3 protein-coding genes (2 of these 3 running past the window's edge) are annotated in these 57,671 nt (G+C 69.4%); all 3 read right to left on the minus strand.

Translation table 11 applies throughout. The features are described 5' to 3' along the window. Tightly spaced (each overlapping or abutting the next), the 3 genes in view from EDD90_RS22940 to EDD90_RS22950 form a layout consistent with a single transcriptional unit that may run on beyond the window. Positions 1-22,047 carry the 5' portion of a non-ribosomal peptide synthase/polyketide synthase gene (locus tag EDD90_RS22940; RefSeq protein ID WP_123974825.1) on the minus strand. The gene continues 10,554 nt to the left of window position 1, outside the view, so 22,047 of the gene's 32,601 nt are visible here — the first part of the coding sequence; it begins with the start codon at positions 22,045-22,047; its stop codon lies off the left edge, out of view. After that, the gene (locus EDD90_RS22945; protein ID WP_123974826.1) at positions 22,047-41,438 is read right to left on the minus strand and encodes a non-ribosomal peptide synthase/polyketide synthase; all 19,392 of its coding nucleotides are present in this window, start codon (positions 41,436-41,438) and stop codon (positions 22,047-22,049) included. Before EDD90_RS22945 ends, EDD90_RS22940 begins: the two co-directional genes overlap by 1 nt. Then, positions 41,438-57,671: the 3' portion of a non-ribosomal peptide synthase/polyketide synthase gene (locus EDD90_RS22950; protein WP_123974827.1), read on the minus strand. The gene runs 12,707 nt beyond the window's last position; only the last 16,234 of its 28,941 coding nucleotides appear in the window; its start codon lies off the right edge, out of view; its stop codon occupies positions 41,438-41,440. The genes EDD90_RS22945 and EDD90_RS22950 overlap by 1 nt, the downstream gene beginning before the upstream one ends.

Consider the following 57,671-nt stretch of genomic DNA (forward strand, 5'->3'; position numbering starts at 1 on the left):
CACATACCCACGCGCCAACTGAACACCGGCCAGATACAACTCCCCCGCCACACCCACCGGCACCGGGCACAGCCGCTCATCCAGCACGAACACCCGCGTGTTCGCAACCGGACGCCCGATCGGCACCACCGACGACCCGTCGGGCCGCACCTGATACCCGGTCACGTCCACCGACGCCTCGGTCGGACCGTACAGGTTGAACAACCCCGCATCCGCACCGAACACGGCGAAGAACCGGTCCCGGACACCGGCGCCCAACGCCTCACCCGAACACACCACCCGCCGCAACGACCCGCACCGCCCGGCCTGCGGCACCGCCAAGAACGCCTCCAGCATCGAGGGCACGAAATGCACCGTGTCCACCCGCTGCTCACGCACCAGCTCGGCCACATACCCCGGATCCCGATGACCACCCGGCCGGGCCACCACCATCACCGCACCCTGGACCAGCGGCCAGAACAACTCCCACACCGACACATCGAACCCGAACGGCGTCTTGTGCAACACCCGCTCCCCCGGCGCCAGCCCGAACCGGTCCTGCATCCACACCAACCGGTTCACAATCCCGGCATGCGACACCACCACACCCTTCGGCACACCCGTCGACCCCGACGTATAGATCACATACGCCGGATTCCCCGACACCACCGACACCCCGGGATCAGCGGCCGACAACGCCGCCACCGCCGCCACCACCCCCGGATCATCCACAACCACCACCGGCACCGAACCAACGTCCACACCGGAAAGCACCCCGGCCACCACGGACTCGGTCAGCACACACACCGCACCCGCATCCGCCAGCATGAACGAGATCCGCTCCGCCGGCAGCTCCGGATCCACCGGCAGATACGCCGCCCCCGCCTTGAGCACCGCCAGCAGCGCCACCACCATCTCCACACCCCGCGGCAGACACACCCCCACCACCGACTCCGGACCCACACCCAGCCCGCACAGATACCGCGCCAGCCGGTTCGCCCGCGCATCCAACTCCGCATACGACACCGACTCGCCCTCGAACACCACCGCCACAGCATCCGGAGTCCGCGCCACCTGCCCCGCGAACAACTCCGGCAACGTCCCCGCCGGCACCTCGGCCGCCGTGTCGTTCCACTCCACCAGCACCCGACGCCGCTCACCGGCATCCAGTACGTCCACCCCGGAGATCCGCAGCCCCGGATCGGCGACAACCGCCTCCAGCACCCGCACCAGACGCTCGACGATCACCGCCACCGTCTCCGGATCGAACAGATCCGCCGACCCGATCACCCCGCCATGAAGCCCAGCGGGGACACCCTCGGCACCGAAGACCTCAGAGAGGGTCACCTCGAGGTCGAACTTCGCCGCGGCCACCGCTGCGGCCGAGGCCGCGTGGCCGCCGGCTCGCACGCCCGCCAGCTCCAGCTCCGCGGCGGCGTTGTTCTGCACGGTGAGCATCACCTGGAACAACGGATGCCGGGACAGTGAGCGGGCCGGGGCGAGTTCCTCCACCAGCCGCTCGAACGGCACGTCCTGATGCTCGAACCCGGCCAGGCTCGTCTGCCGCACCCGAGCCAGCAGCTCGGTGAACGTCGGATCGCCCGACACATCCGTGCGCATCACCAGCGTGTTGATGAAGAACCCGACGAGATCGTCCAGCGCCTCATCCGTGCGCCCGGCGATCGCCGAGCCGATCGGGATGTCCTCACCCGCGCCCAGCTTGGAGACCAGCACCGCCAGCGCGGCCTGCAGCAGCATGAACACCGTCACACCCTGCTCCCGCGCCACCGCCAGCACCCGGGCATGCACCTCGGCCGGAACCCGCAACGGCACCGCGTGCCCGCGATGACTCGCCACCGCCGGACGCGGCCGGTCGGCCGGCAGCACCAGCTCCTCCGGCGCACCCGCCAGCACCTGCCGCCAGTAGGCGACCTGCCGCGAGATCACACTCTCCGGATCGTCCTCGCTGCCCAGCAGTTCACGCTGCCACAGCGTGTAGTCCGCGTACTGCACCGGCAACGGCTCCCACACCGGCACCCGCCCCTCAAGACGCGCCGCATACGCACCCGAGACGTCCTTGGCCAACGGCGCGGTCGACCAGCCGTCCCCGGCGATGTGATGCACCACCACCACCAGGACATGCTCGTCCGAGCCATCAGTGAACAGCCACGCCCGGATCGGCACCTCAACCGCCAGATCGAACGCGTACTCCGTTGCGCGTGCGACCGCATCCGCCAGCTGCCCGGCAGCCACCTCGACCGCCTCCAGCTCCCAGTCCAGGTCCTCGATGTCGAGGATCTGCTGGAAGGGCTCCCCGTCCGCGGCCGTGGGGAACACCGTGCGCAGCACCTCGTGCCGCCCGATCACATCCCGCAACGCCGCCGCGAGCGCGGCCGTGTCCACATCACCGGACAACCCCAGGACGGTCGGGATGTTGTAGAGCGCGCTCGCCCCCTCCAACTGCCCGATGAACCACAACCGCTGTTGCGCGAACGACAGCGGCAACCGCTCCGGACGCACCTGCGGCACCAACGCGGAACGCGCCACACCAGCACCCGACAACCGCTGCACCAAACCCGCCACCGTCGGAGCCTCAAACAACGTCCGCAACGACACCTCAACACCCAGCACCGCCCGGATACGGCTCACCAGGCGCACCGCCAGCAGCGAATGCCCGCCCAGGACGAAGAAGTCGTCATCGACGCCGACGGACTCCAGGCCCAGGACCTCGGCGAACGCCTGACACAGCAATTCCTCACGCACGTTCGCCGGGCCACGCCCGGAACCCGTGAGCGCGGTGAAGTCCGGCGCCGGCAGCGCCCTGCGGTCCAGCTTCCCGTTGGGTGTCAGCGGCAGCGCCTCGAGCACCACCACCGCCGACGGCACCATGTACTCCGGCAACCGCGACGCCACGAACTCCCGCATCTCAGACGGCAACGCGTCGACGTCCGCACCAGCCCCAGCCCCGGCCGCCGGGACGACGTAGGCGACCAGACGCTTGTCGCCAGTGGTGTCCTCCCGGGCGATGACCGCGGCCCGGGCGATCTGCGGGTGCGCGGCGATGACCGCCTGGATCTCACCCGGCTCGATCCGGAACCCACGCACCTTCACCTGCTCATCGGCACGCCCCACGAACACCAGCTCGCCCTCGGCACTCCAGCGCACCACATCCCCGGTCCGGTACAACCGGCCACCACCGACCGGGTCGAAGGGGTCGGCCACGAACCGCTCCGCCGTCAGACCCGCACGCCCCACATACCCACGCGCCAACTGCACACCGGCCAGATACAACTCCCCCGCCACACCCACCGGCACCGGGCACAGCCGCTCATCCAGCACGAACACCCGACTGTTCCCCGTCGGACGACCGAACGGCACCACCACCCCGTCCGACACCTGCGGATCCAGCACCCCAGCCGCCACCATCACCGCGGCCTCGGTCGGACCATAGGTATTGACCAACACCCGGTCCCGCGCCCACGCCCCGGCCGTCCCCGGCGAGATCGCCTCCGAACCCACCACCATCCGGCGCACCGGCCCCAGATCCTCCGGCGCCAGCACCTCCAGCAGACTCGGCACCACACTGGCCACCCGCACCCCGGCCGAGACCACCAGGTCCCGCAACAACCCCGCGTCCACCCGCTGCGCCGACGAGGCCACCACCAAATACGCCCCCGACGTCAACGCCACCGCCACATCCAGCACCGAAGCATCGAAACTGAACGACGCGAACTGCAACACGCCAACCCCCGCATCCGCCCCGAAAACCGGGCAGAACACGGCAGCAGCATTCACCAACGCCCCATGCGAGACCGCCACGCCCTTCGGCGCCCCCGTCGACCCCGACGTATAGATCACATACGCCAACTGCCCCGGCACCACACACACATCCGGCACCACGCCATCCGCCATCGACGACACCGCCGCGGCGACTTGCGGCTCATCCAACACCACCACCGGCACCGAACCAGCCGCGTCCTGCACACCGGAAAGCACCCCGGCCACCACGGACTCCGTCAGCACACACACCGGCGCCGCATCAGCCAGCATGAACGCGATCCGCTCCGCCGGATACTCCGGATCCACCGGCACATACGCACCCCCGGCCTTCCACACCGCCAGCAACGCCACCACCATCTCCACACCCCGCGGCAGACACAGACCCACCACCGCCTCCGCACCCACACCCAGCCCGCACAGATACCGGGCCAGACGGTTCGCCCGCGCATCCAACTCCGCATACGACACCGACACACCCTCGAACACCACCGCCACAGCATCCGGAGTCCGCGCCACCTGCCCCGCGAACAACTCCGGAACCGTCCCCGCCGGCACCTCGGCCGCCGTGTCGTTCCACTCCACCAGCACCCGGTCCAGCTCCGTGCCATCCAGCACGCTCACCCCGGACAGCGGCGTCTGCGAACCGCCCTCCAGAGCGTCTTCCAGCGCCGCCACCAGGTCACCGACCGCCGTATGCAGCATCTCGGCAACCGCCCGCGGATCGATCGGCCCGACCGCATCCACCACCAGACCGAGACCATCACCGTCGTCATCGACCGACACCAACAACGGATAGTTGGTCCGGTCCTTGATGAACACCGGCCGGAGGCCCTCGAACCCGTCGCCGTGGGCCGCACCGCCACTCTCAGCGCCCTGAGACCCGCCGACGGTGCTGTGCCGGTAGTTGAACAGTGCGGTGAACAACGGCTCATTCGCCGGCACCGCGCTGGCACGCTGGGCCACCGCCAACGGCGCATGCTCGTGCTCCAGCAGGCCGGCCAGCAGTCCACGCATCGCCGTGACCGCATCCAGCACGCCGAGATCCCCGGTACGCACCCGCACCGGCAGGGTGTTCATGAACAACCCCGGCACCCGGTCCGAGCCGGCACCCGCGTTCATCCGCCCGAACAGCACCGTGCCGAACACCACGTCGTCACGGCCCGAGACCACCGCCAGCACCCGCGACCACGCCACATGCATCACCGTGGCAGGACTCGCCCCCAACCGCCGGGCCACCTCCCGCAGCCGCACCACAACACCGGCATCCAGGCCACGTATTGCGTGAACAACCTCGGAACCGTCACCGCGCACGTCGCTGACTCCGAACGCCGCGGTCGGCTCCTCCACCCCGGCCAAAAGCTCCCGGAAGAACTCCTCGTGCTCCCCAGTCGCCAGCCCGGCCCGGGCCTGGGCCACGAAGTCCCGGAACGGCAACGGCTCCGGCAGCGTCTCGGCACGCCCGGCCAGGATCGTCTGGATCTCGTCCAGCACGACATCCATCGCGGTGTGGTCCTGCACCAGATGATGCGTCCGCACCAGCCCCAGCCACCGGCCACCAGAGACCTCGGCCACATGCAGATCCAGCAGCGGCGCACGCCCCAGATCCATCACCAACGCCACCACCGACACGAGATCCGCTACGGGATCCGCCGACTCGGTGTCGAGGCTCACCTCGGTCACCGACAACGCCGCCGAACGCCACACCACCTGCACCGGCTCCCGCAACCCCTGCCACACCACCGAGGTCCGGAACACATCATGCCGGTCGACCACCTGCTGCAACGCAGCGACGAACCCGTCCAGCCGGGACCGGTCATCGAACTCGATAACCCTCGGCGTCACATACGCGTCCTGACCGCCGTCGGCCAGCAGGTGGTGGAAGAGGATCCCTTCCTGCAGCGGAGCCAGCGGGTAGATGTCCGCGACATTGCCCGCACCACCCTCGACCCCGGAAACCACCGCCTGGATCTCCGTCTCGGTCAGCTCCACCAGCGGCAGCATCTCCGGCGTGATCACCTGCGCCCCGTCCGGGATCAGGTTCTCCGGCACCGAAACCGACACCGACCCGGCGACCGCCGCCAGCCTCGCCGGCGTCGGCGCCTCAAACAGCGTCCGCACCGACACCGACACACCCCGCACCCGCAGCCACTCCACCAGGCGCACGGCCAGCAGCGAATGCCCGCCCAGAGCGAAGAAGTCGTCCTCCACGCCGACGGACTCCAGGCCCAGGACCTCGGCGAACGCCTGACACAGCAATTCCTCACGCACGTTCGCCGGAGCACGCCCGGAACCAGCGAGCACGGTGAAGTCAGGCGCCGGCAGCGCCCTGCGGTCCAGCTTCCCGTTCACCGTCAACGGCAGGGCCTCCAGCACCACCACCGCCGACGGCACCATGTACTCCGGCAACCGGGCGCCGACGTGCTCCCGCACCACGGACGGAACAACTTCCATCCCCGCCGCCGGAACGACGTAGGCAACCAGCCGCTTGTCCCCCGTCTCGTCTTCCCGGGCGATCACGGCGGCCTGGGCAACCTGCGAGTGCGCGGCGATGACCGCCTGGATCTCACCCGGCTCGATCCGGTAGCCGCGGACCTTCACCTGCTCATCGGCACGACCCAGATACACCAGCTCACCCTCGGCGGACCAGCGCACCACATCCCCGGTCCGGTACAACCGGCCACCACCGACCGGGTCGAACGGGTCGGCGACAAACCGGCCCGCGGTCAGACCCGCACGCCCCAGATACCCGCGCGCCACCTGCGCCCCAGCCACATACAACTCACCCGCCACCCCCACCGGCACCGGAGAAAGCCGCTCATCCAACACGAACACCCGGGTGTTCCACATCGGCTGCCCGATCGGCACCGCCCCGACCCGATCCTCATCCACCGACCCCAGCACATAATCCGTACACCCCACCGTCACCTCGGTCGGCCCATAGTGGTTCACCACCGCCACACCCGGATGACGATCCCGCCACACCCGCAGCGCCTCCGCCGAAACCGCCTCGCCCCCCACCATCAACCGCCCGGTCGGAGCACACACCGGCGGCAACGCCTCCAACAACGGCAGATGACTGGGCGTGGCCTTCACAAACGACAGCCCCCGCCCGTCCAACACCCCGGCCAACTGCTCGTCCAACCCCGCCAGAACCACCCGCCCACCACACACCAACGCCCCGTACAACCCCGTCACCCCGGCGTCGAACGAAATCGAAGCATGCACCACCGTGCTGTCCGCCAACTCCGGATACACCCGCACACACCGCGCCACATAGTTGACCAGCCCGCCATGGGTCACCACCACACCCTTCGGCGTCCCCGTCGAACCCGACGTATAAATCACATACGCCGCACCCCCCGCCGACCAACCGACACCGGACACCGCAGCCCCGCTGCCCGCCGCCACCGCCGAAACCACCGCCGGATCATCCAGCACCACCACGGCCACCCCGTCCGGCACCAAGCCCACCGTGTCCGACACCGCCAGCACCACCACCGGTGCCGCATCGGTCAGCATGAACCCGATCCGCTCCGCCGGATACTCCGGATCCACCGGCAGATACGCACCCCCCGCCTTCCACACCGCCAGCAACGCCACAACCAGCTCAACCGAACGCGGCAAGCACACCGCCACCAGCGACTCCCGCCCCACACCCCGGCCCATCAGCAACCGGGCAAGCCGGTTCGCCCGAGCATCCAACTCCCCATACGACACCGACACACCCTCGAACACCACCGCCACAGCATCCGGCGTCCGCGCCACCTGTTCAGCAATCAACTCCGGGACCAACACCCCGGACACCTCGACCGCCGTATCGTTCCACTCCACCAACACCCGACGCCGCTCATCCGCATCCAGCACGCCCACCGCCGACAGCGGCGTGTGCGCACCGCCCTCCAGAGCGTCCTCCAGCGCCGCCACCAGGTCACCGACCGCCGTATGCAGCATCTCGGCAACCGCCCGCGGATCGATCGGCCCGACCGCATCGATCACCAGACCGAGACCAACACCGTTGTCATCGACCGACACCACCAACGGATAGTTGCTCCGCCCCTGGGAGAACACCTGCCGGACACCCTCGAACCCGCCGTCGTCGACGGCACCGGACCCACCAGCGCCCTGAGAACCGCCGGCGGTGCTGTGCCGGTAGTTGAGCAGCGTGGTGAACAACGGCTCGTCCGCCGGCACCGCGCTGGCACGCTGGGCCAGCGCCAACGGCGCGTGCTCGTGCTCCAGCAACCCGGCCAGCAGTCCACGCATCGCCGTGACCGCATCCAGCACACCGAGATCCCCGGTACGCACCCGCACCGGCAGGGTGTTCATGAACAGTCCAGGCACCCGGTCCGAGCCGGCGCCCGCGTTCATCCGCCCGAACAGCACCGTGCCGAACACCACGTCGTCACGGCCCGCAACCACCGCCAGCACCCGCGACCACGCCACATGCATCACCGTCGCCGCACTGGCCCCCAGACTCCGCGAGACTTCCCGCAGCCGCGCCACCACACCGGCATCCAGAGGCATGGTCGCCCGCACCACGTCCGAACCGTCACCGCGCACGTCGCTGACTCCGAACGCCGCGGTCGGCTCCTCCACCCCGGCCAAAAGCTCCCGGAAGAACTCCTCATGCTCTCCCGTCGCCAGCTCCGCTCGGGTCTGGGCGACGAAGTCCCGGAACGGCAACGGCTCCGGCAGCGTCTCGGCACGCCCGGCCAGGATCGTCTGGATCTCGTCCAGCACGACATCCATCGCGGTGTGGTCCTGCACCAGATGATGCGTCCGCACCAGCCCAAGCCACCGGCCACCAGAGACCTCGGCCACATGCAGATCCAGCAGCGGCGCACGCCCCAGATCCATCGACAGCCCGACCACCGACACGAGATCCGCTACGGGATCCGCCGACTCGGTGTCGAGGCTCACCTCGGTCACCGACAACGCCGCGGAGCGCCACACCACCTGCACCGGCTCCCGCAACCCCTGCCACACCACCGAGGTCCGGAACACATCATGCCGGTCGACCACCTGCTGCAACGCAGCGACGAACCCGTCCACCCGGGACCGGTCATCGAACTCGATGACCCTCGGCGTCACATACGCGTCCTGACCGCCGTCGGCGAGCAGGTGGTGGAACAGAATCCCTTCCTGCAGCGGAGCCAGCGGATAGATGTCCGCGACGTTGCCCGCACCACCCTCGACCCCGGAAACCACCGCCTGGACCTCGGTCTCGGTCAGCTCCACCAGCGGCAGCATCTCCGGCGTGATCACCTGCGCCCCGTCCGGGATCAGGTTCTCCGGCACCGAAACCGACACCGCACCCGACGCAGCCGCCAGCCTCGCCGGCGTCGGCGCCTCGAACAGCGTCCGCACCGACACCGACACACCCCGCACCCGCAACCACTCCACCAGGCGCACCGCCAGCAGCGAATGCCCACCCAGAGCGAAGAAGTCGTCATCGACGCCGACGGACTCCAGGCCCAGGACCTCGGCGAACGCCTGACACAGCAATTCCTCACGCACGTTCGCCGGAGCACGCCCGGAACCGGTGAGCGCGGTGAAGTCCGGCGCCGGCAGCGCCTTGCGGTCCAGCTTGCCGTTCACCGTGAGCGGCAGGGCCTCGAGCACCATCACCGCCGCAGGCACCATGTACTCCGGCAACCGGGCGCCGACGTGCTCCAGCACCACGGACGGCAACCCGTCGACGACCCCATCGGATCCCTGACCTTCACCATCAACCGCCGGGACGACGTAGGCGACCAGCCGCTTGTCGCCAGTGGTGTCCTCGCGGGCGATGACCGCGGCCCGGGCGACCTGCGGGTGCGCGGCGATGACCGCCTGGATCTCACCCGGCTCGATCCGGAACCCACGCACCTTCACCTGCTCATCGGCACGCCCCAGGTACACCAGGTTGCCCTCGGCATCCCAGCGCACCACGTCCCCGGTCCGGTACAACCGGCCACCACCGGCCGGGTCGGTGTCGAACGGGTCGGCCACGAACCGGCCCGCGGTCAGCCCCGCACGCCCCACATACCCACGCGCCAGACCCGCCCCGGCCACATACAACTCACCCGCCACACCCACCGGCACCGGGCACAGCCGCTCGTCCAGCACATAGGCCCGGGCGTTGAGGATAGGACCACCGATATTCGGCACATCCCCGGCCGACAGCACGCCCGACATGGCCGCACACACCGTCGTCTCCGTAGGCCCGTACGCATTGACCAACCGCCGCCCCGGAGCCCACCGGGCCACCAACTCCCCACCCAGCGCCTCACCGGCCGACACCAGCGTGGTCACCGAACCCAGATCCGCCGGATCCAGTACCTCCAGCACCGCCGGCGGCAACGTCACATGCGTCACCCCATGCCGCGCCACCACACCAGCCAGCCCCGCACCCGGCAACAGCTCCCGAGCCGGCGCCACCACCAAACACGCACCCGAGCCCAACGCCAGCAACAGTTCCCACGTCGCCGCATCGAACCCGACCGACGCGAACTGCAACACCCTGCTGCCCACGCCGACCACGAACCGCCGTGCCTGGGCAGCCGCCAGATTCACCGCGCCGGCATGCGTCACGGCCACGCCCTTGGGCAGCCCCGTCGATCCCGAGGTGTAGATCACATACGCCGGGTGATCCGGAAGCAACACACCCGCCAGCTCACCAGGCATCAGAGCACCGCCATCACACTCGGCCAGCCACCGCATGACCGCAGGATCATCCACCACCACCGCCGGAAGCGATCCAGGCACCACCCCCGAACGCCCCGCCGACGTCAGCACGCACCGTGCCCCCGCATCAGCGATCATGAACGAGATCCGCTCGGCCGGCAGCTCCGGATCCACCGGCAGATACGCACCCCCGGCCTTCCACACCGCCAGCAACGCCACCACCAGGTCCAAGCCGCGGTCCAGGCACACCGCCACGACCGACTCCGGACCCACACCCCGGCCGATCAGCAACCGGGCAAGCCGGTTCGCCCGCGCATCCAACTCCGCGTACGACACCTCCACGCCATCGCCGACCACCGCCGCAGCGTCCGGGACCCGCGCCACCTGCCCGGCGAACAACTCTGGCACCGTCCCCGCCGACGCCTCGGCCGCGGTGTCGTTCCACTCCACCAGCACCCGACGCCGCTCACCGGCATCCAGCACGCCCACCGCCGACAGCGGCGTGTGCGCACCGCTCTCCAGAGCGTCCTCCAGCGCCGCCACCAGGTCACCGACCGCCGTATGCAGCATCCCGGCAACCGCCCGCGGATCGATCGACCCGACCGCATCGACCATCAGACCGAGACCGACACCGTCGTCATCGACCGACACCGACAACGGATAGTTGCTCCGGTCCTGGACAAAGACCGGCCGAACACCCTCGAATCCGCCGTCGTCGGCGGCACCGGAACCACCAGCGCCCTGAGACCCGCCGGCGGTGTTGTGCCGGTAGTTGAGCAGCGTGGTGAACAACGGCTCGTCCGCCGGCACCGCGCTGACCCGCTGGGCCAGCGCCAACGGCGCGTGCTCGTGCTCCAGCAGCCCGGCCAGTTGCCCACGCATCGCCGTGACCGCATCCAGAGCCTTCAGCTCACCGGTGCGCACCCGCACCGGCAGGGTGTTGATGAACAGCCCAGGCACCCGGTCCGAGCCGGCGCCCGCGTTCATCCGCCCGAACAGCACCGTGCCGAACACCACGTCGTCACGGCCCGCAACCACCGCCAGCACCCGTGACCACGCCACATGCATCACCGTGGCAGGACTGGCCCCCAGACTCCGCGAGACTTCCCGCAGCCGCGCCACCACACCGGCATCCAGAGGCAAGGTCGCCCGCACCACGTCCGAACCGTCACCGCGCACGTCGCTGACTCCGAACGCCGCGGTCGGCTCCTCCACCCCGGCCAAAAGCTCCCGGAAGAACTCCTCGTGCTCCCCAGTCTCGAGCCCGGCCCGGGCCTGCGCCACGAAGTCCCGGAACGGCAACGGCTCCGGCAACTCCTCGCCACGCCCGGCCGACACCGTCTGGATCTCGTCCACCACGACATCCATCGCGGTGTGGTCCTGCACCAGATGATGCGTCCGCACCAGCCCCAGCCACCGGCCACCAGAGACCTCGGCCACATGCAGATCCAGCAGCGGCGCACGCCCCAGATCCATCACCAACGCCACCACCGACACGAGATCCGCTACGGGATCCGCCGACTCGGTGTCGAGGCTCACCTCGGTCACCGACAACGCCGCCGAACGCCACACCACCTGCACCGGCTCCCGCAACCCCTGCCACACCACCGAGGTCCGGAACACATCATGCCGGTCGACCACCTGCTGCAACGCAGCGACGAACCCGTCCAGCCGGGACCGGTCATCGAACTCCAGCACGTACGGCGTCACATAGGTGTCGTCACCGCCGTCGGCCAGCAGGTGGTGGAACAGAATCCCTTCCTGCAGCGGAGCCAGCGGATAGATGTCCGCGACATTGCCCGCACCACCGGGCACCCCGGAAACCACAGCCTGGACCTCGGCCTCGGTCAGCTCCACCAGCGGCAGCATCTCCGGCGTGATCACCTGCGCCCCGTCCGGAATCAGGTTCTCCGGCACCACCACCGACACCGCACCCGACGCAGCCGCCAGCCTCGCCGGCGTCGGCGCCTCGAACAGCGTCCGCACCGACACCGACACACCCCGCACCCGCAGCCACTCCACCAGGCGCACCGCCAGCAGCGAATGCCCACCCAGGACGAAGAAGTCGTCATCGACCCCGACGGACTCCAGGCCCAGGACCTCGGCGAACGCCTGACACAGCAATTCCTCGCGCACGTTCGCCGGGCCACGCCCGGAACCGGCGAGCGATGCGAAGTCCGGCGCCGGCAGCGCCTTGCGGTCCAGCTTCCCGTTCACCGTGAGCGGCAGCGCCTCCAGCACCACCACCGCCGACGGCACCATGTACTCCGGCATCCGCGACGCCACGAACTCCCGCATCTCAGACGGCAACGCGTCGACGTCCACACCATCACCAGCCCCAGCCGCCGGGACGACGTAGGCGACCAGCCGCTTGTCGCCAGTGGTGTCCTCCCGGGCGATGACCGCGGCCTGGGCGACCTGCGGGTGCGCGGCCAGGACCGCCTGGATCTCACCCGGCTCGATCCGGAACCCACGCACCTTCACCTGCTCATCGGCACGCCCCACGAAGACCAGCTCACCGGACTCCGACCACCGCACCACGTCCCCGGTCCGGTACAAACGCTCCCCCAGACCGAACGGGTCGGCCACGAACCGGCCCGCGGTCAGACCCGCACGCCCCACATACCCACGCGCCAGCTGCGCCCCGGCCACATACAACTCTCCCGCGACCCCGACCGGGACCGGAGCCAGCCGGTCATCGAGCACGAACACCCGCAGACCGGGAATCCCCCGCCCTACCACACTGGCCGTCGTTCCTGTGTCCCCCGCCTCAAGCGCACGGTACGTGACATGCACGGTGGTCTCGGTGATCCCGTACATGTTGACCAGACGCGGTCCACCCTCCGGCCGCCGCGCCCACCAGTCAGCCAACCGCGCCGGCTCCAACGCCTCCCCACCGAACACCACAGCCCGCAGCGACTCACCCGAGGCCGCCCGCCCCGCCTCAGCCGCGACCAACTGGTAGAACGCCGAGGGCGTCTGACTCAGGACCGTGACCCGCTCGCGCTCAAGCAGATCCCAGAACTCCTCCGGAGACCGCGACACCGCATACGAGACCACCACGACCCGCCCACCGTGCAGCAGCGCCCCCCACAACTCCCACACCGAGAAGTCGAACGCAAACGAATGGAACCAGCTCCACACGTCCCCCGACCCGAACTCGAACAGCCCCACCGCCGCCGCGAACAGACTCGCCACATTGCGATGAGTCACCGCCACGCCCTTCGGACGGCCCGCCGACCCGGACGTGTAGATCACATACGCAGGGTGATCCAGCAACAGAGGACTGCCACACTCCGCCGACGTCAGACCGCTGTCATCCAGCCCGGCAACATGCGCAGCCACCTCAGGATCATCCAGCACAAGCACCGGAACATCCACCGCAGGCACAGCCGCGACACACCCCGCCTCGGTGAACACCAACGACGGACGGGCATCAGCGAGCATGAAGGCGATCCGCTCGGCCGGGTACTCCGGATCCACCGGCAGATACGCCGCACCCGCCTTCAACACCGCCAGCAGCGCCACCACCAGATCGGCCGAACGCTCCATCACCACCGCGACCACCGACTCCGGACCCACACCCCGCCCGGCCAGCAACCGGGCCAGACGATTCGCCCGCCCGTCCAACTCCGCATACGTCAGCCGCTCGTCGCCAGCCACCACCGCCACAGCATCCGGGATCCGCGCCACCTGCCCGGCGAACAACTCCGGCACCGTCCCCGCCGGCACCACGGCCGCCGTGTCGTTCCACTCCACCAGCACCCGACGCCGCTCACCGGCATCCAGCACGCCCACCGCCGACAGCGGCACCTGCGCACCGCCCTCCAGGCCCTCCTCCAACGCCGCCACCAGGTCACCGACCGCCGTATGCAGCATCCCGGCAACCGCCCGCGGATCGATCGACCCGACCGCATCAACCGTCACAGCGAACCGCTCACCGCCGATGTCATCGACCGACACCGTCAACGGGTAATTGGTCCGCTCACGGGAGAACACCTGCCGGACACCCTCGAACCCATCGCCGTGGGCCGCACCGCCACTCTCAGCACCCCGAGACCCGTCGACGGTGCTGTGCCGGTAGTTGAGCAGCGTGGCGAACAACGGCTCGTCCGCCGGCACCGCGCTGACCCGCTGGGCCACCGCCAACGGCGCGTGCTCGTGCTCCAGCAGCCCGGCCAGTTGCCCACGCATCGCCGTGACCGCATCCAGAGCCTTCAGCTCACCGGTGCGCACCCGCACCGGCAGGGTGTTGATGAACAGTCCAGGCACCCGGTCCGAGCCGGCGCCCGCGTTCATCCGCCCGAACAGCACCGTGCCGAACACCACGTCGTCACGGCCCGCAACCACCGCCAGCACCCGTGACCACGCCACATGCATCACCGTGGCAGGACTGGCCCCCAGACTCCGCGAGACTTCCCGCAGCCGCACCGCCACACCGGCATCCAGAGGCATGGTCGCCCGCACCACGTCCGAACCGTCACCGCGCACGTCGCTGACTCCGAACGCCGCGGTCGGCTCCTCCACCCCGGCCAAAAGCTCCCGGAAGAATTCCTCGTGCTCCCCAGTCTCGAGCCCGGCCCGGGCCTGGGCCACGAAGTCCCGGAACGGCAACGGCTCCGGCAGCGTCTCGGCACGCCCGGCCAGGATCGTCTGGATCTCGTCCAGCACGATGTCCATCGCGGTGTGGTCCTGCACCAGATGATGCGTCCGCACCAGCCCCAGCCACCGGCCACCAGAGACCTCGGCCACATGCACATCGAGCAGCGGCGCACGCCCCAGATCCATCGACAGCCCGACCGCAGAAATCAGGTCCGCCGCCAAATCGGTGCCGTCCGCGGCGGCAAGGCTCACCTCGGTCACCGACAACGCCGCCGAACGCCACACCACCTGCACCGGCTCCCGCAACCCCTGCCACACCACCGAGGTCCGGAACACATCATGCCGGTCGACCACCTGCTGCAACGCAGCGACGAACCCGTCCACCCGGGACCGGTCATCGAACTCCAGCACGAACGGCGTCGCATAAGTGTCGTCACCGCCGTCGGCCAGCAGGTGGTGGAACAGAATCCCTTCCTGCAGCGGAGCCAGCGGGTAGATGTCCGCGACATTGCCCGCACCACCCTCGACCCTGGAAACCACAGCCTGGATCTCGGCCTCGGTCAGCTCCACCAGCGGCAGCATCTCCGGCGTGATCACCTGCGCCCCGTCCGGAATCAGGTTCTCCGGCACCGAAACCGACACCGACCCGGCGACCGCCGCCAGCCTCGCCGGCGTCGGCGCCTCGAACAGCGTCCGCACCGACACCGACACACCCCGCACCCGCAGCCACTCCACCAGGCGCACGGCCAGCAGCGAATGCCCACCCAGGACGAAGAAGTCGTCATCGACCCCGACGGACTCCAGCCCGAGGACCTCGGCGAACGCCTGACACAGCACCTCCTCACGCACATTCGCCGGAGCACGCCCGGAACCCGTGAGCGCGGTGAAGTCCGGCGCCGGCAGCGCCCTGCGGTCCAGCTTCCCGTTCACCGTCAGCGGCAGCGCCTCCAGCACCACCACCGCCGAGGGCACCATGTACTCCGGCAACCGGGCGCCGACACGCTCCCGCACCACGGACGGCAACCCGTCGACGTCCGCACCATCACCGTCCCCGGCCGCCGGGACGACGTAGGCGACCAGCCGCTTGTCCCCCGTCTCGTCCTCCCGGGCGATGACCGCGGCCCGGGCGACCTGCGGGTGCGCGGCGATGACCGCCTGGATCTCACCCGGCTCGATCCGGAACCCACGCACCTTCACCTGCTCATCGGCACGCCCCAGGTACACCAGGTTGCCCTCGGCATCCCAGCGCACCACATCCCCGGTCCGGTACAACCGGCCACCACCGGCCGGGTCGGTGTCGAAGGGGTCGGCCACGAACCGGCCCGCGGTCAGACCCGCACGCCCCACATACCCACGCGCCAGACCCGCCCCGGCCACATACAACTCCCCGGCCACCCCGACCGGCACCGGGCACAGCCGCTCGTCCAGCACATAGGCCCGGGCGTTGAGGATAGGACCACCGATATTCGGCACATCCCCGGCCGACAGCACGCCCGACATGGCCGCACACACCGTCGTCTCCGTAGGCCCGTACGCATTGACCAACCGCCGCCCCGGAGCCCACCGGGCCACCAACTCCCCACCCAGCGCCTCACCGGCCGACACCAGCGTGGTCACCGAACCCAGATCCGCCGGATCCAGTACCTCCAGCACCGCCGGCGGCAACGTCACATGCGTCACCCCATGCCGCGCCACCACACCAGCCAGCCCCGCACCCGGCAACAGCTCCCGAGCCGGCGCCACCACCAAACACGCACCCGAGCCCAACGACACGAAGACTTCAGCGCCGGCCGCATCGAATCCCACCGACGCGAACTGCAACACCCTGCTGCCCACGCCGATCGCGAACCGCCGTGCCTGGGCAGCCACCAGACTCCCCAGCCCCGTATGCGTCACGACCACGCCCTTCGGCAACCCCGTCGACCCCGAGGTGTAGATCACATACGCCGGATGATCCAGAAGCAGAGGCACCGACAGCGGACCATCAGCCATCGACGAAACCGCCGCGGCGACCTGCGGCTCATCCAACACCACCACCGGCGCCGAACCAACGTCCACTCCGGAAAGCACCCCTGCCACCACGGACTCGGTCAGCACACACACCGCACCCGCGTCCGCCAGCATGAACGAGATCCGCTCCGCCGGCAGCTCCGGATCGACCGGCAGATACGCCGCCCCCGCCTTGAGCACCGCCAGCAGCGCCACCACCATGTCCACCCCACGCGGCAGACACACCCCCACCACCGACTCCGGACCCGCACCCCGGCCGGAGAGGTAGCGGGCCAGACGGTTCGCCCGCGCATCCAACTCCGCGTACGACACCTCCACGCCATCGCCGACCACCGCCGCAGCGTCCGGAGTCCTCGCCACCTGCCCCGCGAACAACTCCGGAACCGTCCCCGCCGGCACCACGGCCGCCGTGTCGTTCCACTCCACCAGCACCCGACGCCGCTCACCGGCATCCAGTACGTCCACCCCAGAGATCCGCAGCCCCGGATCGGCGACAACCGCCTCCAGCACCCGCACCAGACGCTCGACGATCACCGCCACCGTCTCCGGATCGAACAGATCCGCCGACCCGATCACCCCGCCATGAAGCCCAGCAGGGACACCCTCGGCACCGAAGACCTCAGAGACGGTCACCTCGAGGTCGAACTTCGCCACCGACGCCGCTGCGGCCGAGGCCGCGTGGCCGCCGGCCCGCACGCCCGCCAGCTCCAGCTCCGCGGCGGCGTTGTTCTGCACCGTGAGCATCACCTGGAACAACGGATGCCGGGACAGTGAGCGGGCCGGGGCGAGTTCCTCCACCAGCCGCTCGAACGGCACGTCCTGATGCTCGAACCCGGCCAGGCTCGTCTGCCGCACCCGAGCCAGCAGCTCGGTGAACGTCGGATCGCCCGACACATCCGTGCGCATCACCAGCGTGTTGATGAAGAACCCGACGAGATCGTCCAGCGCCTCATCCGTGCGCCCGGCGATCGCCGAGCCGATCGGGATGTCCTCACCCGCGCCCAGCTTGGAGACCAGCACCGCCAGCGCGGCCTGCAGCAGCATGAACACCGTCACACCCTGCTCACGCGCCACCGCCAGCACCCGGGCATGCACCTCGGCCGGAACCCGCAACGGCACCGCGTGCCCGCGATGACTCGCCACCGCCGGACGCGGCCGGTCGGCCGGCAGCACCAGCTCCTCCGGCGCACCCGCCAGCACCTGCCGCCAGTAGGCGACCTGCCGCGAGATCACACTCTCCGGATCGTCCTCGCTGCCCAGCAGTTCACGCTGCCACAGCGTGTAGTCCGCGTACTGCACCGGCAACGGCTCCCACACCGGCACCCGCCCCTCAAGACGCGCCGCATACGCACCCGAGACGTCCTTGGCCAACGGCGCCGTCGACCAGCCGTCCCCGGCGATGTGATGCACCACCACCACCAGGACATGCTCGTCCGAGCCATCAGTGAACAGCCACGCCCGGATCGGCACCTCAACCGCCAGATCGAACGCGTACCCGGCCACCGCCGCAACCTGCTCAGGCAGATCAGCCGGGGCCACCTCCACAACCCGCAGCTCCCACTCCAGATCATCGATGTCGAGGATCTGCTGGAACGGCTGCCCGTCCTCGGCCGTGGGGAACACGGTGCGCAGCACCTCGTGCCGCCCGATCACATCCCGCAACGCCGCCGCGAGCGCGGCCGTGTCCACATCACCGGACAACCCCAGGACGGTCGGGATGTTGTAGAGCGCGCTCGCCCCCTCCAACTGCCCGATGAACCACAACCGCTGCTGCGCGAACGACAGCGGCAACCGCTCCGGACGCACCTGCGGCACCAACGCGGAGCGCGCCACACCAGCACCCGACAACCGCGCCGCCAAACCCGCCACCGTCGGAGCCTCGAACAACGTCCGCAACGACACCTCAACACCCAGCACCGCCCGGATACGGCTCACCAGACGTACTGCCAGCAGCGAATGCCCACCAAGGGTGAAGAAGTCGTCCTCCACGCCGACCGATTCCAGCCCGAGGACCTCGGCGAACGCCTGACACAGCACCTCCTCACGCACATTCGCCGGAGCACGCCCGGAACCGGTGAGCGATGCGAAGTCCGGCGCCGGCAGCGCCTTGCGGTCCAGCTTCCCGTTGGGTGTCAGCGGCAGCGCCTCGAGCACCACCACCGCCGACGGCACCATGTACTCCGGCAACCGGGCGCCGACACGCTCCCGCACCACGGACGGCAACCCGTCGACGTCCACACCATCACCGTCCCCGGCCGCCGGGACGACGTAGGCGACCAGACGCTTGTCCCCCGTCTCGTCCTCCCGGGCAATGACCGCGGCCTGAGCAACCTGCGGGTGCGCGGCGATGACCGCCTGGATCTCACCCGGCTCGATCCGGAACCCACGCACCTTCACCTGCTCATCAGCACGCCCCACGAACACCAGCTCGCCCTCGGCACTCCAGCGCACCACATCCCCGGTCCGGTACAACCGGCCACCACCGACCGGGTCGAAGGGGTCGGCCACGAACCGCTCCGCCGTCAGACCCGCACGCCCCACATACCCACGCGCCAACTGCACACCGGCCAGATACAACTCCCCCGCCACACCCACCGGCACCGGGCACAGCCGCTCATCCAGCACGAACACCCGACTGTTCCCCGTCGGACGACCGAACGGCACCACCACCCCGTCCGACACCTGCGGATCCAGCACCCCAGCCGCCACCATCACCGCGGCCTCGGTCGGACCATAGGTATTGACCAACACCCGGTCCCGCGCCCACGCCCCGGCCGTCCCCGGCGAGATCGCCTCCGAACCCACCACCATCCGGCGCACCGGCCCCAGATCCTCCGGCGCCAGCACCTCCAGCAGACTCGGCACCACACTGGCCACCCGCACCCCGGCCGAGACCACCAGGTCCCGCAACAACCCCGCGTCCACCCGCTGCGCCGACGAGGCCACCACCAAATACGCCCCCGACGTCAACGCCACCGCCACATCCAGCACCGAAGCATCGAAACTGAACGACGCGAACTGCAACACGCCAACCCCCGCATCCGCCCCGAAAACCGGGCAGAACACGGCAGCAGCATTCACCAACGCCCCATGCGAGACCGCCACACCCTTCGGCACCCCCGTCGACCCCGACGTATAGATCACATACGCCAACTGCCCCGGCACCACACACACATCCGGCACCACGCCATCCGCCATCGACGACACCGCCGCGACGACCTGCGGCTCATCCAACACCACCACCGGCACCGAACCAGCCGCGTCCTGCACACCGGAAAGCACCCCGGCCACCACGGACTCCGTCAGCACACACACCGGCGCCGCATCAGCCAGCATGAACGCGATCCGCTCCGCCGGATACTCCGGATCCACCGGCACATACGCACCCCCGGCCTTCCACACCGCCAGCAACGCCACCACCATCTCCACACCCCGCGGCAGACACAGACCCACCACCGCCTCCGCACCCACACCCAGCCCGCACAGATACCGGGCCAAACGGTTCGCCCGCGCATCCAACTCCGCATACGACACCGACACACCCTCGAACACCACCGCCACAGCATCCGGCGTCCGCGCCACCTGCCCCGCGAACAACTCCGGCACCGTCCCCGCCGACACCTCGGCCGCCGTGTCGTTCCACTCCACCAGCACCCGGCGCCGCTCACCGGCATCCAGCACGTCCACCCCGGAGATCCGCAGCTCCGGGTTGGCGACCACCGTCTCCAGCACCCGTACCAGACGCTCGACGATCACCGCCACCGTCTCCGGATCGAACAGATCCGCCGACCCGGTCACCCCGCCACGAAGCCCGGCCGGAGTCCCATCGGCGCCGAAGACCTCGCCCACGCTCACATCGATATCGAACTTCGCCGTGGTCTCCGTGGCCGCCGCCGCGTGGCCGCCGGCCTGCACGCCCGGCAGCTCCAGCTCCGCGGCGGCGTTGTTCTGCACCGTGAGCATCACCTGGAACAACGGATGCCGCGACAGCGACCGGGCCGGAGCCAGCTCCTCCACCAGCCGCTCGAACGGCACATCCTGATGCTCGAGCCCGACCAGGCTCGTCTGCCGCACCCGAGCCAGCAGCTCGGTGAACGTCGGATCGCCCGACAGATCCGTACGCATCACCAGCGTGTTGATGAAGAACCCGACCAGATCGTCCAGCGCGGCATCCGTACGCCCCGCGACCGCCGCACCGATCGGGATGTCAGTGCCCGCACCCAGCTTCGAGACCAGCACCGCCAGCGCGGCCTGCAGCAGCATGAACACCGTCACACCCTGCTCACGCGCCACCGCCAGCAGCCGCCCGTGCACCTCGGCCGAAACCCGCAACGCAACGCTGTGCCCACGATGGCTCGCCACCGCCGGACGCGCGCGATCTGTCGGCAATGCCAGCTCCTCCGGCGCGCCCTCCAGGGTTTGGCGCCAGTAGGCGACCTGCCGCGAGAGCACACTGTCCGGATCGTCCTCGCTGCCCAGCAGTTCGCGCTGCCACAGCGTGTAGTCCGCGTACTGCACCGGCAACGGCTCCCACACCGGAGCCCGCCCCTCACGCCGGGCGGCGTACGCGGCTGAGACATCCCGCGCCAGCGGCCCGATCGACCAGCCGTCAGTGGCGATGTGGTGCACCACCACCACCAAGACGTGCTCGTCCGGGCCGGCGGAGATCAGCCGCGCTCGAATCGGCACCTCAACCGCTAGATCGAACACATACCCCGTCGCCTCTTCAACCGCCGACTCCACGTCGGCAGAAGAGACTTCGACGACCTCCAGGCTCCAGTCCAACTGCTCCAAAGCAAGGACGTTCTGGAACGGCTGTCCATCGACCGTCGGGAAAACCGTGCGCAGCACCTCGTGCCGACCAAGCACATCCCGCAACGCCGCACCCAGAGCCTGCGCGTCGATCTCACCGGACAGTCGCAAGGTAGTCGGGACATTGTAAGCCGCACTCGGACCCTCCAGTTGCCCGATGAACCACAGACGCTGCTGGGCGTACGACAACGGAATCATCAGAACTCCTCCGAGTTACGGTTACGCATCGGCCGCAGTGCGGGCCGGGTCGACTTTCGGTTATCTACGTGCTTTGCCAGATCGGCGACGGTCGCGTTGTCGAACAGGGTCCGCAACGACACGTCGACGCCCAGTAGCGCCCGCATCTGGCTGGTCAGCCGCACTGCAAGCAGGGAATGTCCACCCAGAGCGAAGAAGTCGTCATCGACCCCGACGGACTCCAAGCCGAGGACCTCGGCGAACGCCTGACACAGCAGCGCCTCGCGCTCGTTCGCCGGGCCACGACCGGACCCTGCCGTGGTGGCGGGCTCCGGTGCGGGGAGGGCTTTGCGGTCCAGCTTGCCGTTCACCGTCAGCGGCAGTGCCTCCAGCACCACCACCGCCGAGGGCACCATGTACTCCGGCAACCGGGCGCCGACATGCTCCCGCACCACGGACGGCAACCCGTCGACGTCCACACCATCACCGTCCCCGGCCGCCGGGACGACGTAGGCGACCAGCCGCTTGTCGCCGGTGGTGTCCTCGCGGGCGATGACCGCGGCCCGGGCGACCTGCGGGTGCGCGGCGATGACCGCCTGGATCTCACCCGGCTCGATCCGGTAGCCGCGGACCTTCACCTGCTCATCGGCACGCCCCAGGTACACCAGGTTGCCCTCGGCATCCCAGCGCACCACGTCCCCGGTCCGGTACAACCGGCCACCACCGGCCGGGTCGGTGTCGAACGGGTCGGCCACGAACCGGCCCGCGGTCAGCCCCGCACGCCCCACATACCCACGCGCCAGACCCGCCCCGGCCACATACAACTCCCCGGCCACCCCGACCGGCACCGGGCACAGCCGCTCGTCCAGCACATAGGCCCGGGCGTTGAGGATAGGACCACCGATATTCGGCACATCCCCGGCCGACAGCACGCCCGACATGGCCGCACACACCGTCGTCTCCGTAGGCCCGTACGCATTGACCAACCGCCGCCCCGGAGCCCACCGGGCCACCAACTCCCCACCCAGCGCCTCACCGGCCGACACCAGCGTGGTCACCGAACCCAGATCCGCCGGATCCAGTACCTCCAGCACCGCCGGCGGCAACGTCACATGCGTCACCCCATGCCGCGCCACCACACCAGCCAGCCCCGCACCCGGCAACAGCTCCCGAGCCGGCGCCACCACCAAACACGCACCCGAGCCCAACGCCAGCAACAGTTCCCACGTCGCCGCATCGAACCCGACCGACGCGAACTGCAACACCCTGCTGCCCACGCCGACCACGAACCGCCGTGCCTGGGCAGCCGCCAGATTCACCGCGCCGGCATGCGTCACGGCCACGCCCTTGGGCAGCCCCGTCGATCCCGAGGTGTAGATCACATACGCCGGATGATCCGGAAGCAGAGGCACCGACAGCGGACCATCAGCCATCGACGACACCTGTGCAACGACCTGCGCATCGTCCAAAGCCACCGAGTGCACCCGCCCGGCTGGCAACTCATCCAGGATGTCCTCGGTGCCGACCAGAACAGCCACCCGCGCATCGGTCAGCATGAATCCGATTCGCTCGGCAGGGTACTCCGGATCAACCGGCAGATACGCCGCCCCGGCCTTGAGCACCGCCAGCATCGCCACGATCATGTCCACACTTCGCGGCAGGCACAGACCCACCACAGATTCAGGGCCCACCCCCAACCCGGACAGATACCGCGCCAACCGATCTGCTCGCGCGTCCAGTTCGGCGTACGACACCGACTCGCCCTCGAATATCACCGCCGGCACATCCGGGGTCCGCGTCACCTGCGCAGCGAACAAGCCCGGCAACGTCTCCTGCGGCACCACCGCGTCCGTGTCGTTCCACCGGACCAAAACTCGCTTCAGTCCTGCGGTACTCAGCACGCCCACCCCGGACAGCGGCACCTGCGCGCCACTGTCCAGACCGTCCTCCAACGCTGCCACCAGGCCCTCGACCGCGGTATGCAGCATGCCCGTCACCTCATGCGGATCGATCGACGCGACCGCGTACGCGCTCAGGAAGAACCCGTCACCGTCGTCATCGACCAATACCGTCAACGGATAGGTGCTGCTTTCCCGGGCCAACACCTGCCGGACGCCCTCGAACCCACTGGCCCCGTCAGTGTTCTGCTGCCTGCCACTCGTGTTGTGCCGGTAGTTGAACCCCGCGGTGAACAACGGCGTGTCCGCTGGCACCGCGCTGGCGCGCTGGGCCAGCGCCAACGGCGCATGCTCGTGCTCCACCAGCCCGGCCAGTTGCCCACGCATCGCCGTGACCGCATCCAGCACACCGAGATCCCCGGTACGCACCCGCACCGGCAGGGTGTTGATGAACAATCCCGGCACCCGGTCCGAGCCGGCGCCCGCGTTCATCCGCCCGAACAGCACCGTGCCGAACACCACGTCGTCACGGCCCGAGACCACCGCCAGCACCCGCGACCACGCCACATGCAGCACCGTGGCAGGACTGGCCCCCAACCTCCGGGCCACCTCCCGCAGCCGCACCCCCAGATCAGCATCCAGAGGCAAGCTTGCCCGTACCAGCCCGGAACCGTCCCCGCGCACATCGGTCACGCCGAAGGCCGCTGTCTGCTCCTGCACATCACCCAGCAGCTCCCGGAAGAACTCCTCGTGCTCCCCGGTCTCGAGCCCGGCCCGGGTCTGGGCCACGAAGTCCCGGAACGGCAACGGCTCCGGCAGCGTCTCGGCACGCCCGGCCAGGATCGTCTGGATCTCGTCCAGCACGATGTCCAGCGCGGTGTGGTCCTGCACCAGATGATGCGTCCGCACCAGCCCCAGCCACCGGCCACCAGAGACCTCGGCCACATGCACATCGAGCAGCGGCGCACGCCCCAGATCCATCGACAACCCCACCACTGACATGAGCTCGGCCGCCGGATCCGCCACATGGGTGTCGAGGCTCACCTCGGTCACCGACAATGCCGCGGAGCGCCACACCACCTGCACCGGCTCCCGCAACCCCTGCCACACCACCGAGGTCCGGAACACATCATGCCGGTCGATCACCTGCTGCAACGCAGCGACGAACCCGTCCAGCCGGGACCGGTCATCGAACTCGATGACGCTCGGCGTCACATAGGTGTCGTCACCGCCGTCGGCCAGCAGGTGGTGGAAGAGGATCCCTTCCTGCAGCGGAGCCAGCGGATAGATGTCCGCGACATTGCCCGCACCACCCTCGACCCCGGAAACCACCGCCTGGACCTCGGCCTCGGTCAGCTCCACCAGCGGCAGCATCTCCGGCGTGATCACCTGCGCCCCGTCCGGAATCAGGTTCTCCGGCACCACCACCGACACCGCACCCGACGCAGCCGCCAGCCTCGCCGGCGTCGGCGCCTCAAACAGCGTCCGCACCGACACCGACACACCCCGCACCCGCAACCACTCCACCAGGCGCACCGCCAGCAGCGAATACCCGCCCAGAGCGAAGAAGTCATCCTCCACCCCGACCGACTCCACCCCGAGGACCTCGGCGAACGCCTGACACAACACCTCCTCACGCACATTCGCCGGAGCACGCCCCGAACCAGTGAGCGATGCGAAGTCCGGCGCCGGCAGCGCGCGACGGTCCAGCTTCCCGTTCACCGTGAGCGGCAGCGCCTCGAGCACGACCACCGCCGACGGCACCATGTACTCCGGCAACCGGGCGCCGACGTGCTCCCACACCACGGACGGAACAACTTCCATCCCCGCCGCCGGAACGACGTAGGCCACCAGGCGCCTGTCGCCCGGCACATCCTCGCGGGCGATCACAGCGGCCTGGGCGACCCGCGGGTGCGCGGCCAGGACCGCCTCGATCTCACCCGGCTCGATCCGGAACCCACGCACCTTCACCTGCTCATCGGCACGCCCCAGATACACCAGGTCGCCCTCGGCATCCCAGCGCACCACATCCCCGGTCCGGTACAGGCGCCCGCCACCGGCCGGGTCGGTGTCGAACGGGTCGGCCACGAACCGCTCCGCCGTCAGACCCGCACGCCCCACATACCCACGCGCCAACTGCGCCCCACCGATATACAACTCCCCCGCCACACCCACCGGCACCGGACACAACGACTCATCCAGCACGTACAACCGGGTATTCGCGATCGGCCGACCGATCGGCACCTGCTCATCGAGCCGCTGCCCGGCCACCACCCGGAACACGCAACACCCCACCACCGTCTCGGTCGGCCCGTACTCATTGACCACCACCGAGCCCGGCGTCCGCTCCAACCAGCCCCTCACCGGCCCGGCAGCCAACGCCTCACCACCCACCACCAACACCCGCGCCGCCGACGACGCCGAAGCATCATCGATCAACTCCGCCAGCAACGGCAGATGCCCCGGGACCGCCTTCAGCACATCGAACCCGCCCGAGACGCTCACCAGCCCCGCCAGGCCCTCGGCCCCGCCCTCCACACTGGCCACCACCACCGACCCCGCCACCAACGGCACCACCACACTCGTCACCGTCAAATCGAACGCCAACGACGAATGCAACGCCGCCCCGCCGGCCCCCGGACCGTACTCACCCACCGCCCACAGCACATAGTTGGCCAACCCGCCATGGGTCACCCCCACACCCTTCGGCGTTCCCGTCGACCCCGACGTATAGATCACATAGGCCAACTGACCCGGCACCACACCCACACCCAGCGCCTCACCCGGCATCGAGGAGACCGCCGCCATCACCGCCGGGTCGTCCAACGCCACCATCGGCACCCGCCCAGCCGGCAACTCATCGAGGATGTCCTCCGTACCCACCAGCACCGCCGCCCGCGCATCGGCCAGCATGAACGCGACACGCTCGGCCGGATACTCCGGATCCACCGGCAGATACGCTCCCCCGGCCTTCCACACCGCCAGCAACGCCACGACCATGTCCACACCCCGCGGCAGACACAGACCCACCACCGACTCCGCACCGACTCCCAGCCCGATCAAATACCGGGCCAAACGGTTCGCCCGCGCCTCCAACTCCGCGTAGGAAACCTCCACCCCCTCACACACCACCGCCCGAGAATCCGGAACCCGCGCCGCCTGCGCCGCGATCAAATCCGGCACCAACTCACCCGACACCACCACATCGGTGTCGTTCCACTCCACCAGCACCCGACGCCGCTCACCGGCATCCAGCACATCCACCCCGGAGATCCTCAGCCCCGGATCGGCGACAACCGCCTCCAGCACCCGCACCAGACGCCCGACGATCACCGCCACCGTCTCCGGATCGAACAGATCCGACGACCCGATCACCCCGCCATGAAGCCCAGCAGGGACACCCTCGGCATCGAAGACCTCAGAGACGGTCACGTCCAGGTCGAACTTCGCCGCGGCCACCGCCGCGGCCGAGGCCGCGTGGCCGCCGGCCCGCACGCCCGGCAGCTCCAGCTCCGCGGCGGCGTTGTTCTGCACGATGAGCATCACCTGGAACAACGGATGCCGGGACAGCGACCGGGCCGGAGCCAGCTCCTCCACCAGCCGCTCGAACGGCACGTCCTGATGCTCGAACCCGGCCAGGCTCGTCTGCCGCACCCGAGCCAGCAGCTGCTCGAACGTCGGATCCCCCGACACATCCGTGCGCATCACCAGCGTGTTGACGAAGAACCCGACCAGATCATCGAGCGCCTCATCCGTACGCCCCGCGACCGTCGCACCGATCGGAATGTCGGTGCCCGCACCCAGCTTCGCCAGCAGCACCGCCAGCGCGGCCTGCAGCAGCATGAACACCGTCACACCCTGCTCACGCGCCACCGCCAGCAGCCGCCCGTGCACCTCGGCCGAAACCCGCAACGGCACCGCGTGCCCGCGATGACTCGCCACCGCCGGACGCTGCCGGTCGGCCGGCAGCACCAGCTCCTCCGGCGCACCCGCCAGCACCTGCCGCCAGTAGGCGACCTGCCGCGAGATCACACTCCCCGGATCGTCCTCGTCACCGAGCAGTTCACGCTGCCACAGCGTGTAGTCCGCGTACTGCACCGGCAACGGCTCCCACACCGGCACCCGCCCCTCAAGACGCGCCGCATACGCACCCGAGACATCCTTGGCCAACGGCGCCGTCGACCAGCCGTCCCCGGCGATGTGATGCACCACCACCACCAGGACATGCTCGTCCGAGCCATCAGTGAACAGCCACGCCCGGATCGGCACCTCAACCGCCAGATCGAACGCGTACTCCGTTGCGCGTGCGACCGCATCCGCCAGCTGCCCGGCAGCCACCTCGACCGCCTCCAGCTCCCAGTCCAGGTCCTCGATGTCGAGGATCTGCTGGAAGGGCTCCCCGTCCGCGGCCGTGGGGAACACCGTGCGCAGCACCTCGTGCCGCCCGATCACATCCCGCAACGCAGCCGCGAGCGCGGCCGTGTCCACATCACCGGACAACCCCAGTGCCGTCGGGATGTTGTAGAGCGCGCTCGCCCCCTCCAACTGCCCGATGAACCACAACCGCTGCTGCGCGAACGACAGCGGCAACCGCTCCGGACGCACCTGCGGCACCAACGCCGCCCGCGCCACACCAGCACCCGACAACCGCGCCGCCAAACCCGCCACCGTCGGAGCCTCAAACAACGTCCGCAACGACACCTCAACACCCAGCACCGCCCGGATACGGCTCACCAGGCGCACCGCCAGCAGCGAATGACCGCCCAGGACGAAGAAGTCGTCATCGACGCCGACGGACTCCAGGCCCAGGACCTCGGCGAACGCCTGACACAGCAATTCCTCACGCACGTTGGCCGGGCCACGCCCGGAACCGGTGAGCGCGGTGAAGTCAGGCGCCGGCAGCGCCTTGCGGTCCAGCTTCCCGTTGGGTGTCAGCGGCAGCGCCTCGAGCACCACCACCGCCGACGGCACCATGTACTCCGGCAACCGGGCGCCGACACGCTCCCGCACCACGGACGGCAACCCGTCGACGTCCACACCATCACCGTCCCCGGCCACCGGGACGACGTAGGCGACCAGACGCTTGTCGCCAGTGGTGTCCTCCCGGGCGATGACCGCGGCCTGAGCGATCTGCGGGTGCGCGGCGATGACCGCCTGGATCTCACCCGGCTCGATCCGGAACCCACGCACCTTCACCTGCTCATCAGCCCGGCCCAGGTACACCAGCTCGCCCTCGGCACTCCAGCGCACCACATCCCCGGTCCGGTACAACCGGCCACCACCGGCCGGGTCGGTGTCGAACGGGTCGGCCACGAACCGCTCCGCCGTCAGACCCGCACGCCCCACATACCCACGCGCCAACTGCACACCGGCCAGATACAACTCCCCCGCCACACCCACCGGCACCGGACACAACGACTCATCCAGCACGAACACCCGACTGTTCCCCGTCGGACGACCGAACGGCACCACCACCCCGTCCGACACCTGCGGATCCAGCACCCCAGCCGCCACCATCACCGCGGCCTCGGTCGGACCATAGGTATTGACCAACACCCGGTCCCGCGCCCACGCCCCGGCCGTCCCCGGCGAGATCGCCTCCGAACCCACCACCATCCGGCGCACCGGCCCCAGATCCTCCGGCGCCAGCACCTCCAGCAGACTCGGCACCACACTGGCCACCCGCACCCCGGCCGAGACCACCAGGTCCCGCAACAACCCCGCGTCCACCCGCTGCGCCGACGAGGCCACCACCAAATACGCCCCCGACGTCAACGCCACCGCCACATCCAGCACCGAAGCATCGAAACTGAACGACGCGAACTGCAACACGCCAACCCCCGCATCCGCCCCGAAAACCGGGCAGAACACGGCAGCAGCATTCACCAACGCCCCATGCGAGACCGCCACGCCCTTCGGCGCCCCCGTCGACCCCGAGGTGTAGATCATATACGCCAACTGCCCCGGCACCACATGGACATCCGGCACCAGTCCGTCGGGCAACGACGACACCGCCGCGGCGACTTGCGGCTCATCCAACACCACCACCGGCACCGAACCAGCCGCGTCCTGCACACCGGAAAGCACCCCGGCCACCACGGACTCCGTCAGCACACACACCGGCGCCGCATCAGCCAGCATGAACGCGATCCGCTCCGCCGGATACTCCGGATCCACCGGCACATACGCACCCCCGGCCTTCCACACCGCCAGCAACGCCACCACCATCTCCACACCCCGCGGCAGACACAGACCCACCACCGCCTCCGCACCCACACCCAGCCCGCACAGATACCGGGCCAAACGGTTCGCCCGCGCATCCAACTCCGCATACGACACCGACACGCCCTCGAACACCACCGCCACAGCATCCGGCGTCCGCGCCACCTGCCCCGCGAACAACTCCGGCACCGTCCCCGCCGGCACCTCGGCCGCCGTGTCGTTCCACTCCACCAGCACCCGACGCCGCTCACCGGCATCCAGCACGCCCACCGCCGACAGCGGCACCTGCGCACCGCCCTCCAGGCCCTCCTCCAACGCCGCCACCAGGTCACCGACCGCCGTATGCAGCATCCCGGCAACCGCCCGCGGATCGATCGACCCGACCGCATCAACCACCAGACGGAGACCAACACCGTCGTCATCGACCGACACCGACAACGGATAGTTGGTCCGCTCACGGGAGAACACCTGCCGGACACCCTCGAACCCATCGCCGTGGGCCGCACCGCCACTCTCAGCACCCCGAGACCCGTCGACGGTGCTGTGCCGGTAGTTGAGCAGCGTGGTGAACAACGGCTCGTCCGCCGGCACCGCGCTGACCCGCTGGGCCACCGCCAACGGCGCGTGCTCGTGCTCCAGCAGCCCGGCCAGTTGCCCACGCATCGCCGTGACCGCATCCAGAGCCTTCAGCTCACCGGTGCGCACCCGCACCGGCAGGGTGTTGATGAACAGTCCAGGCACCCGGTCCGAGCCGGCGCCCGCGTTCATCCGCCCGAACAGCACCGTGCCGAACACCACGTCGTCACGGCCCGCAACCACCGCCAGCACCCGTGACCACGCCACATGCATCACCGTGGCAGGACTGGCCCCCAGACTCCGCGAGACTTCCCGCAGCCGCACCGCCACACCGGCATCCAGAGGCATGGTCGCCCGCATCGCGTCCGAACCGTCACCGCGCACGTCGCTGACTCCGAACGCCGCGGTCGGCTCCTCCACCCCGGCCAAAAGCTCCCGGAAGAACTCCTCGTGCTCCCCAGTCGCCAGCCCGGCCCGGGCCTGGGCCACGAAGTCCCGGAACGGCAACGGCTCCGGCAGCGTCTCGGCACGCCCGGCCAGGATCGTCTGGATCTCGTCCAGCACGACATCCATCGCGGTGTGGTCCTGCACCAGATGATGCGTCCGCACCAGCCCCAGCCACCGGCCACCAGAGACCTCGGCCACATGCACATCGAGCAGCGGCGCACGCCCCAGATCCATCGACAGCCCGACCGCAGAAATCAGGTCCGCCGCCAAATCGGTGCCGTCCGCGGCGGCAAGGCTCACCTCGGTCACCGACAACGCCGCCGAACGCCACACCACCTGCACCGGCTCCCGCAACCCCTGCCACACCACCGAGGTCCGGAACACATCATGCCGGTCGACCACCTGCTGCAACGCAGCGACGAACCCGTCCACCCGGGACCGGTCATCGAACTCCAGCACGAACGGCGTCGCATAAGTGTCGTCACCGCCGTCGGCCAGCAGGTGGTGGAACAGAATCCCTTCCTGCAGCGGAGCCAGCGGGTAGATGTCCGCGACATTGCCCGCACCACCCTCGACCCTGGAAACCACAGCCTGGATCTCGGCCTCGGTCAGCTCCACCAGCGGCAGCATCTCCGGCGTGATCACCTGCGCCCCGTCCGGAATCAGGTTCTCCGGCACCGAAACCGACACCGCACCCGACGCAGCCGCCAGCCTCGCCGGCGTCGGAGCCTCAAACAGCGTCCGCACCGACACCGACACACCCCGCACCCGCAACCACTCCACCAGGCGCACCGCCAGCAGCGAATGCCCGCCCAGAGCGAAGAAGTCGTCCTCCACGCCGACCGATTTCAGCCCGAGGACCTCGGCGAACGCCTGACACAGCAATTCCTCACGCACGTTCGCCGGGCCACGCCCGGAACCCGTGAGCGCGGTGAAGTCAGGCGCCGGCAGCGCCCTGCGGTCCAGCTTCCCGTTGGGTGTCAGCGGCAGCGCCTCCAGCACCACCACCGCCGACGGCACCATGTACTCCGGCAACCGCGACGCCACGAACTCCCGCACCACGGACGGCAACCCGTCGACGTCCACACCATCACCGTCCCCGGCCACCGGGACGACGTAGGCGACCAGACGCTTGTCGCCAGTGGTGTCCTCCCGGGCGATGACCGCGGCCCGGGCGATCTGCGGGTGCGCGGCGATGACCGCCTGGATCTCACCCGGCTCGATCCGGAACCCACGCACCTTCACCTGCTCATCAGCACGCCCCACGAACACCAGCTCGCCCTCGGCACTCCAGCGCACCACATCCCCGGTCCGGTACAACCGGCCACCACCGGCCGGGGCGGTGTCGAAGGGGTCGGCCACGAACCGCTCCGCCGTCAGACCCGCACGCCCCACATACCCACGCGCCAACTGCACACCGGCCAGATACAACTCCCCCGCCACACCCACCGGCACCGGGCACAGCCGCTCATCCAGCACGAACACCCGACTGTTCCCCGTCGGACGACCGAACGGCACCACCACCCCGTCCGACACCTGCGGATCCAGCACCCCAGCCGCCACCATCACCGCGGCCTCGGTCGGACCATAGGTATTGACCAACACCCGGTCCCGCGCCCACGCCCCGGCCGTCCCCGGCGAGATCGCCTCCGAACCCACCACCATCCGGCGCACCGGCCCCAGATCCTCCGGCGCCAGCACCTCCAGCAGACTCGGCACCACACTGGCCACCCGCACCCCGGCCGAGACCACCAGGTCCCGCAACAACCCCGCGTCCACCCGCTGCGCCGACGAGGCCACCACCAAATACGCCCCCGACGTCAACGCCACCGCCACATCCAGCACCGAAGCATCGAAACTGAACGACGCGAACTGCAACACGCCAACCCCCGCATCCGCCCCGAAAACCGGGCAGAACACGGCAGCAGCATTCACCAACGCCCCATGCGAGACCGCCACACCCTTCGGCACCCCCGTCGACCCCGACGTATAGATCACATACGCCAACTGCCCCGGCACCACACACACATCCGGCACCACGCCATCCGCCATCGACGACACCGCCGCGACGACCTGCGGCTCATCCAACACCACCACCGGCACCGAACCAGCCGCGTCCTGCACACCGGAAAGCACCCCGGCCACCACGGACTCCGTCAGCACACACACCGGCGCCGCATCAGCCAGCATGAACGCGATCCGCTCCGCCGGATACTCCGGATCCACCGGCACATACGCACCCCCGGCCTTCCACACCGCCAGCAACGCCACCACCATCTCCACACCCCGCGGCAGACACAGACCCACCACCGCCTCCGCACCCACACCCAGCCCGCACAGATACCGGGCCAAACGGTTCGCCCGCGCATCCAACTCCGCATACGACACCGACACACCCTCGAACACCACCGCCACAGCATCCGGAGTCCGCGCCACCTGCCCCGCGAACAACTCCGGAACCGTCCCCGCCGACACCTCGGCCGCCGTGTCGTTCCACTCCACCAGCACCCGGTCCAGCTCCGTGCCATCCAGCACGTCCACCCCGGAGATCCGCAGCCCCGGATCGGCGACAACCGCCTCCAGCACCCGCACCAGACGCCCGACGATCACCGCCACCGTCTCCGGATCGAACAGATCCGCCGACCCGATCACCCCGCCATGAAGCCCAGCAGGGACACCCTCGGCATCGAAGACCTCAGAGACGGTCACGTCCAGGTCGAACTTCGCCGCGGCCACCGCCGCGGCCGAGGCCGCGTGGCCGCCGGCCCGCACGCCCGGCAGCTCCAGCTCCGCGGCGGCGTTGTTCTGCACCGTGAGCATCACCTGGAACAACGGATGCCGGGACAGTGAGCGGGCCGGAGCCAGCTCCTCCACCAACCGCTCGAACGGCACATCCTGATGCTCGAACCCGGCCAGACTCACCTCACGCACCCGAGCCAGCAGCTGCTCGAACGTCGGATCCCCCGACACATCCGTGCGCATCACCAGCGTGTTGACGAAGAACCCGACCAGATCATCGAGCGCCTCATCCGTACGCCCCGCGACCGTCGCACCGATCGGAATGTCCGTGCCCGCACCCAGCCTCGCCAGCAGCACCGCCAGCGCGGCCTGCAGCAGCATGAACACCGTCACACCCTGCTCACGCGCCACCCGCAGCAGCCGCCCATGCACCTCGGCCGAAACCCGCAACGGCACCGCGTGCCCGCGATGACTCGCCACCGCCGGACGCTGCCGGTCGGCCGGCAGCACCAGCTCCTCCGGCGCACCCGCCAGCACCTGCCGCCAGTAGGCGACCTGCCGCGAGATCACACTCTCCGGATCGTCCTCGCTGCCCAGCAGTTCACGCTGCCACAGCGTGTAGTCCGCGTACTGCACCGGCAACGGCTCCCACACCGGAGCCCGCCCCTCAAGACGCGCCGCATACGCACCCGAGACATCCTTGGCCAACGGCGCCGTCGACCAGCCGTCCCCGGCGATGTGATGCACCACCACCACCAGGACATGCTCGTCCGAGCCATCGGTGAACAGCCACGCCCGGATCGGCACCTCGACCGCCAGATCGAACGCGTACCCGGCCACCGCCGCAACCTGCTCAGGCAGATCAGCCGGGGCCACCTCCACGACCCGCAGCTCCCACTCCAGATCGTCGAGGTCGAGGATCTGCTGGAACGGCTGCCCGTCCTCGGCCGTGGGGAACACGGTGCGCAGCACCTCGTGCCGCCCGATCACATCCCGCAACGCCGCCGCGAGCGCGGCCGTGTCGACATCACCGGACAACCCCAGGACGGTCGGGATGTTGTAGAGCGCGCTCGCCCCCTCCAACTGCCCGATGAACCACAACCGCTGTTGCGCGAACGACAGCGGCAACCGCTCCGGACGCACCTGCGGCACCAACGCGGAGCGCGCCACACCAGCACCCGACAACCGCGCCGCCAAACCCGCCACCGTCGGAGCCTCAAACAACGTCCGCAACGACACCTCAACACCCAGCACCGCCCGGATACGGCTCACCAGACGTACTGCCAGCAGCGAATGCCCACCAAGGGTGAAGAAGTCGTCCTCCACGCCGACCGATTCCAGCCCGAGGACCTCGGCGAACGCCTGACACAGCACCTCCTCACGCACATTCGCCGGAGCACGCCCGGAACCGGTGAGCGATGCGAAGTCCGGCGCCGGCAGCGCCCTGCGGTCCAGCTTGCCGTTCACCGTCAACGGCAGCGCCTCCAGCACCACCACCGCCGAGGGCACCATGTACTCCGGCAACCGGGCGCCGACATGCTCCCGCAGCACGGACGGCAACCCGTCGACGTCCACACCATCACCGTCCCCGGCCACCGGGACGACGTAGGCGACCAGCCGCTTGTCCCCAACGGCGTCCTCCCGGACGATCACCACGGCCTGGGCGACCTGCGGATGCCGGGCGACGACCGCCTGCACCTCGCCCGGCTCGATCCGGAACCCCCGGATCTTCACCTGATCATCCGCCCGGCCCGCGAACACCAACGCCCCATCGGCATCCCAGCGCACCACGTCCCCGGTCCGGTACAACCGGCCACCACCGACCGGGTCGGTGTCGAACGGGTCGGCCACGAACCGGCCCGCGGTCAGACCCGCACGCCCCACATACCCACGCGCCAACTGCACACCGGCCAGATACAACTCACCCGCCACACCCACCGGCACCGGAGCAAGCCGCTCATCCAGCACGTACGCCCGCACGTTCCACATCGGCCTACCGATCGGAACAGCCGTCTCACCCATCCCAGGCACACACTCCTGCGAAGTCACCGACACCGACGCCTCGGTCGGCCCATAGGTGTTGTGCAGGTGCGCACCCGGCAGCACCTCGAAGAACCGGTCACGCAGGACCGTGGACAACTCCTCACCACCACTGAACACCTGACGCAGCGACACACACCCGCCCGCAGCCGGCTCAGCCACGAACAATTCCAGCATCGCCGGCACGAATTCGACTGCCGTCACCCCCTGCTCCCGCACCAGCCCCACGAGGTAAGCCGGATCCCGGTGCCCACCCGGACGCGCCACGACCAGCCTGGCACCACAGACCAACGGGAGGAACAACTCCCACACCGACACATCGAAACCGATCGGGGTCTTGTGCAGGATCCGGTCCGACGCACCCAGGCCGTACTCATCCAACAGCCACCAGATGAGGTTGACCGCTCCCCAATGCGGCGTGACAACCCCCTTCGGTACCCCCGTCGAACCCGACGTGTAGATCACATACGCCGACTGCCCGGGCAACACACAGACGTCCAACGCCTCAGCCGACACCGACGACACCGTCGAAACCACCTGAGGATCGTCCACAAGCACCACCGGCAGCGAACCCGCAGCCACCCCGGCCCCGCAGGCCACATCCGTGACCACACACACCGCACCCGCATCCGCCAGCATGAACGAGATCCGCTCGGCCGGCAGCTCCGGATCCACCGGCAGATACGCCGCCCCCGTCTTCAACACCGCCAGCAACGCCACCACCAGCTCCACGCCCCGCTCCAGACACACCCCCACCACAGACTCCGCACCCACACCCAGCCCGGAGAGGTAGCGGGCCAGACGGTTCGCCCGCGCATCCAACTCCGCATACGACACCGACACACCCTCGAACACCACCGCCACAGCATCCGGAGTCCGCGCCACCTGCGCAGCGAACAACTCCGGCAACGTCCCCGCCGGCACCACGGCCGCCGTGTCGTTCCACTCCACCAGCACCCGACGCCGCTCACCGGCATCCAGCACATCCACCCCGGACACCCGCAGCCCCGGATCGGCGACAACCGCCTCCAGCACCCGCACCAGACGCCCGACGATCACCGCCACCGTCTCCGCATCAAACAGATCCGCCGACCCGATCACCACACCCCGCAACCCCGCCGGAGCACCCTCCACCGCGAAGACCTCGGACACCGTCACGTCCAGGTCGAACTTCGCCACCTGCACGCCCGAGGAGACTCCCTGGGCACTCAGCCCTGGCAGGTCCAGCACCGCGTCGGCATTGTTCTGCAGAGTGAGCATCACCTGGAACAACGGATGCCGGGACAGTGAGCGGGCCGGGGCGAGTTCCTCCACCAACCGCTCGAACGGCACATCCTGATGCTCGAACCCGGCCAGACTCACCTCACGCACCCGAGCCAGCAGCTGCTCGAACGTCGGATCCCCCGACAGATCCGTGCGCACCACCATGGTGTTGACGAACGAACCGACCAGATCGTCCAGCGCCTCATCCGTGCGCCCCGCGACCGGCGAACCGATCGGGATGTCCTCACCCGCACCCAGCTTGGAGACCAGCACCGCCAGCGCGGCCTGCAGCAGCATGAACACCGTCACACCCTGCTCCCGCGCCACCGCCAGCAGCCGCCCGTGCACCTCGGCCGGAACCCGCAACGGCACCGCGTGCCCGCGATGACTCGCCACCGCCGGACGCGGCCGGTCGGCCGGCAGCGCCAGCTCCTCCGGCGCCCCGTCGAGGGCCTGCCGCCAGTAGGCGACCTGCCGCGAGATCACACTCTCCGGATCGTCCTCGTCACCGAGCAGTTCACGCTGCCACAGCGTGTAGTCCGCGTACTGCACCGGCAACGGCTCCCACACCGGCACCCGCCCCTCAAGACGCGCCGCATACGCACCCGAGACATCCTTGGCCAACGGCGCCGTCGACCAGCCGTCCCCGGCGATGTGATGCACCACCACCACCAGGACATGCTCGTCCGAGCCATCAGTGAACAGCCACGCCCGGATCGGCACCTCAACCGCCAGATCGAACGCGTACCCGGCCACCGCCGCAACCTGCTCAGGCAGATCAGCCGGGGCCACCTCCACGACCCGCAGCTCCCAGTCCAGATCGTCGAGGTCGAGGATCTGCTGGAAGGGCTGCCCGTCCACGGCCGTGGGATACACGGTGCGCAGCACCTCGTGCCGCCCGATCACATCCCGCAACGCCGCCGCCAGGGCAGCCTCGTCGACCCCACCGGACAAGCGCACCACGACCGGGCTGTTATAGGTCGCACTCGGGCCCTCCAACTGCCCGATGAACCACAACCGCTGCTGCGCGAACGACAGCGGCAACCGCTCCGGACGCACCTGCGGCACCAACGCGGAACGCGCCACACCAGCACCCGACAACCGCGCCGCCAAACCCGCCACCGTCGGAGCCTCGAACAACGTCCGCAACGACACCTCAACACCCAGCACCGCCCGGATACGGCTCACCAACCGCACCGCCAGCAGCGAATGCCCACCCAGGACGAAGAAATCGTCATCGACGCCGACGGACTCCAGGCCCAGGACCTCGGCGAACGCCTGACACAGCAATTCCTCACGCACGTTCGCCGGGCCACGCCCGGAACCAGCGAGCACGGTGAAGTCAGGCGCCGGCAGCGCCCTGCGGTCCAGCTTCCCGTTCACCGTCAACGGCAGGGCCTCCAGCACCACCACCGCCGACGGCACCATGTACTCCGGCAACCGGGCGCCGACGTGCTCCCGCACCACGGACGGAACAACTTCCATCCCCGCCGCCGGAACGACGTAGGCAACCAGCCGCTTGTCCCCCGTCTCGTCTTCCCGGGCGATCACGGCGGCCTGGGCAACCTGCGAGTGCGCGGCGATGACCGCCTGGATCTCACCCGGCTCGATCCGGTAGCCGCGGACCTTCACCTGCTCATCGGCACGACCCAGATACACCAGGTTGCCATCGGCATCCCAGCGCACCACATCCCCGGTCCGGTACAACCGGCCACCACCGACCGGGTCGAACGGGTCGGCGACAAACCGGCCCGCGGTCAGACCCGCACGCCCCAGATACCCGCGCGCCACCTGCGCCCCAGCCACATACAACTCACCCGCCACCCCCACCGGCACCGGAGAAAGCCGCTCATCCAACACGAACACCCGGGTGTTCCACATCGGCTGCCCGATCGGCACCGCCCCGACCCGATCCTCATCCACCGACCCCAGCACATAATCCGTACACCCCACCGTCACCTCGGTCGGCCCATAGTGGTTCACCACCGCCACACCCGGATGACGATCCCGCCACACCCGCAGCGCCTCCGCCGAAACCGCCTCGCCCCCCACCATCAACCGCCCGGTCGGAGCACACACCGGCGGCAACGCCTCCAACAACGGCAGATGACTGGGCGTGGCCTTCACAAACGACAGCCCCCGCCCGTCCAACACCCCGGCCAACTGCTCGTCCAACCCCGCCAGAACCACCCGCCCACCACACACCAACGCCCCGTACAACCCCGTCACCCCGGCGTCGAACGAAATCGAAGCATGCACCACCGTGCTGTCCGCCAACTCCGGATACACCCGCACACACCGCGCCACATAATTGACCAGCCCGCCATGGGTCACCACCACACCCTTCGGCGTCCCCGTCGAACCCGACGTATAAATCACATACGCCGCACCCCCCGCCGACCAACCGACACCGGACACCGCAGCCCCGCTGCCCGCCGCCACCGCCGAAACCACCGCCGGATCATCCAGCACCACCACGGCCACCCCGTCCGGCACCAAGCCCACCGTGTCCGACACCGCCAGCACCACCACCGGTGCCGCATCGGTCAGCATGAACCCGATCCGCTCCGCCGGATACTCCGGATCCACCGGCAGATACGCACCCCCCGCCTTCCACACCGCCAGCAACGCCACAACCAGCTCAACCGAACGCGGCAAGCACACCGCCACCAGCGACTCCCGCCCCACACCCCGGCCCATCAGCAACCGGGCAAGCCGGTTCGCCCGCGCATCCAACTCCCCATACGACACCGACACACCCTCGAACACCACCGCCACAGCATCCGGCGTCCGCGCCACCTGTTCAGCAATCAACTCCGGGACCAACACCCCGGACACCTCGACCGCCGTATCGTTCCACTCCACCAACACCCGACGCCGCTCATCCGCATCCAGCACATCCACCCCGGAGACCCGCAGCTCCGGATCGATGACCGCCGCCTCCAGCACCCGCACCAAACGCCCAGCGAACGCCGCCACCGTCTCCGGATCGAACAGATCCGCCGACCCGGTCAGCTCACCACGGAGCCCGGTCGGAACGCCGTCCGCATCAAACACCTCACCCAAGCTCACAGCGATGTCGAATTTCGCAGCCGACATCGCCCCGGCCGACACATGCTCGCCGACCTGCGCCCCCGGCAGCTCCAGAACCGCCCCGACGTTGTTCTGGACGGTGAGCATCACCTGGAACAACGGGTGCCGGGAGAGCGAGCGGGCCGGGGCAAGCTCCTCCACCAGCCGCTCGAACGGCACGTCCTGGTGTGCGAATGCCCCGAGGCTTGTTTTCCGCACCCGAGACAGGACCTGCTCGAACGTCGGATCGCCCGACACGTCCGTGCGTATCACCAGGGTGTTGACGAAGAACCCGACCAGATCATCGAGCGCCTCATCCGTACGCCCGGCAACCGAAGAGCCGATCGGGATGTCAGTACCCGCACCCATCTTGGACAGCAGGACCGCCAGCGCTGCCTGCACCACCATGAACACCGTCGCACCCTGCTCACGCGCGACCTCCCGCACCCGGGCATGGACCCCGGCCGGCACCTCCAACTGGACGGCGTGCCCGCGGTGGCTGGGCACCGCGGCGCGCGGTCGGTCGGCCGGCAGCGCCAGCTCCTCCGGCGCCCCGTCGAGGGCCTGGCGCCAGTAGGCGACCTGCCGGGAGATCACACTCTCCGGGTCCTGCTCGTCACCGAGCAACTCGCGCTGCCACAGCGTGTAGTCCGCGTACTGCACCGGCAGCGGCTCCCACACCGGAGCCCGCCCCTCGCACCGCGCGGCGTACGCGGCTGAGACATCCCGCGCCAGCGGCCCCTTCGACCAGCCGTCACTGGCGATGTGGTGCACCACCACCACCAGGACATGCTCGTCCGAACCGGCCGAGATCAACCGCGCTCGTACCGGCACCTCAACCGCTAGATCGAACACATACCCCGTCGCCTCTTCAACCGCCGACTCCACGTCGGCAGAAGAGACTTCGACGACCTCCAGGCTCCAATCCAACTGCTCCAAAGCAAGGACGTTCTGGAACGGCTGTCCATCGACCGTCGGGAAAACCGTGCGCAGCACCTCGTGCCGACCAAGCACATCCCGCAACGCCGCACCCAGAGCCTGCGCGTCGATCTCACCGGACAATCGCAGTACAACCGGGACGTTGTAGGTCGCGCTCGGACCCTCCAGCTGCCCGATGAACCACAGACGCTGCTGAGCGTACGACAACGGGATCATCAGGACTCCTCCGAGTTACGGTTACGCATCGGCCGCAGTGCGGGCCGGGTCGACTTTCGGTTGCCTATGTGCTCCGCCAGGCCGGCGGCGGTCGGGGTTTCGAACAGGGCGCGGATGTCGACCTCGGCTCCCAGGAGGGTGCGGACCCGGCTGATCAGCCGGACCGCGAGCAGTGAATGCCCGCCCAGATCGAAGAAGTCGTCGTCCACACCGACCGATTCCAGCCCGAGGACCTCGGCGAAGGCCTGACACAGCAGTTCCTCGCGCGGGCCGGCCGGGGCACGGCCGGATGCGGCCGTGGTCGCGACCTCCGGCGCGGGCAGGGCCTTGCGGTCCAGCTTGCCGTTCACCGTGAGCGGCAGCGCCTCCAGCACCACCACCGCCGCGGGCACCAGGTGCTCGGGCAACCGGGCGCCGACGAACTGCCGCACCGCACCGGCCAGCGCCTGGTCCTGGTCCTGGTCTTGGTCCTCCATATCCCCGGCAGCGACCGGCACGACGTAGGCCACCAGGCGCTTGTCGCCAGTGGTGTCCTCCCGGGCGATGACCGCGGCCTGGACAATCTGCGGGTGCGCGGTGAGCACCGTCTCGACCTCGCCCGGCTCGATCCGGAACCCCCGCACCTTCACCTGCTCATCGGCACGCCCCAGATACACCAGCTCGCCCTCGGCACTCCAGCGCACCACGTCCCCGGTCCGGTACAACCGGCCACCACCGGCGGTGTCGAAGGGGTCGGCCACGAACCGCCCCGCGGTCAGCGCCGCACGCCCCACATACCCCCGGGCCAGCTGCGCCCCGGCGACATACAACTCCCCGGCCACCCCCACCGGCACCGGCACAAGCCGGTCATCGAGCACATACACACGGGTGTTGGCCACCGGACGGCCGATCGGCACCACACCGGCGGCCACCGCACCCGCATCCAGACACGCCGTGAGCACCCCGATCGTGGTCTCGGTCGGCCCGTAGTGATTGAACACCGCCCGGCCCTCGCCCGCCGCCTCGACCAGCTCCCGCACCCAGCCGGCCGAAGCCGCCTCCCCGCCCAGGACCACACCCCGCCCCGGCAGCACCCCGCCAAGACCCGCCGACCCCGCGCCCAGCGCCGCCAGGTGCGAGGGCACCACCTTGACCGCGTCCACCCGCTGCGCGGCGAAGAACCCGGCCATCCCCACCGGATCGGTCACCACCTCCTCCGGCGCCACCACCAGCGTCCCACCCGAGGACAGCGCCCCGAACACCACCGTGTTACCCAGGTCGGTGACCTGCCCCTGCACCACCGCGAACCGCCCGGCACCCGCCAAAGCAACCCGCGACGGCACCGACGCCACATAGTTGGCCAGCCCGCCGTGGGTCACCCCCACACCCTTCGGCAACCCGGTCGAGCCCGACGTGTAGATCACATACGCCAGCTGACCCGGCAGCAGCAAGACCGGCACCGGAGCATCGGACATCGACAAGACCGCGACAGCCACACCCGGGTCGTCCAACGCCACCATCGGAACCCGCCCGGCCGGCAACTCGTCAAGGACGTCCTCGGTCCCCAGCAACACCGCCGCGCGGGCGTCGGCCAGCATGAACGCGACCCGCTCGACCGGATAACCCGGATCGATCGGCAGATACGCAGCCCCCGCCTTCCACACCCCCAACATGCCCACGATCATGTCCAGACCCCGCGGCAGGCACAGACCCACCACCGACTCCCGGCCCACGCCCAAACCCGACAGATACCGGGCCAGGCGATTCGCCCGAGCGTCCAGCTGCGCATAGGACACCTCGACACCGTCCGCGACCACGGCCACAGCATCCGGCACCCGGACCGCCTGCGCCGCGATCAACCCCGGCACCAACTCCCCCGACACCACCGAGCCGGTGCCGTTCCACTCCACCAGCACCCGGCGCCGCTCCTCCACACCCAGCACGTCCACCCCGGAGACCGACACCGACGGATCGACCGTCACCGCCTCCAGCACCCGCACCCACCGCTCGGCGATCAAAGCCACCGTGCCCGCATCGAACAGATCCGCCGACCCGGTCACCCCGCCCCGAATCCCGGCCGGAACCCCACCCGCACCGAACACCTCCCCCACGATCACAGCAATGTCGAACTTCGCCACCGACATCGCCGACGCCGAATCCGGCATCCCTCCAACGCCCACACCCGGCAGCTCCAGGACCGCCTCTGCATTGTTCTGGAAGGTCAACAGCACCTGGAACAACGGATGCCGGGACAGTGAGCGGGCCGGGGCGAGTTCCTCCACCAACCGCTCGAACGGCACATCCTGATGCTCGAACCCGGCCAGACTCACCTCACGCACCCGAGCCAGCAGCTCGGTGAACGTCGGATCCCCCGACAGATCCGTACGCACCACCATGGTGTTGACGAACGAACCGACCAGATCGTCCAGCGCCTCATCCGTGCGCCCCGCGACCGCCGAGCCGATCGGGATGTCCTCACCCGCACCCAGCTTCGAGACCAGCACCGCCAGCGCCGCCTGCAGCAGCATGAACACCGTCACACCCTGCTCCCGCGCCACCGCCAGCAGCCGCCCGTGCACCTCGGCCGGAATCTCCACCGGCACCGTGTGCCCACGATGACTCGCCACCGCCGGACGCGGCCGATCGGCCGGCAGCGCCAGCTCCTCCGGCGCCCCGTCGAGGGCCTGCCGCCAGTAGGCGACCTGCCGCGAGATCACACTCTCCGGATCGTCCTCGCTGCCCAGCAGTTCGCGCTGCCACAGCGTGTAGTCCGCGTACTGCACCGGCAACGGCTCCCACACCGGAGCCCGCCCCTCAAGACGCGCCGCATACGCACCCGAGACATCCTTGGCCAACGGCGCCGTCGACCAGCCATCACTGGCAATGTGATGCACCACCACCACCAGGACATGCTCGTCCGAGCCATCGGTGAACAGCCACGCCCGGATCGGCACCTCGACCGCCAGATCGAACGCGTACCCGGCCACCGCCGCAACCTGCTCAGGCAGATCAGCCGGGGCCACCTCCACAACCCGCAGCTCCCACTCCAGATCGTCGAGGTCGAAGATCTGCTGGAACGGCTGCCCGTCCACGGCCGTGGGGAACACGGTGCGCAGCACCTCGTGCCGCCCGATCACATCCCGCAACGCCGCCGCCAGGGCAGCCTCGTCGACCCCACCGGACAAGCGCACCACGACCGGGCTGTTATAGGTCGCACTCGGGCCCTCCAACTGCCCGATGAACCACAACCGCTGCTGCGCGAACGACAGCGGCAACCGCTCCGGACGCACCTGCGGCACCAACGCGGAACGCGCCACACCAGCACCCGACAACCGCGCCGCCAAACCCGCCACCGTCGGAGCCTCGAACAACGTCCGCAACGACACCTCAACACCCAGCACCGCCCGGATACGGCTCACCAGACGTACTGCCAGCAGCGAATGACCGCCCAGGACGAAGAAATCGTCATCGACGCCGACGGACTCCAGGCCCAGGACCTCGGCGAACGCCTGACACAGCAATTCCTCACGCACGTTCGCCGGGCCACGCCCGGAACCGGTGAGCGCGGTGAAGTCCGGCGCCGGCAGCGCCCTGCGGTCCAGCTTCCCGTTCACCGTCAACGGCAGCGCCTCGAGCACCATCACCGCCGACGGCACCATGTACTCCGGCAACCGCGAGGCGACGTGCTCCCGCACCACGGACGGAACAACTTCCATCCCCGCCGCCGGAACGACGTAGGCAACCAGCCGCTTGTCCCCCGTCTCGTCTTCCCGGGCGATCACGGCGGCCTGGGCGACCTGCGGGTGCGCGGCGATGACCGCCTGGATCTCACCCGGCTCGATCCGGAACCCACGCACCTTCACCTGCTCATCGGCACGCCCCAGATACACCAGGTTGCCCTCGGCATCCCAGCGCACCACATCCCCGGTCCGGTACAGGCGGCCACCACCGGCCGGGTCGGTGTCGAACGGGTCGGCCACGAACCGCTCCGCCGTCAGACCCGCACGCCCCACATACCCACGCGCCAAACCCGCCCCGGCGATGTACAACTCGCCGGCTACACCCGGCGGCACCGGAGCAAGCCGGTCATCGAGCACGAACACCCGGGTGTTCGCGATCGGCCTGCCGATATGCGGAGCATCGCCCAAAGCCAACGGGCCCGAAAATGCCGCGCACACCGTGATCTCCGTCGGCCCATACGCGTTGATGACCCGCCGCCCCGGAGCCCAACGATCCACCAACTCCCCGCTCAGCGCCTCGCCCCCGGACACCAGCGTCGACACCGACGCCAAGTCCTCCAGCTCAAGCACCGCCAACAGTGCGGGCGGCAACGTCACATGCGTCACGCCATGCCGCGCCACCACACCGGCCAGCCCCGCACCCGGCAACAGCTCCCGAGCCGGCGCCACCACCAAACACGCACCCGAGCCCAATACCAGCAACAGTTCCCACGTCGCCGCATCGAACCCGACCGACGCGAACTGCAACACCCTGCTGCCCACACCCAGCCAGAACTGCTGCCCCCTGGGCGCTACCAGATTCACCGCGCCGGCATGCGTCACGGCCACGCCCTTGGGCAGCCCCGTCGACCCCGAGGTGTAGATCACATACGCCGGATGATCCGCAAGCAACACACCCGCCAGCTCACCAGGCATCAGCGCACCGCCATCACACTCGGCCAGCCACCGCATGACCGCAGGATCATCCACCACCACCGCCGGAAGCGATCCAGGCACCACCCCCGAACGCCCCGCCGACGTCAGCACGCACCGTGCCCCCGCATCAGCGATCATGAACGAGATCCGCTCGGCCGGCAGCTCCGGATCCACCGGCAGATACGCACCCCCGGCCTTCCACACCGCCAGCAACGCCACCACCAGGTCCAAGCCGCGGTCCAGGCACACCGCCACGACCGACTCCGGACCCACACCCCGGCCGATCAGCAACCGGGCAAGCCGGTTCGCCCGCGCATCCAACTCCGCGTACGACACCTCCACGCCATCGCCGACCACCGCCGCAGCGTCCGGGACCCGCGCCACCTGCCCGGCGAACAACTCTGGCACCGTCCCCGCCGACGCCTCGGCCGCCGTGTCGTTCCACTCCACCAGCACCCGACGCCGCTCACCGGCATCCAGTACGTCCACCCCAGAGATCCGCAGCCCCGGATCGGCGACAACCGCCTCCAGCACCCGCACCAGACGCCCGACGATCACCGCCACCGTCTCCGGATCGAACAGATCCGCCGACCCGATCACCCCGCCATGAAGCCCAGCAGGGACACCCTCGGCATCGAAGACCTCAGAGACGGTCACCTCGAGGTCGAACTTCGCCGCGGCCACCGCCGCGGCCGACGCCGCGTGCCCACCGGCCCGCACCCCCGCCAGCTCCAGCACAGCCTCGGCGTTGTTCTGCACCGTGAGCATCACCTGGAACAACGGATGCCGGGACAGTGAGCGGGCCGGAGCCAGCTCCTCCACCAGCCGCTCGAACGGCACATCCTGATGCTCGAACCCGGCCAGGCTCGTCTGCCGCACCCGAGCCAGCAGCTCGGTGAACGTCGGATCCCCCGACACATCCGTGCGCATCACCAGCGTGTTGACGAAGAACCCGACCAGATCATCGAGCGCCTCATCCGTACGCCCCGCGACCGTCGCACCGATCGGAATGTCGGTGCCCGCACCCAGCTTCGCCAGCAGCACCGCCAGCGCGGCCTGCAGCAGCATGAACACCGTCACACCCTGCTCACGCGCCACCGCCAGCAGCCGCCCGTGCACCTCGGCCGGAACCCGCAACGGCACCGCGTGCCCGCGATGACTCGCCACCGCCGGACGCTGCCGGTCGGCCGGCAGCGCCAGCTCCTCCGGCGCACCCGCCAGCACCTGCCGCCAGTAGGCGACCTGCCGCGAGATCACACTCTCCGGATCGTCCTCGTCACCGAGCAGTTCACGCTGCCACAGCGTGTAGTCCGCGTACTGCACCGGCAACGGCTCCCACACCGGAGCCCGCCCCTCAAGACGCGCCGCATACGCACCCGAGACATCCTTGGCCAACGGCGCCGTCGACCAGCCGTCCCCGGCGATGTGATGCACCACCACCACCAGGACATGCTCGTCCGAGCCATCAGTGAACAGCCACGCCCGGATCGGCACCTCAACCGCCAGATCGAACGCGTACTCCGTTGCGCGTGCGACCGCATCCGCCAGCTGCCCGGCAGCCACCTCGACCGCCTCCAGCTCCCAGTCCAGGTCCTCGATGTCGAGGATCTGCTGGAAGGGCTCCCCGTCCGCGGCCGTGGGGAACACGGTGCGCAGCACCTCGTGCCGCCCGATCACATCCCGCAACGCAGCCGCGAGCGCGGCCGTGTCCACATCACCGGACAACCCCAGGACGGTCGGGATGTTGTAGAGCGCGCTCGCCCCCTCCAACTGCCCGATGAACCACAACCGCTGCTGCGCGAACGACAGCGGCAACCGCTCCGGACGCACCTGCGGCACCAACGCCGCCCGCGCCACACCAGCACCCGACAACCGCGCCGCCAAACCCGCCACCGTCGGAGCCTCAAACAGCGTCCGGATATCAATCTCCACTCCGAACACCATCCGCACCCGGCTAACCAACTGCACCGCCAGCAGCGAATGCCCGCCCAGGGCGAAGAAGTCGTCCTCCACGCCCACGGACTCCACGCCCAGGACTTCGGCGAACGCCTGACACAACACCTCCTCACGCACATTCGCCGGAGCACGCCCCGAACCAGTGAGCGATGCGAAGTCCGGCGCCGGCAGCGCGCGACGGTCCAGCTTCCCGTTCACCGTGAGCGGCAGCGCCTCGAGCACGACCACCGCCGACGGCACCATGTACTCCGGCAACCGGGCGCCGACGTGCTCCCACACCACGGACGGAACAACTTCCATCCCCGCCGCCGGAACGACGTAGGCCACCAGGCGCCTGTCGCCCGGCACATCCTCGCGGGCGATCACAGCGGCCTGGGCGACCCGCGGGTGCGCGGCCAGGACCGCCTCGATCTCACCCGGCTCGATCCGGAACCCACGCACCTTCACCTGCTCATCGGCACGCCCCAGATACACCAGGTCGCCCTCGGCATCCCAGCGCACCACATCCCCGGTCCGGTACAGGCGCCCGCCACCGGCCGGGTCGGTGTCGAACGGGTCGGCCACGAACCGCTCCGCCGTCAGACCCGCACGCCCCACATACCCACGCGCCAACTGCGCCCCACCGATATACAACTCCCCCGCCACACCCACCGGCACCGGACACAACGACTCATCCAGCACGTACAACCGGGTATTCGCGATCGGCCGACCGATCGGCACCTGCTCATCGAGCCGCTGCCCGGCCACCACCCGGAACACGCAACACCCCACCACCGTCTCGGTCGGCCCGTACTCATTGACCACCACCGAGCCCGGCGTCCGCTCCAACCAGCCCCTCACCGGCCCGGCAGCCAACGCCTCACCACCCACCACCAACACCCGCGCCGCCGACGACGCCGAAGCATCATCGATCAACTCCGCCAGCAACGGCAGATGCCCCGGGACCGCCTTCAGCACATCGAACCCGCCCGAGACGCTCACCAGCCCCGCCAGGCCCTCGGCCCCGCCCTCCACACTGGCCACCACCACCGACCCCGCCACCAACGGCACCACCACACTCGTCACCGTCAAATCGAACGCCAACGACGAATGCAACGCCGCCCCGCCGGCCCCCGGACCGTACTCACCCACCGCCCACAGCACATAGTTGGCCAACCCGCCATGGGTCACCCCCACACCCTTCGGCGTTCCCGTCGACCCCGACGTATAGATCACATAGGCCAACTGACCCGGCACCACACCCACACCCAGCGCCTCACCCGGCATCGAGGAGACCGCCGCCATCACCGCCGGGTCGTCCAACGCCACCATCGGCACCCGCCCAGCCGGCAACTCATCGAGGATGTCCTCCGTACCCACCAGCACCGCCGCCCGCGCATCGGCCAGCATGAACGCGACACGCTCGGCCGGATACTCCGGATCCACCGGCAGATACGCTCCCCCGGCCTTCCACACCGCCAGCAACGCCACGACCATGTCCACACCCCGCGGCAGACACAGACCCACCACCGACTCCGCACCGACTCCCAGCCCGATCAAATACCGGGCCAAACGGTTCGCCCGCGCCTCCAACTCCGCGTAGGAAACCTCCACCCCCTCACACACCACCGCCCGAGAATCCGGAACCCGCGCCGCCTGCGCCGCGATCAAATCCGGCACCAACTCACCCGACACCACCACATCGGTGTCGTTCCACTCCACCAGCACCCGACGCCGCTCACCGGCATCCAGCACATCCACCCCAGAGATCCTCAGCCCCGGATCGGCGACAACCGCCTCCAGCACCCGCACCAGACGCCCGACGATCACCGCCACCGTCTCCGGATCGAACAGATCCGACGACCCGGTCACCACACCCCGCAACCCCACCGGCACTCCGACAGCATCAAACAGCTCGCCCACGCTCACATCCAGGTCGAACCTCGCCGCCTGCACATCCGAGTCGAACCCGTGAGCGCTCACCCCCGGGAGGTCCAGGATGGCCTCGGCGTTGTTCTGACCGGTGAGCATCACCTGGAAGAGCGGATGCCTTGAGAGCGAGCGAGCGGGGGCCAGTTCCTCAACCAGACGCTCGAACGGCACATCCTGATGCTCGAACCCGGCCAGGCTCGTCTCCCGCACCCGGGACAACACGTCGGCGAAGGTCGGGTCGCCCGAAACATCCGTGCGCATCACCAGGGCGTTGACGAAGAAGCCGACCAGATCGTCGAGCGCCTCATCGGTGCGCCCGGCGATCGCCGCACCGATCGGGATGTCCGTGCCCGCACCCAGCTTCGACAGCAGCACCGCGAGTACGGCCTGCACCAGCATGAACACCGTCACGCCCTGCTCACGCGCCACCTCCCGCAAGCGGGCGTGCACGTCGGCGGAAACCTCCAGCGGGACGGCGTGCCCGCGCTGACTGGCCACTGCCGGGCGCGGCCGGTCGGTCGGCAGCGCCAGCTCCTCCGGCGCTCCCGCGAGGGCCTGGCGCCAGTAGGCGACCTGCCGGGAGATCACACTGTCCGGGTCGTCCTCGCTGCCCAGCAGTTCGGCCTGCCACAGTGCGTAGTCCGCGTACTGGACCGGCAACGGCTCCCACACCGGCACCCGGCCCTCGAGCCGAGCCGAGTACGCCGTCGATACATCCTGCGCCAACGGTCCGGTCGACCAGCCGTCCCCGGCGATGTGGTGTACCACCACCAGCAACACACGTTCCTCCGCACCGGCCGTGAACAGCCAGGCCCGGATGGGGACCTCGGATGCGAGATCGAACACGTACCCCGCTGCGTCGTCGACCGCCTCCTGCATTTCAGAGACCTCGACGGCGTCCAGGCTCCAGTCCAGCTCCTCCAGGGGAAGGACCTTCTGGAACGGCTGCCCGTCCTCGGCGGTGGGGAACACGGTGCGCAGCACCTCGTGCCGCCCGATCACATCCCGCAACGCCGCCGCGAGCGCGGCCGTGTCCACGTCGCCGGTCAACCGCACTGCGATCGGGCTGTTGTAGGTCGCGCTCGGGCCGTTCAGCCGGTCGATGATCCACAGGCGGCGCTGGCCGTAGGAGAGCGGGATGAGCTCCGGACGTTCCCACGCCGTCAGCGCGGCTCGCGCCACACCGACGCCTGGCAGACGTGCGGCCAACCCCGCCACCGTCGGGGCCTCGAACAAGGTCCGCAACGGCACCTCTACTCCGAGGACCGCCCGCACCCGGCTGACCAGGCGCACCGCGAGCAGCGAATGCCCGCCGAGGGCGAAGAAATCATCCTCCACCCCGACCGATTCGAGGCCGAGGACCTCGGCGAACGCCTGGCACAGCAGTTCCTCGCGCACGCCGGCCGGGCCACGCCCGGAACCGGTGAGCGATGCGAAGTCCGGCGCCGGCAGCGCCTTGCGGTCCAGCTTCCCGTTGGGCGTCAACGGCAGCGCCTCGAGCACCACCACCACCGCCGGCGCCATGTACTCCGGCAGCCGGGAGGCCGCGTGCTCCCGCAGCACGACCGGATCGGCTTTCGTGCCGGGTGCCGGAACGACGTAGGCCACCAGGCGCTTGTCCCCGGTCGCGTCCTCCCGCGTGATCACCGCGGTCCGGGCCACGTCCGGATGGGTCGCGATCACCGCTTCGATCTCGCCCGGCTCGATCCGGAACCCGCGGATCTTGACCTGTTCATCCGCCCGGCCCAGATACACCAGCTCGCCGTCGGACGTCCACCGCACTACGTCCCCGGTCCGGTACAACCGCCCACCCCCGGCCGGATCGGTGTCGAACGGGTCGGCCACGAACCGCCCCGCCGTCAGCCCGGCACGGCCCACATAGCCTCGGGCCAGACCTGCCCCGGCGACATACAACTCGCCGGCCACGCCCACCGGCACCGGCACAAGCCGCTCATCCAACACGAAGACACGCGTGTTCGCGATGGGACCACCGATCGACGTCAGCACCCCGGCCTCGGTGCCCAACTCCTTGGCCGTCGACCAGATCGTCGTCTCGGTCGGACCGTAGAGGTTCGTCACCGACTCAGCCCGCTCCACCAACAACCGAGCCAGCGCGCCCGGCAATGCCTCGCCACCCACCAGCACACGGACCGAACCCCAACCAGCACTGTCGGCGTCGGCGTCGGCGACCAGCGCCTGCCACAGACTCGGCGTGGCCTGTACGACCGTCGCACCGCACGAGCGCGCCAGCTCCCGCAACTGCCGCGGGTCCCGCACCTGTTCCCGCCCGGCAAGCACCACGGCCGCACCGGTCACCAACGGCAGATACAACTCCAGACCCGCGATATCGAACCCGACCGTGGTCACCGCCAGCAGCCGGTCGCCCGCCCCGAGCCCGAAGCGTCCCTGCATCGCGGTCAGGAAGTTCACCAATGAGCCATGCTCAACCCCCACCCCCTTCGGCGTCCCCGTCGACCCCGAGGTGTAGATCACATACGCGAGCTGCCCCACGGCCCCCGACACCGGCAACGGACCATCAGCCAGCGACGCAACCGCCGCGACCACGCCCGGATCGTCCAAGACCACGACCGGCGTGCCCGCCGTTCCGGCCTCCGCATCCGAGAACACGCCGACGAAGGCCGCATCGGTGATCACGCAGCCCACGCCCGCATCGGCCAACATGAATCCGATTCGTCCGACCGGCAGCTCCGGGTCGATCGGCACGTACGCGCCGCCGGCCTTCCACACCGCCAGCAACGCCACCACCATCTCCACACCCCGCGGCAGACACAGACCCACCACCGCCTCCGGACCCACGCCCAACCCGCGCAGATACCGCGCCAGACGGTTCGCCCGCGCCTCCAACTCCGCGTACGACACCGACACGCCCTCGAACACCACCGCCGCAGCGTCCGGAGTCCGCGCCGCCTGGGCGGCGAACAACTCCGGCAATGTCGCTTGCGGCACCGTGGTGTCCGTGTCGTTCCACTCCACCAACACCCGGCGCCGCTCAGCAGCGGAGAGCACCTCCAGCCCCGACACCGGCACGGACGGATCGGCTACCACCGCCTCCAGCACCCGCACCAGACGCGCGGCGAGCACCACGACGCTCTCGGCATCGAACAGATCCGCCGAGCCGGTCACCACACCCCGCAACCCCACGGGCGCACCATCGGCATCGACGTCCTCGGAAACCATCACGTCCAGGTCGAACTTCGCCACCGCCATCACCGACGACGACGCGGGCCCGCCGGCGCGCACGCCCGGCAGATCCAGGGCAGCGTCGGCGTTGTTCTGCACGGTGAGCATCACCTGGAACAACGGGTGCCGCCACAGTGAGCGGGCCGGGGCGAGTTCCTCGACCAACCGCTCGAACGGCACGTCCTGATGCTCGAAGCCGGCCAGGCTGGTGCTGCGCACTCGCGCCAGCACCTGCTCGAACGTCGGGTCGCCCGACAGATCCGTCCGGATGACCAGGGTGTTGACGAAGAACCCGACCAGGTCGTCCAACGCCGCGTCCGTGCGCCCGGCGATAGCCGACCCGATCGGAATGTCCTCACCAGCGCCCAGTTTCGACAGGAGCACTGCCAAGGCGGCCTGCAGCACCATGAACACCGTCACGCCCCGCTGACGCGCCACCGAAAGCAGGCGCGCGTGCACGTCAGCGGAGATCTGCAACGGAACGGCGTGCCCGCGATAGCTGGCAGCCGCCGCACGCGGACGGTCCACCGGCAATGCCAACTCCTCCGGTGCCCCGGCCAAGGCCTCCCGCCAGAACCCGACCTGGCGAGACAGGAGGCTTTCCGGATCCTGGTCATCACCCAGCAGCTCGCGCTGCCACAGTGCGTAGTCGGCGTACTGCACCGGCAGCGGCGACCACTCCGGAGCACGACTGCCCAGACGTGCGGCGTAGGCGACCGAGAGGTCATGTGCCAGGGGGCCGATCGACCAACCGTCGCTGGCGATGTGGTGAACCACCACCGCCAACACATGCTCCTCGGGTCGGACCGTGAACAGCCAGCCCCGAATCGGCACCTCAGACGCGAGGTCGAAGGCGTACTCCGCCGCGTGCTTGACCGCGTCCGGCAATGCCGCGGCACTCACGTCGACGTGCTGCAGCTCCCATTCAAGGTCCTCGATGTCGATGACCTGCTGGAACGGCTCACCAGCAACGGTCGGGAACACCGTGCGCAGCACCTCGTGCCGGCCGATGACGTCCAGGAACGCCGCACCCAGCGCAGCCGGGTCCAGCAGACCGGACAATTTCACCATGGTCGGGATGTTGTAGGTGGCGCTCGGGCCTTCCAACTGCTGGATGAACCAAAGACGTTGCTGCGCGGATGACAACGGCAACCGTTCGGGACGCGCCCACGGCACCAAGGCCGCGCGCGCCGAATCGGCCTGAGACAACCGCGCGGCCAGGCCCGACGGCGACGGGACCTCGAAAAGGGTGCGGATGTCGACATCGACTCCCAGCGCTGCCCGGACCCGGCTGATCAGCCGTACTGCCAGCAGTGAGTGTCCGCCCAGGGCGAAGAAGTCGTCATCGACCCCGACCGACTCGAGCCCGAGGAGCTCGGCGAACACCTGGCACAGCGCCTCTTCGCGCTCGTTGCTCGGACGGCGCCTCGAGACGACGGCTGCGGTGTCCGGCGCGGGCAGGGCCCGCCGGTCCAGCTTTCCGTTGGGCGTCAACGGCAAGGCATCCAGCACCACCACCGCGGAAGGCACCATGTACTCGGGCAGACGCGACGCGACAAGCTCTCGCAGCACGGCAGGCAATCCGCTGACCGCATCGAAGCCCTGTCCGTCGTCGTCGGCCGCCGCCGGGACCGCGTAGGCGACCAGGCGCTTGTCACCCGGCACGTCCTCCCGTGCGATGACGGCTGCCTGGGCTATCTGCGGGTGCGCGGTCAGCACCGCCTCGATCTCACCCGGCTCGATCCGGAAACCACGGACCTTGATCTGCTCATCGGCCCGGCCCACGAACACCAGATCACCGGACTCCGTCCACCGCACCACGTCCCCGGTCCGGTACATCCGTTCCCCGGACCCTTCGAACGGACACGCCACAAAGCGCCCAGCGGTCAACCCCGCCCGTCCCAGATACCCCCGGGCCAGACCAGCACCCGCCACATACAACTCCCCGGCCACCCCGACGGGCACCGGCGAGAGCCGGTCATCCAGCACGAACACCCGCGTGTTCACCACCGGACGCCCGATCGCCACCTGCCCCGCACCGGCATCACACCGCCACAACGTGGCATCCACCGTGGTCTCGGTCGGACCATACGAATTGAACATCCGATGCCCCGCAGCCCAACGCGCCATCACCTCCGGCGCACACGCCTCCCCCGCAACCACCACCGTCACATCCGCCGAGATCGACGACGGCTCCAACAACGCCAGCACCGCCGGCGGCAGCGTCACAAACGACACCGCCTGCTCCGCCAACAACCCCGTCAACGCCTCCCCGAACCGCTGATCAGAAGGCACCACCACCAACGCCGCCCCCTGCAGCAGCGCCATACACCACTCCCAGCCGAACGTGTCGAAACTCGCCGACGCGAACTGCCCCACGCGATCCCCGGCACCCACCCCCAACAACCGCGCATGACCAGCCGCGAAACTCGCAAACCCCGCATGCGAGACCACCACACCCTTCGGCACCCCCGTCGACCCCGACGTATAGATCACATACGCCGGATGCCCCGGAACCAACGACACCACCGGAGCCGACACCGGCAACGCCGACAGCGCCGACACCACACCCGCATCATCCAAAACCACCACCGGAGCACCCGCGGACGGCAACGCCCCCACCGTGCCCGACGACGCCAACACCACCACCGGAGCGGCATCGGACAACATGAAACCGATCCGCTCCGCCGGATACTCCGGATCCAGCGGCAGATACGCGCCCCCCGCCTTCAACACACCCAACAACGCCACCATCAGATCCACACCACGGTCCAGACACACCCCCACCAACCGCTCCGGACCAACCCCCAACCCCGACAAATACCGCGCCAGACGATTCGCCCGCGCATCCAGCTCCGCATACGACACCGACACGCCCTCACACACCACCGCCGGCGCATCCGGAGTCCGCGTCACCTGAGCCGCGAACAACCCCGGCAACGTCGACCCCGCAACACCCACCGCCGTGTCGTTCCACTCCACCAACACCCGACGCCGCTCAACCGCACCCAGCACATCCACCCCGGACACCCGCAGCCCCGGATCGACGACCACCGCCTCCAACACCCGCACCCACCGCTCGGCGAACACCGACACCGTCACCGCATCGAACAGATCCGCAGACCCCGTCACCACACCCCGCAACCCCGCCGGGGCACCATCCACATCGAAGACCTCGGCAACGATCGCGTTCAGGTCGAACTTCGAGGGCTGGTCTACCCCAGACCATTCATGCGCCTCCACTCCCGGCAGTTCCAGGACAGCGGCGGCGTTGTTCAACACGGTGAGCATCACCTGGAACAACGGATGCCTTGCCAGGGAACGGGTCGGGGCAAGCTCCTCCACCAGCCGCTCGAACGGCACGTCCTGGTGCTCGAACCCGGCCAGGCTCGTCTCGCGCACCCGGGAGAGCAACTCGGCGAACGTCGGGTCGCCCGACAGGTCCGCCCGAATCACCAGGGTGTTGACGAAGAGCCCAACCAGGTCGTCGAGCGCCTCGTCGGTACGACCGGCGACCGGCGAACCGATCGGAATGTCCTCACCGGCACCCAGCTTGGAGAGCAGCGCCGCCAGCGCGGCCTGCAGCAGCATGAACACCGTCACACCCTGCTCGCGCGCCACCTCCCGCAACCGGGCGTGCACCTCGGCCGGGACCTCCAGCGGCACGGTGTGCCCGCGGTGACTGGCGACCGCCGGACGCGGCCGGTCCACCGGCAGCGCCAACTCCTCCGGCGCGCCCGCCAGAGCCTCACGCCAGTAGGCGACCTGCCGCGCAATCATGCTGCCGGGGTCCTGCTCGTCCCCGAGCAGCTCACGCTGCCACAATGTGTAGTCCGCGTACTGCACCGGCAACGGCTCCCACACGGGAGCACGACCCTCAAGACGCGCCGCATACGCGGTCGAGACCTCCCGGGCCAGCGGACCGGTCGACCACGCGTCGCCCGCGATGTGATGCAGAAGCACCACCAGGACATGCTCATCCGGCCCGGCCGAGAACAGCCGCGCCCGGATCGGCGCCTCGGACGCCAGGTCGAACACATAGCCCACTGCGCCTTCGACCACCTCGGTCATGTCCGCGGCGGAGGCTTCGACGACGTCCAGGCTCCAGTCCAGTTCCTCCAGAGGAATGGCCTTCTGGAAGGGCTGGCCATCGGACACGGGGAACACCGTGCGCAGCACCTCGTGCCGGCCGATCACGTCCCGCAATGCCGCACCCAGCGCCGAGGGGTCGACATGACCGGACAGTCGCAGGACCATCGGCACGTTGTAGGTCTCGCTCGGACCCTCCAGCTGACCGATGAACCACAACCGCTGCTGTGCGAACGAGAGCGGCGACCGCTCCGGACGCTCCCACGGCACCAAGGCGGACCGCGCCGCCCCCGCACCCGAGAGCCGTTCGGCCAAGCGGGCCACCGTGGGGGCCTCGAACAGTGTGCGCAGCGCCACCTCCACGCCGAGTACGGTCCTCACTCGGCTGACGAGCTGTACCGCGAGCAGTGAGTGTCCGCCCAGGGCGAAGAAGTCGTCATCG

Origin of the sequence: Streptomyces sp. Ag109_O5-1 (assembly GCF_003814875.1) — a bacterium.
Classification (GTDB): domain Bacteria; phylum Actinomycetota; class Actinomycetes; order Streptomycetales; family Streptomycetaceae; genus Streptomyces; species Streptomyces sasae.

Bases quoted from the DNA above. Each gene is read 5' to 3' on its own strand.
- EDD90_RS22945 (WP_123974826.1), bottom strand. From the start codon at position 41,438: ATGATCCCGTTGTCGTACGCTCAGCAGCGTCTGTGGTTCATCGGGCAG.